Here is a 57,131-nt window from a genome sequence, read left to right on the forward strand (position 1 = left end):
AGCGGGGGACCCATTCGATTATGAAAAGGTTCGAGCTGGAGAATTAACACCAATTTTCTTCGGTAGTGCAGTTAATAATTTTGGTGTGCAAACTTTTCTTGAAAACTTCCTACAAATGGCTCCTAAGCCTGAAGCAAAAGTTAGTGAGCAAGGACCAGTTGATCCAACAAGCGAACTATTTAGCGGGTATATCTTTAAAATACAAGCTAATATGAATCCTGCTCACCGAGATCGTATCGCATTTTTGCGCATTTGCTCAGGACGTTTTGAGCGCGGCATGGCAGTAAAACATGTGCGCAATGGCAAAACGATTAAACTAGCACAGCCTCAACAATTTCTTGCGCAGGATCGTGATATTGTTGATGTTGCTTACCCGGGTGACATCATCGGTCTGTTTGACCCAGGTATATTCCGTATTGGAGATTCTTTGTCGCAGGGCAAAGATATTGTTTACAATGAGCTTCCAACCTTCTCACCTGAGATTTTTGCTAAGGTGACCATTAAAAATGCACTTAAACAAAAGCAATTCCAAAAAGGGATTGATCAGCTTACGGAAGAAGGTACGATTCAAGTATTTTATTCCAACAGCTTTAATGACATTATTCTTGGTGTTGTCGGACAACTGCAATTTGAAGTGTTCCAATATCGTATGCAAGCTGAGTATGGAGTAGATGTTCAACTGCATCGTATGAGCTATCAATTTGCTCGCTGGATTGTCGACGATAATAAAGTTGACCCAAGTAAGTTCCGCATTAATTCGATGCTTGTAAAAGATAAAAAAGACAACTATGTTGCCTTGTTTGAAAATGAATATGCAATGCGAACTGCAATCGAAAAAAATCCAACAACGAAGTTTTTAGAAGTCGCTCCGTAAGGAGCGATTTTTTATTTTATTAATGAAAAGTACAATCAAATATGCTAAAATGAAAAAAAAAGGAAAAATTCGCTAATGTGAAGCACACATAGCCATTGGGCTGCGTGTGCTTTTTATTTTGTAGTGAGGAGGGAGCATATGTCAAAGATAGTGAAACATATTGAATGCTGCAGACAAGAACTAAATGCATTATATGTGAACGAAGGTAATATTAGCGCTGTTGTTCTTAAAAAGTCACAGGAGCTTGATCGATTAATTAATGACTATTACGCAAAAATGAATAACGGTAATCAGGAAACTCCATCTTCAACTAAAAATGTGAATGGTGAATACAAATTGAAAGAAGAACATCGTTTGACTAACCTGCTATTTAACTACTAAACTATTAATAGATCGTTTCATAGTAAATACGAACTGTAAATATAGCTAGAGAGATAGCTGCAGTGATGAAATAGATTTCAAGCAAATAGAGCTGCAGCAAGAGGTGTTGAGAGGAGAAAGTACATTGGCGATTTTGCACAATGATTGGGCTAACTATTTAAATGCGGAATTTGAGAAAGATTACTATAAAAAGCTTCGCCAAAAGTTGATTGAAGAATATCAAACCGCAGTCGTATATCCTGATATGCATAATATTTTTAACGCATTGCATATGACCCCTTATGCTGATACAAAGGTGCTTATTCTCGGTCAAGATCCGTATCATGGACCTGGACAAGCGCATGGCTTAAGTTTTTCTGTTCGTGAAGGTGTACCATTCCCACCTTCTTTGCGAAACATGTTTACTGAATTGACAAATGATTTAGGTGTTCCTATGCCCAAGCATGGCTGTCTAGAAAAGTGGGCGAAGCAAGGGGTATTATTGCTTAATAGCGTACTTACAGTAAGACAGGGGGAGCCTAACTCCCATCGTACACTAGGCTGGCAAATCTTCACTGACCGTGTAATTGAAGTGCTGAATGAGCGTGAACAGCCGCTTGTATTTATTTTATGGGGAAGGCATGCGCAAGAAAAGCTGCCGATGATTGATCAAACACGGCATTTAGTATTGCAGGCTCCGCACCCAAGTCCGCTATCAGCGAGTAGAGGTTTTTTTGGCAGTCGTCCTTATTCGAAAACTAACCAGTTTTTGCGAGAAAACGGCTTATCAGAAATTGATTGGGCGCTATAATGCGCCCAAATAATAATTGACAAGAAAGCGATTACGTGAAATAATGTACGCGTGTACATAATAAATATATACTAGCAACGTATTATAGATTCGGAGGTGAATGAATGAGCAGAAAAGATGTTGCAAAGCTAGCTGGGGTTTCAGAGGCAACCGTATCGCGTGTAATGAACAACATCGGTCCGATTAAGAAAGAAACTCGTGAAAAGGTGCTAAAAGCCGCCGAACAGCTAGGCTATGAACTAAATGCGCTAGCGCAACAGCTTGCTCGTCAAAAAAGTGGAAATCTTGGCGTCGTATTGCCCCATGTTCCAAAGGTTCATTTATTCTCTACTTATTACTTCTCAGAAATACTTAGCGGGATCGCGGAGGTAGCACGCAAGTTTAGTGTGGATTTACTCTTAGTATTTCAAGATCCTGACCAGCAAAAAGATTACTCAAAATTATTTCGCTCAAAAAAAATAGATGCCTGCGTTATTTTAGGATCAACGGATAGTGAAGATGAAAGAAAGGCATTACAGGAGCTAACCGATCATAAGTTTCCTTTTGTGCTAGTCAATCAACGTTATAACGATAAACCGTTTCGCTATGTTGATGGAGATCATTTATATGGCAGTTATTTAGCAGTTAATCATCTGCTGGAGCAAGGCTGTACAAAAGTAGCAATGTTGAACGGGCCTAAACAGTATTCAAATAGTATTGACCGCTATAACGGCTATCAAAAAGCGTTGCTTGAGCAGCAAATATCCCCGAAAAATAACTGGATATTTGAAGGGAACTACAGCCGTCGCAGCGGCAGTAACGTTGCAAAGCAGCTTGCAGAGCTTATTCAGCAAGGTGAGGTAGATAGCGTATTTGCGGCTAATGATCGTATGGCGATTGGCTTGATGGAAGGATTGGCAGAGCTGCAGCTTGAAGCTGGCAAGCATTATCGGATTATCGGCTATGACGATTCAGATGCTGCGAGAATTGTTACCCCTAAGTTATCGTCTGTCAAGGTTTCATTTTACGAAATGGGAGTTAAAGCAGCTTGCATGCTGCTGGATAGTGCTTACCAAAATGAGTTAAACAGTATTGTTCCAGTATCACTCGTTGTTCGACAATCTTCAATTTAGTAATTAAGAAAGGTGGATTTTCAATGAGTCAGATTCGTATTGGGATGGTTGGTTATAAATTTATGGGTAAGGCGCACAGCAATGCTTATCGAGTTTTGCCGATGTTTTTTCCAAACAGCGCTGTTCCGCAAATGAAGGTAATCTGTGGTCGCAATGCGGAGGAGCTTGAACGTGCTCGCAAGCAATTTGGTTGGGAAGAAGCGGTAACTGATTGGCGTCAGTTATTAAACCGAGACGATATTGATCTGATAGATATTAATGCACCGAGTAATGTACATAAAGAGATTGCAATTGCAGCGGCACAGGCTGGTAAACATATTTTTTGCGAGAAGCCGCTAGCGTTAACGCTTGCTGACTCCCGTGAAATGTTAGCAGCAGCAGAGCAAGCAGGAGTCAAGCATATGGTTGGCTTTAACTATCGCTTTGCTCCTGCTGTTATACTAGCGAAGAAGTTAATTGATGAAGGAAGAATCGGGCAAATTTATCATTTCCGCGGTCAGTTCTTGCAGGATTGGATACTTGATCCTAAATTTCCGCTAGTCTGGAGATTGCAGAAAGAAATCGCAGGATCTGGATCATGGGGTGATCTTGGTGCGCATGTTATTGATTTAGCGCGTTACCTTGTTGGTGAATTTGCTGAAGTTATTGGCATGAGTGAAACCTTTATTAAAGAACGTCCGATCGCTGCCAATATGACGGGGTTAAGTGCAACAGCGGGCGAAGGTTCTACGCAAATGGGGCAGGTTACGGTAGATGATGCAACGTTAATGATGGCTAGATTTGAAAATGGTGCGCTAGGCAGCATTGAAGCAACAAGATATGCAGGCGGTCATCGTTGCTCAAATCGCTTTGAAATTAACGGCAGTAAGGGAAGTATTGTCTTTGATTTTGAGCGAATGAACGAGCTGCAAGTGTATTTTACTGATGACGAAAGTGATGTGCAAGGATTCCGCAGAGTGCTTGCTACAGATCCTGCTCATGCTTATATGGATGCATGGTGGCCGGCAGGTCATACGATTGGCTATGAACATACGTTTACACATGAGGTAGTTGAACTGTTAGATGCAATTGCTAACAATCGCCAACCTATTCCTAACTTTGTAGATGGAGTGAAGTGTCAGGAAGTATTAGAGGCAGTAGAGCGTTCGATCGAGGAGCGGCGCTGGGTTGCGATTAAAGAAATGTAAGCTAACTTAGTTAGAGACTTAAAAAAGCTGGAGGAAGATGAATATGCGCAAAGCATTGATTGTATGGGGCGGCTGGGATGGACATCAGCCTGAGCAAGTTTCTGCAATATTTAAGAGACAGCTAGAAGCTGAAGGGTTTGAGGTAAACGTGCAAAACACACTTGAAGCCTTTCGTGATGTTGAGTATTTGCATAGTTTAGACCTTATCATTCCAGTTTGGACAATGGGTGAAATTGAGCAAGAGCTTGTAAACAATGTATCTAATGCAGTGCAAAGCGGCGTTGGGCTGGCAGGATGTCATGGTGGAATGTGTGATGCTTTCCGCAAAAATGTAGATTGGCAGTTTATGACAGGTGGTCAATGGGTAGCTCATCCTGGCAATGACGGGGTTCGTTATACGGTTGAAATGTGTAATAGCTCGAGTCCATTAGTAGAAGGGATCCCAAACTTTGAAGTAGAATCAGAACAATATTATTTACATGTCGATCCAGCAGTAGAAGTGCTGGCGACTACACGCTTTCCAACGGTGGATGGACCACATCGTTACAATAAAGCGGTAGATATGCCAGTCGCGTGGACGAAGCGCTGGGGACTAGGCAGAGTTTATTATAATTCACTAGGACATCAGGCTAATATTATGGAAATTCCAGAGGTTCAGGAAATGATGCGACGTGGCTTTTTATGGTGTGCAGATGGTAAAGCTGCAGCAGCACAAAGCGGAGAGCAAGTGGCAGCGTATACAGGTATGCAGGATAATCAATTAACCTAGAATATTACGTGATTGGGTGAAAATAGACATGAGTAAACTTAAGGCTGGCATTATTGGCGCGGGTAATATTAGCGGAATTTACTTAGAAAATGGAAGCAAGTTTGACAGCATGGAAGTAATTGCGATAGCCGATCTTGATATAGAGCGTGCACGTGAAAGGGCAGAGGCGCATAATATTAAGGGATTGTCGGTAGATGAGTTACTAGCTGATCCTGATGTGCAAATGGTTATTAATTTAACGATTCCACAAGCCCATGCAAGTGTTAACTTAAAAGCTTTAGAAGCAGGCAAGCATGTATATGTGGAAAAGCCATTTGCTGTAACTCGCGAGGAAGCGCAGCAGGTGATTGCTCTTGCAGAAAAGAAGGGCTTATATGTAGGCAGTGCGCCAGATACATTCCTTGGCGGAGCAATTCAAACTGCTGCAAAGGCGATTGCTGATGGATGGATCGGCACACCAATTAGTGCCAGTGCGTTTATGTTAAGTGGCGGTCATGAAAGCTGGCATCCTAGTCCAGAGTTTTATTATCAAATCGGCGGTGGTCCGATGTTCGATATGGGACCTTATTATTTAACGGCGATGGTTGCTATGCTTGGTCCGATTAAGCGCGTTACTGGTTCGACGAAAATTTCTTATCCAGAGCGGACAATAACAAGCAAACCTAAGTTTGGGCAAAAGGTAAAGGTAGAGGTTCCGACACATGTAACGGGATTATTAGAGTTTCATAATGGAGCGATCGGTACAATTATTACCTCGTTCGATACTCCAGGATACTCTACATTGCCGCGCATTGAAGTGCAAGGAAGCCATGGAACATTAGTTGTACCAGACCCGAATCTTTTTGGGGGCGAGATTAGCATTCATCGTGTAGGAACGAGGGAATGGAGCAAGCTGCCGTTAATTTATGGTCACCAGGATAATAATCGCGGACTAGGTGCTGCAGAAATGGCAGCAGCTATTGTTGAAGGCAGAGAGCATCGTGCGAGTGGAAAGCTAGGTTATCATGTGCTTGAAGCTATGCACGGCATACACGATGCTGCACTCGAAGGAAAGCACTATACAATGAAAAGCTTTGTCGAGCAGCCTGAGCTGCTTCCTCTCGGCAAGCGAGAGTATCAACTATTGAAATAAATAAAATGGGTGTTCAGAAAGTCGGTGAAAACTGACGACTGACACCCTTTTTTTTGGATATTAATATTTTACTAAAGAGCTCTCCCTTCAATTTATATTCATATATCTATATAACGCTCGGATTTAAGATTTGTAACAATTAAGATTTGTAACAATTTAAAGATATTAAAGAGGATATAAATTATTTGAACATTGTCACACTTTCTGCCATTTCGATAAGTTCATCTAAAATCGCTGCTGCTCCTAATAGGAGAAATTGGTTGTTGTCTGTATGCCATATGAGCGTTATCATATCATTTTTCTCTACAACAAGTCCTTGGTGTTTCTGAATCGTTATGAACATAACCTTATCTGCATTTTCCGTATCTACATTCATTCCAGTGTTTTCAGTGTTATGTTGGAACAAAATGGTGTTTTTGTTGTTAGTGTATTCAATTACTTTTAAGGTTTGATGTCCCTTTACTTCTGTAATATGATAACCTTCAGGAATTTTCGTAGGCGCATAGGCATTTTCCCAGTTGATTACTAGATAATGATCTGCAAATGATGGAGAATCTTGTCCAAATTGAATTTCTGTGTACTCTTGTTGTACTTTGATGAACATGTTCAACACTTTGATTCTTATTGCCTCAACAGTGAATGTACTGACTAGTAATGTGATCATAATCAGCAAAATTATAAATACGGCTTTAGGGAAGCGAGATGGTAATAGTTTACCAAAAGCATCTTTTAAATAAAAAAGAGTAAATCGACGATTTAACTTCTTGATGAACCTCCTTTTCGTTTTCTCAGAAGTAAGATAGAATGGATCTTTTCGCACTTCCTCGTTTTCTTCTTGAAATTGTTTGCCTTCCATTTCAGCAAATCGAGCCATAAGTAATCTGATCATGCTCTCCTCGTATTGTTCTTGAAGAAGCTCTTCATCCATTGGCTTATTCTTTTTTGTCACTGCCTTCAACTCCCTGTGACATTTTCAGTAAAACTCGGCGTCTAGCTCGTGCGATGTATTGTCGAATATGGTTAGCTGGAATATTTAATAGTGCTGCAATTTCTCGATCCTTCATTTCCATATTGTACTTGTAATATAGCAAACTTCGATCACGTTCTGACAATTGGAGCAATAGCTGCTCCATTCCTTTAAGTTCTTCGTGCTTGATAATTTTTTCTTCGGTAGCAGCTTGTTCATCAGGAATTAGATTAGCGATATCCTCGGACAATCCGCTAAAAATATTTTGTGAGTATCGTGTTTTTTTTCGTAAATGATCCAAACAAACATGCCTGACTGTATAGACGATATATGAGGTCACTTTGTAACTATTTAATGACCGTAATAGAGAAGTTTTCGGAATCAACTTTAAAAAAGCGTCATGAATGAGATCATCGACAGTCCCATAATCTCTAATAATAGAATAGGCTTGTTTTTTTAGTAGAGGGTAGTATTGAAGGTATAGGTTTGTTATAAACTGTTTGTCATCTTCATCCTTCACTAATGATAAGAGTAATGAAATCATTATCTCAACCCCCGATGTAATTCCTGTGAGAAAAAAGAATCTTTAGGAAACTATTAGCGATGATACACAACATAATAATTTTCAGTGTGAGCAAGTTTCTATGCAATAAATCTGCAATTTTAATGTTTTCTTTTTCCCACTATTTCTCATTGAAAATGATAAGGGGTGTTCTGTCAAAATATTCCATATAGTGTAAATGTTACTTTATTAAGAAGTATAACTATTTTAGGAATGATATTAATTTTCAGTGTTAATTCAATTTTAATGATCAAGTGTTACATTTCCTGTTTTCAATCGTCATACTCAATAGACAACATAAGAATACCACGCACATCATTCATCGAAAGGGTTACATAATTGGAATTTAGAGGCTATCGGGAGCCTTATGAAAGGAAGGTGATTTAACTGCGAGTAACTCGTTAAAAACTTGAAGAGCTAAGAGGTTAAACTTTGGATTGAATCCAAAAGCTTATTTAAAAAATAAGAATGTATATAAACCTCTAGGTCGTATATAAACCAATAAAACCAGGAGAATTGAGTGATTCTCCTGGTTTCTCATGAAGTAAAGTTACTTGTTTCCAACAAACTCAACCTATAATTTAATGAGAGGTAAAGAGGGAGGACTAATGTGAGAAAAGTAGTAATTGGTATTTTCGTAGTCTGTCTATATTGTTTTCCTTTCGTTTATTTTTCAGTGAACCATGATTTCACAAAAAACTCAATGATTGGGTATGTAATTATGATTGTAGCGACTTCGCTGCTTGCTTTCCTCGGCAGATTTTTTAGCAATTTATCAGTTCCAATTATCGGTAATATATTATCGTTAATAATTTCTTTTTATTTCGTCAGCGAAATGACAGGGAACGAAGATTGGGGCGTCTATTTCAAGCCAGTAACCCCATATCAATTATTATTTTTAGTTACTATTTTGAATTTGATTCCTCAGCTCTTTGCTATAATGTTAGCTAAAAAAATGCAAAATAAAGCTAAAGCTTAAACAAGCTGTCTCCATCCTATGGAGACAGCTTGTTTTTTGCTTTTATAATGAATTGCGCGATTAGCTTAGTCTAATAATTGTAATTGTTGCACCAGGAGCTTGCAGTCCGACAGAAAGGGTAGAAGTGACTTGTAGTTGTATCGTTTGACCTGCTGTAATCGGAATAATGGTTTGTGCTTCTAGGCTTGTAGTAGTTACGGAAGCCGTAGCTGTTGATGCGACAGGGTTGCCATTTAACAGTATTCTTGAGGAAGTAAGCAAGGAAGCAGCCATATTAATGCGATAGCTAATATAGTAGTTTCCACTCACATTAATAGTAAAGGTATCATTAGCTCCGTTAATTGTAATTCCAGTAGCAATAAATTGGTTATCGGGGAACGTTACAAGACCGCTTCCTAATAAAACAGCTATTGAACCGTTTGTATTTTGGGCAAAGGCGGAGGTTTCTGTTGTGTTTGTACCAGTCGGACCAGTAGCGCCAGTTGGCCCAGTCGGACCAGTAGCACCAGTCGCTCCTGTAGCGCCAGTTGGCCCAGTCGGACCAGTAGCACCAGTAGCCCCTGTATCTCCTGTTGCCCCTCTTGCGGCGATTAAGGTGTAATCTGCTGATGTATCAGGAAAACCTGCTGGAGGTGCGCTGTTAACCATATACGTGCTTCCATTAAACGTAACAATTTGACCTACAGGATAAGTTGGTGCAATTGCTGCGTTATAGGTAACTACGCCTTCTAATCCAACTCCCGTCGCACCAGTGGCACCTGTTGGTCCAGTTGGTCCTGTAGCACCAGTCGGTCCGACCATGGTTGGAGTATTTACTATATTTTCAACTTTTGAATGCAGGAGCATTTGATTTCTCACTCTACTGTCTAACACGGAACGTACACTTGAATTAATTTCAAGCAAGTCATTAATTGTTGGCTGTATTCCCGTTGCCCCAGGCAATGTTCCAAGCACATCCTGTAATTTTTCTCCTTCGGCATTTAAGATATGACTCATGCCAAGTTCTTCCATGGCAATAGAAGATAGTAAGAGATTTATTACATCATCCCTTGTAAGAGTTATCGAAGGAGTGATATTCGGAATATTCGCTTGTGACATGATCAGCTTCCTTTCATAGATGGTTTCAAATGCGCAGCTACATATCACTGTAAATGAGTTAAATATTTATACTATTATATGCAGGGAGGAAATAAGGTTATAGGTTTAGCCAGAAGATTATGAAAAATAGACGAATATCTAGAATAAAAAAACGAGACTAATCAGCTTGTCGTAATAAGACAGTTACTGAGTAGTCTCGTTTCCTTGTTTAGAAGGATGGTGATGCATTTGAGGCTTGCTCTGACTCATTCAAATGTGCGTACAGTCTGTCAATCATTTCAGCTTGTTGATCCTCATTAGATTCCTTCCATATAATTTCAAATAACACACCTAAGCCAGGCAATGCGCGTTCATCAGCATCACAGGAATCGGTAATTGTTTCATGAAGCTCATTTTTGCTATTATTTTGTATACGGTGAATAATCGCTTGGCGAAGATCTAAATTGTGCATTTGATTTTACCTCCTATGTAGTATTTATTTGTTGTAACAGCTTTACTGTACCCTAAACAATAAGGTATCATTCAACATAATGAACAATTTCATATATTGAATGATGTAGGAAGGTCTGTGATTCATGAGTAAAGAGCATATGCTGTTGTCCTCTGTGCAAAATGAGCGAGTTAAGTTATGGGCATCACTGCAAGAAAAAAAACATCGTGATCGTTTGCGATTATTTATAATAGAAGGTATTCACTTACTTAAGGAGGCCATTTACGCAAAGGCACAAATTGAGGCAATTATCTATGATGCAGAGCGTGGCTTACCTCAAGAAATTGCTGAGCTGCAAAGTGATGTTTCAGGAAATACGGAGTGGTTTAAGGCAACCGCTAACGTGATGGGAAAATGTACAGGTACAACATCGCCGCCTCCTGTGTTTGCTGTACTTGCTAAGTTTAAGTATGATGAAGGTAATCTGTTTAAAAAGGACGGTCTCGTCGTTGTACTGGATGGCGTGCGCGATCCTGGCAATGTCGGAACTATTATTAGAAGTGCCGATGCTGTTGGTGTCGATGGCATTATTCTTGGCAAAGGCTGTGTTGACTTATATAATCCCAAAACTGTACGTTCCACGATGGGCTCCCTCTTTCATTTGCCGATAGTGGAAGGGGAACTGACAAGCTATATTGATCGTGCTAAGGCACAAGGAATACATATTGTAGGCACAAGCTTACAGGCTACACAAAACTGTTATGATTATAACTGGAAGCAGGGTTCCTGGCTTGTGATGGGCAGCGAGAGCGATGGATTATCTAGAGAAGTAGAAGCACTCGTCAATCAAACCATGATTATTCCAATGGCAGGTCAAAGCGAGTCGTTAAATGTTGCAATGGCTACAACGGTGCTGCTGTATGAGGCTTTGCGTCAGCGGAGGTTTTCAAACAATAAAAATATATGACCTTTGATAGGGAAGGACTAGGTTATTGCCTTCCTTATTTTTTTGAAACAGGTGGGAAGTTTCCTTAACATGGTAAACTTTGGTATGATTTTGATCCATTAGAAAGATTTAATCATCCAGCTATTTAAGCCTTTCAAGCTGAAATGCTTCCAAAGCCTTCCCATTTCTAATGATTGATTTGCTTGTTTGTTCGTGATGTTTTGAGAAGCTGTGCATTCATTGCTGCCTTTTAGGGGCTATGATACAATGAAGGTTGTAATTTAATGAGAAATCGTATAGCTTACAACATTCATATATCGAATTGAATAATATATAACAGAGGTAACGAACGTGACTGAAAAAAGAATGACTCCTGTTCTTAAATGGGCAGGAGGGAAAACACAGCTGTTAGAACATATAAAAGCAAAAATGCCTGAAAGCTATAACACGTATTATGAACCGTTTATTGGCGGTGGAGCGGTGTTCCTTAGTCTTAGTCCAAAGAAAGCAGTTATTAATGATATAAACGAACAGCTAGTTAATTTATATAAGCAGTTAAAAAATGCGCCAGATTTATTGATTAAGCTCGTAACAGAATATGACAGCGTTCCTTGTGATAAAGAATTTTATTTGTCTATGCGTGAAAAGTATAATAAAAAGATTTCTGCTCGCGAGCTTGACACAGAATGTGCAGCATTAATGATTTGGATAAATAAGCATTGCTTTAATGGTTTATATCGTGTAAATGGCAAAGGTCTGTTTAATGTTCCTTACAATAACAAGGTGACAGGTAAATCTATTGACCCTGATAATATTACCGCCATTGGTGCATATTTACAAAATAATGATGTTACGATAACTTGTATGGATTTTGAAGAAGTGTGCAAAGATGTAGAAGCAGGCGATTTTGTATATTTTGACAGTCCATATTTGCCTGTAAGTGAGACCGCGGATTTTACAGATTATACGAAGGATGGATTTCAGCTGGCAGATCATAAACGGCTTGCGGCTCTGTTTGCTAAGCTTGATCGTCTTGGAGCAAAAGTTATGCTTTCGAATAATGATGTTCCGCTTGTGCACGAGCTATATAGCGGGTATCATATCCAGTCACTAGATGTAAAAAGAATGATTAATAGTAATGCGAATAAGCGAACAGGCAAAGAGGTTATCATTACCAATTATTAAGCTGGATTTATGCTTAATTTATCATGTGACGAACATCTAAGATTACGTGCTGAATTCATTCAGCACGTTTTTTTCTATCGTGTGGCAGAAACACAATTAGAACATTTGCGTATTATTGGAAAAGTAGACGGAATATGTTGAAACGAGATGGAGGGATACTGATGAAAAGTATAAAGCCTGGACGAGGACCGTCAATGATGGGCGGTGTAGGCAGTATTGCTGTTGGAATATTTGGTGTCATTTGGACGATAGGTGCAGCAAGCATGGGGGCTCCTGGTTTTTTTGTACTGTTTGGAATTGTTTTTGTCGTTATTGCCATTGTTCAAGCGATTTATCATTTTTCTAATGCAACGGGAGAAAATCGAATGTCTCTTTATGATATTACTGAAGATGAGCCAGATCCTTTTGAGCAAAAGTTTGGCAGAGCGAGAAAAGTGCGATATGGCGACAGTGAGGATGACAATCGCCATCATTCCAATACAACTGTATTGCCTAAGCATTCGCCTAGCACCGAAATTAATTTTTGTCCTAGCTGCGGACAAAATGTGGCGAATACGACTTATCGCTATTGTCCAAATTGTGGTCAAGCAATTCGATAGACTAAGTGACAATTAATCGGGAGTGCTCTAAACTATGAGATACCTACTATATTAACTGGAGGAGGAAATAACTATTGGTTAATTTTAATAACAGTTACAGAAATGATTCGGCTAAATCAAATTCGGTACTCATTCTAACTTCAGGCAATGTCGTTATGGAAGACCGCAGCTTGAAGGCCAATGTTATTATTCATAATGACAAAATTAAGCAAATCATTGCTTTAGAGCAAGCTGCTGAATTAAATATACAGGAAATTATGGGGACGTACGGATTACATAGCGCGGACCAAGTAACGATAATAGATGCTGCTAACAAAACCATTTTGCCAGGGTTAATTGATATTCACTGTGATGCGATTGAAAAAGAAATCCAACCTCGCCCAAACACATTGTTTCCGCTGGAAATGTCTTTGCTTGAGTTTGAGCGAAAGTTGCCGCTGAACGGTATAACAACGATGTATCATTCCTTTTCGCTTGGTGTAGGATTAAGTTTACGCGGCTATGAATTAGTCGATCAATGTATTGATATTATTCATCGTTATAATTTACAGCGCAGCATTGTACGTAATTTAATTCATTTACGGTACGAAGTCAGCTATATTGATGCACTGCCGATGCTGGAACGGTATATTGAGCAGGAAAAGATTCATTATATGTCGTATATGGATCATTCCCCTGGTCAGGGGCAATATCGCAAACCGGGCTCTTTTGAGAAGTATGTTATGAAAAACCAAGGGGTTACTGCTGCGGAGGTTCAGCAGATTATCGATGACTTGCTTGTGCGAAGAAAAGCGGTCGATTGGGACAAGCTAAAGCAGCTCGCTTGGCAGGCAAGAAGTAAAGGAATAGCTGTAGCTTCACATGATGATGATACGAAAAATAAGATTGATGAAGCGCTCCAAAGCGGGGTTAATGTTAGTGAATTTCCGATTACGCTTGAGGTTGCACAATATGCAGTGAAGCAAGGAATGCATGTTTGTGTAGGAGCGCCTAATGTTGTGCGGGGAGCTTCACATGATCATAATTTGCGTGCTGAGGATGCAATCCTGCATGCTGGCGCTAATATTCTATGCTCAGATTATTATCCTGCCTCTATGCTGCAAGCGATTTTTAAGCTGCATCGCAATGGATTGGAGCTTCATGAGGCTGTGAAGCTGGCGAGCTTGAATCCTGCAAAAGCAGTAGGAATTGCTGAGCAAGTGGGATCGATAGACCTTGGGAAAAAAGCTGATCTAATATTAGTTGATCAGTTTCATGAGCTTCCATTTGTTGAGCTGACGATTGTTGACGGAGCAATCGTTTATTCGAGCAAACCTTATTTTCTAGAAAACTAAGATAGATTAGCGTAATTTTTTACGATAGGACTGGAGCAGCAAAAAGCCGTTTTTAGATCAGTGCCCTGACCTGAAAACGGCTTTTTATCGTTCAAATGATTAAGTAAATTAAGAACAATTGGATGAGCTAATGATTAGTAAGCTGTCCAACCGCCATCAGCAGCAATGACTTGTCCATTTACAAAGCTTGCATCATCAGAAGCTAAGAATAGAGCAAGTGTAGCGATTTCTTCTGGTTGACCAGCACGAGGATTAATTGCTAGACCAAGTGCTTGACGTTTTGCGCCTGTTTCACTAACGTTAGTCATTGTTGATGCAATGTTAGTAATAACAGCACCAGGTGCGATACCGTTACAACGGATATTTTTATCAGCATACATAAATGCTGTATTTTTAGTCAGACCAACAACTGCATGTTTAGAAGCAGCGTATGCGGCACCTGCACGAGCTCCATATAAGCCGCCTATAGAAATATTGTTAACGATAACACCATGTCCTTGTTCTAGGAAGATGTTGACTGCTTTACGCATAGATTTCATTACAGAAGTTGTATTTACAGCGAATACCTTGTCCCAACGTTCATCGGATAGCTCACCAACTGGCTCCATGCCATCCATAATACCAGCGTTGTTTACAAGAATATCTAGCTTACCATACTGTGTCAACGTTTGAGCAAATAAAGCATTTAGATCTGAATCGTCAGCAACGTTCGTTTTAATTGCAAATGCTTCCCCGCCGTTTGCTTTAATTGTTTCAACTACTGCTTCTGCTCCTTCAAGGTTTATGTCAGACACAGCAACCTTTGCTCCCTCAGCAGCATATAAAATTGCAATTGCTTTTCCCATGCCAGAGGCAGCTCCAGTTACGATAGCTACTTTATCCTTAAGCTTCATGTTACACAACCTCCATGATTTTATTGAACAACTGTTCAATATCTATTATAATGGATATATTATCCAGCTTCAAGTGACAACTTTTTGTATAATGTTGAATATTGAACAAATGATAAAGATTTTGTTTAATAAAGGGGAAGAAAATGAAAACAGATTTGCGAATTGTTAAAACAAAGGAAGCGTTGCGCAATGCTTTGCTTCGTTTGTTAAAAGATAAACCGCTTGATAAAATTTCAATTTCTGAGCTTTGCCGAGCAGCAGAGGTAAATCGCGGTACGTTTTATTTGCATTATGAAAATGTAGAGGCTTTATTTGCCGAGTATTTTCGAGAAATTACCGTTGATTTGGATCAAGCCTATATGGAGCCTTATCGATTGGTGAATGAACTCGATCTTGCTAAGCTTAACCCTAAAATGATTAAGATATTCAATCATTTTGAAAAGTATCAGATGTTTTATTCGATCGTTTTTTCTCCTAATGCACCGATGCAGTATTACTATGAATTATTTGAAACAATTAAAGCTCTTATGCTGCGCAACCTAAATTTAGATGACATTAGTAAAAAGGACATCTACATTCAACTGCACGCTAGCTATTATGCTAATGCAATCATCGGCTTAGTTCTCCATTGGTTTAAAGACGGTTTAAAGCTAACTGTGGAAGAGATGAACATGCAGCTTGCCAAAATCGTCAGTGCAAGGAAAGGAAACTAAAAAATCCTCCATCGTCATTTTCTAATTTAGAAATGACAATGAAGGATTTTTCTACTTGTTTTTCTTTTCCGCAATATAAGCATTAATTTCTTCAAGCTGGAGCGGATTGCTTGATGCTACTGAATAGGTTGCGCCCCAATAATCATAAGCTGATTTGCCCTGTTCTGGGTATCCATACAAATCAAGATCATGTAGGATGCGATGAATGAAGCGTAATGCGTTTGGCTCATATTGTGATGTTGCGATTTCAATTAATGCAACGATATTGTTCATATCTTTAACAATATCTTCTTCATCTGCTAAAGCTTCCTTAATTTTTTCATAATTATTAGTATTTAACAGCTCTGATTTAAGGATATTGCTCCAGCCTTCATCGCTGCCTTCTGCATATTTAGAAAATTTGCTTCCAAGCAGGAAGTAATCAGCTTGGGCATGCATTTCCCTAATTAATTCAATCGCTTTATACTGTGGCGTATCAGGTTGAGACGTATAGGATTGCGAAGGGAATTTGACAGGCGTATTTGCCAAATCCTCTTGTTGATTCAACCCATACTGCCTAGCGTAATAAGATTCTTTATATTGCTCTTCCTTTAATACTTTTTGTACGAAAAGCGCTGTTGCGATGATTAGTGCGATAAATGCTACAATAAAAAAAGTACCGACTAAAAGACCTATCTGTTTACGTTTCACGACTAATAACTCCTGTAGAATGAAGATATTCAGGTTGATACTGATAGTAGAGTTAACATCAAATGAAAACGTAATAGTTGTATCAGCAACCCGATAAAATAACGAAAATTTAACAATACTATTTTAATTATGCTTCATATTGCTAGCAGTGGTCAACCTTTTGTGCTTTATAGTAGTATGATCTGTCAGGAAGAAACGGAATATACAATGGCGAACGAACAAGCCAGAATCAAACTTGGAGAACGAAGCAACGTAAAAAATTCCGTTACAAAAATAAACGTTCAAAGCAATAAAAAGGTTTCGTTTATTTAACTTGCAGCATCGCGCTTAAATAAAAAGCATGGTGGGAAGATCTATTACTGACGCATTATTTCTATAACATTGCATAAGCTTAAACTCAATTAGCACCGCATTAGGGATACAGGTATTAACTGATTTGTGCTATAGTTAAATAATACGCGTTCTTTATGTAATCTTAGAAAGAAAAGTGGGATATAAATGATTGTTATAAAAACAATGGAAGAAATTATGAAAATGAAAAAAGCGGGCGAGATTTTAGCAGCTTGTCATAAAGAGATTGCAAAAATGATTAAGCCTGGCATTACAACAATGGAAATTGATCAGTTTGCTGAAAAATTTATTCTCGATCACGGAGCAACTCCAGAGCAAAAAGGTTATCATGGATATCCTTTTGCAACTTGTGCTTCTGTTAATGATGTGATTTGTCATGGCTTTCCAAGTAAAGAAATGGTTCTTAAAGACGGCGATATTGTAACCATTGATATGGTTGTTAACTTAGATGGTTGGTTAGCCGATTCCGCATGGAGCTATGCTGTAGGTAATATTTCGCCAACTGCACAAAAGCTGCTTGACGTAACGAAGGAATCGTTATACAGAGGAATTGAACAAGCAGTTGTTGGAAACCGTTTAGGTGATGTAGCAAGCGCTATTCAAAAGTTTGCTGAAGCAGAAGGCTTCTCGGTTGTACGTGATTTTGTAGGTCATGGTATCGGTACGAAAATGCATGAAGAGCCGCAAGTTCCTCACTATGGACCAGCTGGTCGCGGTACTCGATTGAAAGAAGGCATGGTTATTACAATTGAACCGATGCTAAATGTAGGAAAATATCACGCTAAAGTCGATGCAGATGGTTGGACTGCAAGAACAGTTGATGGCAGTCTTTCCGCTCAATATGAGCATACCATTGCAATTACAGCAGACGGTCCGTTGATTATAACTGATCAATCTTAATTGATGTTTACTTAGTGCAAGATGAAAAGCAGCGGCTTGCGCTTGTGCGCAGTCTGCTGCTCGGTCTGGATTCATTACATTTAGGCTGTGAAATATCAATTGATAATTCGTTATGAAGAGCGAGTCAGTTCTCGGTCTTCATTATTTTTTTAAAAGAAAAAATTCTCCTTCATCACGATTGTGATACATTACATCACTTACATTACTTTGCGTAATGACTGTATGCTCGTCAAAGCGAACGATGATTGCACGATTCTCTACGATTTGATTGTTTAAAAAAACGCGAACCTGACTTTCCTGTTCTACTGCTGTTTGAAAATCTTGATCTGTAATTAATTTACGTTGAATGGACATCGACCATCCTCCTAACTAAATGCTAAAGCTATAAGGTCAATTATAATCAATGTTTCTTTAAATATGAACAATATTAGAAAAGCGATTATATTTTTTATTTGCTATGCTTCGAGTATAAAGGAGATGATAGCAATGAAATATTCTGTTTTTACCGTAATGATGCCTGATTGTACGCCAGAGCAAACAGTCAAGCTATTGCAGCAGGAAGGCTACGATGGTGTTGAATGGCGTTTTACCAATAATGATCCTGCACGACAGCATGAAGTTCCTTCTTTCTGGGGAAACAATTATTCTACGATAGCGGCAGATAGTACCGAAGAAGAGCTTAAAGCTGTAGCACAATTAATGAAAGAGCATGGCTTAACTATTCCCAATTTAGCTGCTTATATCCCTGAGGGAGATTTAGCAGCTACAGAACAAGCAATGAAAGCTGCTGTTATCCTCGGCGCTCCATCGATAAGAATTCCAGCGCCAAGTTACCGCAGTGACAATTCATATTGGCAGACGCTTGAAGCGGGTAGAGATTATTTAGCTAAAGTAGAGAAATTGAGTAAGCAATATGGTATTAAAGGTGCAATCGAAACGCATCACGGAAATATTGCATGCAGTGCTTCTGCGGCACGCAGACTTGTTGAAGGCTTTGACCCTCAGCATATCGGAATTATTTATGATCCAGGCAATATGGTGCATGAAGGGTATGAAACTTATCGTATGGGCTTAGAAATATTAGGTCCGTATTTAGCTCATGTCCATGTAAAAAATGCTGCTTACCAATATAATAAGCAACATTCATCCTGGGAAGTTCAATGGAGAACAATTGATGAAGGCATCGTTGTATGGCAGAAGGTGATTGAGGACTTGAAAGCAATTGGATATGACGAATGGCTAAGCATCGAAGACTTTAGTCTCGCTCGATCAACGGAGCAAAATTTGGCTTATCAAATTCAATATTTAAAGCAAATCGTTCATGGGAAATAAAGCAAAAGGGAGCGCATCACGCTCGTAGCTTATTTGCTGCGTAGGCGTTTGCGCTCCTCTGTTTCCCAGCGCTTAAGGCTTGGATATGGATCGAAGGCCCATTCAATAAGACCGCGGTCACTATAGATACCATAATGTAAATGAGGAGGAAACTTACCAGAAGTGCCGGGCTTTCCATAGCCTGAGCTGCCTACCCACCCGATCACTTGGCCAGGCTCAACGATTTGACCAACTTGCAAATCTTTGGCGAAGCCTGAAAGGTGAGCGTAATAATGATAATAGTTATTTAAATCACGTATCCCGACTCTCCAGCCGCCATAACGATTCCAACCTTTTGTTTCAATGACACCGTAGCAAGTGCTGCGTACAGGAGTGCCGTAGCTGGCGAAAATATCTGTTCCTTCATGAATTCTCTTTCCTCCCCAGCCACGACGATCGCCCCATGTATCACGATAGGCGTAAGTTGAGTTTAATGGCAATGGAAATGCATGCTCAAATAAATCAAGCTTGTCGTAGTGTTGATAAAGTTGATGAAATTGCTCAATACGTTTTACAGCACGTGTATTTTGATAGTATTCCCATAGACCAATCATTAAATTATCATCATCGTGTCCGTGCTTACCAATTTCAGATAATACTGAGGCAAGAAGATCAATATCGCTGCTGCGGCTTGCGCGATTATCTCCATCTCCATCACGACCAATCCCTTGGAAAAATGCAATCGATGAAGGCTCCTCGTCCTGACTGTCAGGATTTAATACCCCTGCCCACTTTCTTTCATCAACGTATATTCCTGTGAGCTTGCCATGCTGAGGCCTTGCCTTCGGCTTAGCCCGTGTCAAGGAGCGCTCATATTGATCAATTGCAGCTATCCATTGCCATGGAATTCCTGTCATTACAGAGAGGTTGTTATAAAGCTCTAACCTAGCAGCATAAATTTGTTCAGGAGACATTTGCTCGTTGGCCTGGACAACTTTTGCGAAAGAAGCATACATAGGAAGGAGAAGGATTACAATAAAGGTTAATGTACGAAGCCTTGTCATCAATATCATCCTTTCACACATTCACTAATGTTATTGTTCTCTAGATAATGAAAAATATCCAACTGGATTTCAATCTGCAGTAATAAGCACTGCAATTTGCAAATTTTATGATATAATAAAACCAATGTTTAGTTGTAGACTGTAATTTTTATACAAGTAAGTAATTGAAAAAAGTAATTGAAAGCAGGTACTGTTCAATGAAACAACAAAGTGAAAAGTTGCAAAAGCCTGATTGGCTAAGAATTAAACTAACTACTGGCGGTAATTACGCTGAAATTAAAGATATGATGCGAACTAAAACGCTACATACAGTTTGTGAAGAGGCGCGCTGTCCAAATATCTATGAATGTTGGGCTAACCGAACAGCAACATTTATGATTTTAGGTGATATTTGTACTCGTGCCTGTCGTTTTTGTGCAGTAAATACAGGAATGCCGACTGAATTGGATTTACAGGAGCCAGAGCGTGTTGCAGAAGCTGCAGAACAAATGGATTTAAGACATTGCGTTGTTACTTCGGTAGCTCGTGATGATTTGGCAGATGGCGGAGCGTCGATCTTCGCTGCAACGATAAAAGCAATCCGTAAAAGATTACCATTTTGTCGTGTAGAAGTACTTATCCCGGATTTTATGGGAAATTGGGATGCATTACAGGTCGTTATGGATGCTAACCCAGATATTTTGAACCATAATATTGAAACGGTCAGAAGATTGTCAGACCGAGTTCGTGCTAAAGCGAAATATGAACGTTCATTAGAGCTGTTAAAACGTGCAAAGGAAATGAAGCCAAAGATTCCTACGAAATCCAGCATTATGCTTGGGGTTGGTGAAGAGTGGGATGAAATTATAGAGGCGATGGATGACTTACGTGCAGTGGACTGTAACATTTTGACGATTGGTCAATATTTACAACCGACTCCAAAGCATTTGAAAGTAGAACGTTATGTACATCCAGATGAATTTGCAAAATTGAAGTTGGAAGGCTTGAAGCGTGGATTTAGACATGTGGAATCAGGTCCGCTTGTTCGTAGCTCATACCATGCCCATGAGCAAACTGATTCAGCTTATGCTTCTATGGCAGCCGATGCATCCCATCAAGTTGTGTCCGAAGCAACAGAAGGTGCTGTTACTTCCCGATCTGGCGCTTGCTCTAATATTGTGATTTAAAGTCAGAGGAGAGGTGCACGAGTGGCAATTATTCATATCGCAGGAAATACGTATGAGTTAATTATGGAAAATCGTAATGGCTGGAATGTTGAAGCTTTTCGTAATCGTTATAGCGAGGTTTTAGAGCGTTATGATTATATTGTTGGAGATTGGGGCTATAATCAGCTTCGATTAAAGGGCTTTTTCAGAGACGGCCATCAAAAAGCAACTAAAGACTCCACGTTTTCTTATATTACAGATTACCTTAATGAGTATTGTAATTTCGGCTGTGCTTATTTTTTGCTGGAGAAAAAAAATAAGGACGAGTCGATTAACGATGGCGAGGAGCATATTTATCTCCAAGAACCAGAATATACAAGAACCTTACCGACGATTGTAACCAAGGAAAAGGAAAGTAAGGATTCTAAGCAAAAAGATTCGAAGGAGATGAAAGAAGCTAAAGAAGCTAAGGATGAAAAAGACGGAAGTGACTCAAAGGAAGTAAAAACAAAATCTACTTTGCTGGATAGCTTCGATGACGAGCTCAGCTCTTTAAATACAAAGGAAGCTGCCAATCGCAGCAAGCGCTCCGTTCAACGTGAAAAAGGCGGGGAAGAGAACGGTGCTGAGAAGTCTCGCTCACGTAACCATCAACGCTCTCGTAGCAATCAACGTCAACAAGCTAAGGCTCAAGTCGATGATGCGATAGAGAATGAGTTGGACAATGGAAGCAAGAAGGAAGGAAAGCTTAAGCGAAAAGATAATTTTTATCGTAAGGGCAATCGTCCTCAAGATAAAAAAAACAAAGGCAACAGACATCAAGCTGAGCAATTAAATTCTAGCAACAGCTAACAATACCACAATTGCATTTCTCAATTAAGAAAGGGATGCTTAGAGCATTTGTTACAATGCTTCTAGGCATCCCTTATTGATTATATTAATTTAGTGAGTCGATCCCAATAAACGCATTGCGAACACGATTCCAGAATGGGAACGGTCTGTAGCGGGCAAATCTAACTTTTTTAGAAGCAACCGCACATTTTATTGAGATAACATCATCAAACATTTTACCAATATGATCCACATTAATTTGAATTTTTTGCTGTTTCATACAAATGATATCGCAGTAATGGTGCTTTGGCAGCAATACAGACGAACCAAGCGTTCGATAAACAATGTTGTTAATCGAGGCGATTTCAGTGATCTGCAAAGATTCAATAGTTGGATGAACAATCGATCCTCCCAAGCTTTTATTGTATGCAGTGCTACCGGTAGGAGTAGAAATAACAATGCCATCTCCACGAAACATTTCAAACTGCTCACCATTAATATTCACTTGTGCGACCATTGTATTGTCGACGCCTTTAAGCGTAAACTCATTTAGCGCATAGTACTGATAAGTGCCTGATTGCGTAACAAGCTCAATATTTGCTAATGGGTACTGAACGATATTCGGTTCAATAGTACTCATTTTCTCTACAAGTAGCTCCAGCTCATGAGGCTTCCAGTCGGCATAAAAGCCAAGATGTCCAGTATGGATTCCGACAAAAGCAACATGCTCAATTTGATCTAAATAATAATGGTAGGCTTCCAATAACGTTCCGTCTCCGCCAATGGACAGGACAATATTCGGCTTTTGCTGATCCTGCTGAAGACCTTTTTCACTTGCGAGTTTGATGAAGGATTGCGCTAATTCCTTGGATAAAGAGTCTCCGCGATCGATAACAGCATATTTCAATGTAATAAGCTCCTTTACATGTTCCTTGTACATATAAAAGCATAGCTGAAATGAAAGCAATGTTCAAGGTGTAATAACTTCTTTAGCTGGGTCCTAGCCAATTCCAAAGGAGATACAATAAAATGACCGAAACAATGCAGTGCAGAAGCCGAGCAAATAGAAAAGGAGTATATCGTATCGAGGTGTGACTTAATATACTGGCAATTTGCGCATGCACTGAAAGTCCGCCCCAAGAAAGCACTGCAACAGCGAGCGCTGCTTGATGCTGCAAAGGAAGTGCAGTTAAACTGGCTTGTTGCGCACCAAGCGTAACTTCAAATACGCCTGGAATAATGCCTTCTGCTATGAGCGGAGAAATTCCCAGCAATTGAAACAAATGCTCTAATGCAACAATCATCGTTGCTAAAAGTTTAGCATCAGACAATAACTGAAGAACGACAGAAAAGAACACGACTAATCCGCCAACAACAATCATTAGACGTAACGCAGAATTGATTGCTTGATGAATAATGACAGCCAGCGATCGGCCATCCAGCAGTCTTGCCTCATGCATCGCGTGCAGAGCTTGATGTAGCAGGCTGCGTTGATATTGACCAGCAAAGCTTTTAGTTGCTAACTTATTGAATGCCTTCTTCTCTTCTTCGCTTACATCATGAAACCGCATAAGAATACCTACAATTAATGCCCCAATATAATGAGCAGCAGCTAGGATAACTGCCAGTTTTGCCTGTCCAAAGAAGCCAATTGAAACCGCACCAATTAAAAAAATCGGGTCAGAGGAGGTGGTAAAGGCTACTAAGCGCTCACCTTCACGTCGATTTAGTAAGCGTTGCTCATATAATTGGGCTGTTAACTTTGCTCCAACAGGATAACCAGAAATATATCCTAGCGTAACGACAAAGCCGCCAATGCCAGGAATACGAAAGATTGGTCGCATTAACGGATCTAAAATTTTTCCGAAAAAGTGCACTACACCGAAGCCAAGCATAAGTTCAGATATAACAAAGAAAGGAAATAGTGCAGGAAATAAAACTTCCCACCAGATGGCTAAACCACGTAACGAAGCGCTTAGTGCCTGCTGTGGAAAGAGAAGCATAAGTAGGATGATTATTGACGATAATATACCAAGCAAACTTAATGGTCGGAACAGTATTTTTAACATACGGGTACATCCTATTCTCTTAATTTTTAATTCTTATAAATATATATGAAATAGGAGGTACAAGCATGCCGCTTAGCTAACAATCAATATTTGTAATGTAAACGTAATACAAATTGACCACTAAACAATGACGAAATGTGATATACTAAATATATATGAGATGATGGAGTGATGATCATGGCCATTCTGACAGGTATTCTAGTATGCGCGTTTGTATATGTGATCAGAGAAGCAGTATCCTCCCCAGCAAATAATAAAGATTATGATTATAAATAAAGTTGTAAATTTTACAAGTTTAGATAGCCAGTTCTGCTATGGTGCAGAGACTGGCTTTTTTATTTCTCTTGAAAAATAGTAAAATTGCCAGTATAATACAAATTATTGCAGGGGAGCTTGCAGACATGATCGTCTTACAGGCTGAGAGGAAGGTGAAGCCTTCGACCCTTTGACCTGATGCGGATAATGCCGCCGTAGGAAGTCGTCGATGAACTATTTTCAGGAGGCGCTCCCAAGGTGTCTCCTTTTTTAATTGAATAGAGATTTGGCAGGGGAGCTTGCAGACAAGACAAGATTGTCTTAACAGGCTGAGAGGAAGGTGAGACCTTCGACCCTTAACCTGATGCGGATAATGCCGCCGTAGGAAGTCATCGATGGAGTTTTTCATAGGAGGCACCCGAGGTGTCTCCTTTTTTTTGCTACTGAAGGTGCATAGAATCCAAGGTCATTGGAACAAAGTAAGACGCTTTTCTATCTTGTTTTGCTGTAAAAGAGGGTCATGTTGCAATGTTCTGATTGCAAGTAATCTTCAAATCTCAAATTGATAGAGGAGTGTATGTAATGTTTGAAATTTTGCTAACTAACGTTCGTAAGACTGGTCCGCTCGTCCACAATATTACAAACTATGTGACCGTCAATGATTGTGCCAACATTGTGCTCGCTTGTGGGGCATCTCCGATTATGGCAGACGATGTGAAAGAAGTTGCGGAGATTACTGCAATTTGTGGCAGTCTTAATATTAATCTCGGCACGTTAAACGAAAGTACCTTTGCCGCTATGCTGGCTGCAGGAAAAAAAGCAAATGAATTGGCACATCCCGTTGTCTTTGATCCAGTTGGTGTTGGTGCCTCAAAATTGCGTACAGATTCAGCCTTTAAGCTGCTTGAGGAAGTTCAATTCACTTGTATACGCGGGAATATTTCAGAAATTAAAACATTAGCTCATGGCAGTGGAACGACCAGAGGAGTCGATGCTGATGCAGCTGATAAAGTAACGGATGAGAATTTAGACGAAGCGGTTAGTTTTGCAAAAGCATTTGCTCAAAAACATAGAACGGTTGTAGCTATAACTGGTGCAATCGATATTGTTGCCAATGAAAACCAAGCATACTGTATTCGCAATGGTCATCCTATAATGTCCTCGATAACTGGTACTGGTTGTCAGCTTTCAGCTTTGATAGCATCGTTTTTAGCAGCAAATCCACAGCATCCTTTACAAGCAACTGCAGCGGCGGTTTGTGCGATGGGCATAGCAGGAGAACTTGCTCATTTGCGACTATCCCCTATGGATGGCAATGCATCTTGCAGAAACTATATCATTGATGCCATTTATAATTTAACACCGACACAGTTGGAGAAAGGTGCAAAGTATGAAGTGCGATAAGAAACATATGTTACTTTATGCAGTTACAGATCGAGCCTGGGTCGGTAAGCAAAGTCTGTATGAGCAAGTAGAATCTGCCCTGAAAGGTGGGGTTACCTGTGTGCAACTTCGTGAAAAAGAACTCGGCTATGAAGCGTTTTTGGCAGAAGCGCTAGAAATAGCTGACCTCTGTAAGCAATATGGTGTTCCTTTCTTTGTTAATGACAATGTGGAAATTGCTATTTCGTGTAATGCAGATGGGATTCATGTTGGCCAGGGGGATATGAACGTTTCGCAGGTTCGGTCTTTAGTTGGTGACAGAATGATGATTGGTGTGTCGGTGCATAACGTTGAAGAAGCTTTAGAGGCTGTTCGTAACGGAGCAGATTGCCTTGGAATAGGTGCTGTCTTTTCTACTGCTACCAAGCAGAATGCAAAAGCTGTAACTCTCCAGACACTTCGCGATATTTGTCATGCCGTAGATCTTCCAGTAGTTGCGATTGGTGGGATTAACAAAAGCAATATGCTGCAATTAGCAGATTCTGGGGTTGATGGAGTGGCCTTAGTTAGTGCTATTTTTGCTGCCGAGGATATTGAGCATGAATGTCGCGAACTTCGCAAGCTGGCTGAGCTGACTGTCAATAGACATAATACCGTTTCTTAAGGAATCATTTACTTGTAAATTATAAGGCAAGGAGAATGAGTATGAGAACAGCATTAACAATTGCTGGCAGTGATTGCAGTGGAGGCGCTGGTATTCAAGCCGATCTAAAAACGATGACAATGAACGGAGTTTACGGGATGAGTGCAATTACTGCCTTAACTGCACAAAATACAACAGGAGTAACCGCTATTGTTGAAGTATCTCCGCAATTTTTGCTGCAACAAATAGATATGATTTTTACAGATATTGTTCCTGATGCAGTAAAAATAGGGATGGTTTCGAATTCGGAGCTAATGGAAGTTATTGCTGAGCGCCTAATTTATTATAAAGCAAAAAACGTTGTGCTTGATCCAGTTATGGTTTCTACTTCTGGCTCTAAGCTAATGCAGGATGATGCAATTGCTATGCTAAAAGAAAAATTGCTGCCGCTAGCGACTGTTATCACACCTAATATACCAGAAGCAGAAGTGCTGTCTAGTATGAGGATTGAGGATGAGGAGGATATGATGGTTGCCGCACAATGGATTAGCGAAGCTTACAAATGCTCGGTTTTGCTAAAGGGTGGCCATGGCGTCAATGATGCCAATGATCTGCTTTATGCCAATCAGAAGTTGCAATGGTTCCGTGGCAAGCGAATTGAAACTTCGAATACGCATGGAACTGGCTGCACGCTATCGAGCGCAATTGCTGCCAATTTGGCAAAAGGCTTTGAGCTATCTGCTTCTGTGCAGCGGGCGAAAAATTATGTTACCGGTGCTTTAGCTGCTATGCTCAATCTTGGACAAGGAAATGGTCCAATACATCATACATTTCATTTAACTGGTGAGTTTGCATTAGAAAATAATTTAAGTCATATAGGAGAACGATTTTAATGAAAACTGTGGATAGATTGTTAGATGCAGCTAAAGACATTTGGCAACAATATAATAAGCACCCCTTTGTTATGGGAATCCAAGACGGGACACTTTGTAAGGATAAATTTCGACATTATATTATTCAAGACTCTCTTTACCTTGAGGACTATGCGAAGGTATTTGCAATTGGTGTGGCAAAAGCGAAAAGCCTAGAAACGACTAAATTGTTTGCCAAATATATTTCAATCATCAATGGAGAACTGGACATTCATCGCGGATATTTAAACAGACTTCATGTAACAGAGGAAGAGATTAATAATACTCCTCGCTCATTAGATAATCTCTCCTATACCTCATATATGCTGCGAGTTGCATATGAGGAGGGAGAGGCGGAAATTTTAGCTGCGATTCTTTCTTGCGCTTACAGCTATGAGATCATTGCCAAAACAATACTTAAAAATAATCCTGCTTCTATTCATCATGATTTTTATGGAGATTGGATAAAAGGATACAATTCTGAGCGTTATTCAGAAGATAATGCTTTGCTGTTAAATACACTGAATACGCTGACGGAGCATTACACCGAAAAGCAGATTAAGCATTTAATCGATGTGTTTGTTGCCTGCTCCCGCTATGAATTAGCGTTTTGGGAAATGTCTTGGAATTTATCCGTGTAAGTTACTTCAAATTAAGTAGGATTTGGACTATTTAGATTGCATATTTGAATACAAAACAGCCCTTGATATAAGCAGTTGCTGCCTTTTTCTGTTAACGATTGGGTGAACGGGCAGCTGGATCGCATTGTCAAGGGCTTATTTGTGACTATAGACTTAATTTTGTGTAAAAATATTAATTTTATAGACCTAGTCAATCTTAAATTTTATTTATTGCTATGATATAATGATCACAAGATTGACGTAGGAGTGATTTAAATGTCGCATCAAAGTACATACGAGCTTATTGGAGGAGCTGCAACAATACGTCAAATCGTTGAAGCATTCTATCCTAAAGTGCAACAAAATCCAGAAATAGGACCACTTTTTCCGCAAGATATTAATCCAGTAAAGGAAAAGCAGTATCTATTTTTGACTCAATTTTTTGGCGGACCTCCACTTTATACAGAGCAATATGGACATCCCATGATGCGAGCACGTCATCTGCCTTTTGCAATAACTGAAAAAAGAGCAAAGGCGTGGCTTAGTTGTATGAAGGAAGCACTAGAGGAAATTGATCTTCCCTCTTCCACTAGGACTTTAATCCTAGACAAGCTAGCTGGCCCGGCATATCATTTCATTAACAGCGAAGAAAATGGTTAACAGCGATGAATAGGAGTGTGGCTTATGGAGCCGATTTATATCTCAACGACAGAATGTCCTTGTTGCGAAATTACATTTAATATTACGAGGGTTAGACCCAGCTTTAAAGGTCCGTATCGAACAGACTCAGATTTTTGTGGCTATTATAAGCATGGTATTAATCCCGACTATTATGTAATTAGAGTTTGTCCGCAATGTGGTTATGCATTTTCAGAAAACGGAAAAAAAGAGTTAACTGATGAAGAAAAAGCATTGTATTTTGATCAAATCGGCAGACATTGGAAGGAACAATATTTTCATGGAGAGCGTACGGCTAAGCAAGCACTTATTACTTACAAGCGTGCATTAATGATTGCTCAGTTAATTAATGAGAACCCACGTGTTATTGCAGGGTATCTCCATCATATTGCATGGCTTTATCGTGAACTTGGAGATGTTGCAAACGAGCAGCGCTTCTTACAGTTTGCCTTAGAGGAATATATTACTGTATATCAGCATGAAACCGACAGTGAATCAAATGCTAGATTGCTGTATCTTATCGGCGAGTTGAACAGTCGAGTAGGAAATTATAATGAAGCTATCAAATGGTTTTCACGAGTTGTAAACGATCAATCTATTATGGATGCAGGAATGATACGTGCAAGTCGTGAGCGTTGGAAAGAAGTTGCTGAGCAAGCAAGAATGGCTCAATAACAGAAGATTGCATCAATTTAATAACTAAAGCCAGCTGGCTACTTATAGTGAAAAAGCAGATAAAAAAGCTACAGTATTTTGAGAGGACGCTTCTCTCATACTGTAGCTTTTTTACCTTATTTACGAACTGGACTATCAGCAAGCAAGTAATCGTCATCGACATCAACGATCGTCAGCTTTTCATAACAACAAGGAAATACGAGCAGTTTTTTCTTCCCAGATTGAATGTCGGGAATTTCTTTCCTTTTTAATGGCAATAATATTTGCTCGGAATAACAAAATGGGCATTGTTCTGCGTAATAATCATTTCGAATAACTTGATAAGGCAGTGTATTTTTAAATGGAATCATGCTTCTGACTCCTTCGAATGGTTAGAGTGCGAAGGTTCAGAGTTTGCTTCCTGAGCTTGTTGCTTTGCAAGTTCGGCAAGCTTCGCCATTAGGATATGTCTTGGTGTATGAACGAGCTGCTCTACTGGAATCTTTAGTTGTTGAGCTAGCTTCATTGCTGTTTCTGGTGACATTTGCTTTAGCATAGCGTCACACCTCCAATGATTTTGGTATACTTATTGTTATACACTTAACTAGCTAGAATCGCAATGACCATGTTAATAAGAAAAGAGGGATACGATGAGTTATTCATTAAAATGGGAACTGGATAGCATATATTCGGGCGGCTCCAATTCCACACAGCTGAATGAGGAATTAGTTGCTGTCGAGGGACAGATTGCAGAACTGAAACAATTACTAAAGCAATCCGGTGAAATTACATACGAAAACTTAGTTAAGCAAGTGTCACTAGTGCAAGACATACTAGCAACCTTACGGGAAACGGAATCATTTATCTCTTGCCTTATGGCACAGGATATGTTTGATAAGCGTACAGTTCAGCTCAATGATAGATTAAAGGGGATAAATGCGGCATATACAGCAGTATTAAATTTATTTGATGCTCGGATAAGTACAATAAAAGATGATGAGTGGGAGAGATTTTTGTCACAGCCAGAGCTAGCTCCTATCGCATATAATGTTAATGAGCGCAGAGAGCTAGCGCGTCACAAGATGGCTCCTGAACTGGAAGCTCTTGCTGCAGATTTAGCAATTGACGGTTATCACGGCTGGGGGGATTTTTACAATACGATCGTCTCTCGTACCAATTTTAAGCTTCCTGATGGCTCTGTATTGTCTGCTGGGCAAATGTCCAATAAACTTGACGATATTGATCGCAGTGTACGTGCGGCTGCCTTTCAATTATGGGAACAGGGCTGGAGTGAGCAGGCAGATTTATGTGCAGATACATTAAATCATCTGGCAGGATTTCGTTTAAAATGGTATCAAAATCGTAACTGGCACTCCTATCTTGAGGAGCCTTTGCGCATGAATCGCATGAGCAAGGAAACATTGGATGCGATGTGGCAAGCAGTAGATCGTGGTAAAAAACTATTAATTCCTTATTTTGAGCGAAAAGCAAAGTTGCTTGGAGTAGACAAGCTTTCTTGGCATGATGTGGAGGCACCGCTTCCATTAGCGGCTTCAAGCAGCAAAATGAGCTATGATGAAGCGGCACAATTTATCATTGAGCAGTTTTCGAGCTTTAGTGATGAATTAGCCGACTTTGCCAAAGAGGCTTTTGAAAATCGTTGGATTGAAGCTGAGGATCGAGCAGGTAAGCGCCCTGGAGGCTTTTGCACTGCGTTGCCAAAAAGCAAGCAAACACGGATTTTTATGACTTTTTCAGGCTCAGCCTCTAATGTCTCAACATTGGCGCATGAACTAGGTCATGCCTATCATCAGCATGTGATGAAGGATATGCCGGTTTTAACGCAAGAGTATGCAATGAATGTGGCAGAAACTGCATCTACATTTGCTGAAATGATTGTAGCCGATCAAGCTCTGTTAAGAGCGCCTAGTCGTGAGGAAAAATTAGCGCTACTCGATGATAAGTTGCAGCGTGCAATTGCATTCTACATGAATATACATGCTCGATTTATTTTTGAGTGTGATTTGTATGAGCGACGTAAAGAGTCTCCGTTAACGGTTGAGACGTTGAACGAGCTAATGGTTGCAGCACAGAAGCAGGCCTACTTAGAGCAATTGGCTGACTATCATCCACATTTTTGGGCAGCTAAGCTACATTTTTATTTAACAGATGTCCCTTTCTATAACTTTCCTTATACCTTTGGCTATTTGTTTAGCTCGGGCATTTATAAACGGGCACGAGCAGAAGGAGATAGCTTCAAAGCTTCCTATGACGCATTGCTGCGCGATACAGGGCGATTAATGGTTGAGGATTTGGCAAAGAAACATCTTGGCGTAGATTTAACGAAGCCTCATTTTTGGGATGAAGCGGCAACATTAGTTGCTGAAGATGTAGAGCAGTTTTTAGAGCTAACAGAAAATGTTTAGAAGGTAAGTAAAATAGTATATAGCATGTATCATACTGGAGGGGATTACGTATGGAAAGAACATTTGTTATGATTAAGCCTGATGGTGTTAAACGCGGATTGATTGGAAAAATTGTGACTCGTTTTGAGGAAAAAGGCTTTAAGATTGCTGCGGCGAAGCTTATGCAAATTGATGAGGATCTTGCTAAAGTACACTATGCGCATTTGTCACATAAACCATTCTTCGGCGAATTAGTGGAATATATTACGTCTGGACCAGTATTTGCCATGATTTTAGAAGGTCATGAAGCAGTGCGCAATGCACGAACATTAATTGGTTTTACCAATCCAATTGAAGCGAACGCCGGTACAATTCGTGGCGACTATGCGTTAATTGTTGACTATAATGTAATCCATGGTTCTGACTCTGTAGAAAATGCAGAAATCGAAATTTCCCGCTTCTTTGGTAATGAAAAAATTTAGGTATGATAAGTTGGAAAACGATTTTCGTACATCAATTAGTTAAGAAAAACGGTTGACAAATATTGGTTTGACATGTTATATTTTGAAACAACAATATTAATAAGAAACGGAAGCACCGTATAGCTGTTGTCTCTGCACAACAGTTATGCGGTGTTTTTTTGTTGCGTCAGGAGGGGGGAAATTCATTGAGTATTTCGGTTGCAATTATTAGCTCAGATATGGAGTATGTAACGAGATTGATGAGTTATATGAAAGGAAGTCCAATTTATCATACGTGGCGACTGCAGCTATACTCTAGCCCTGAACGAATTAGCCAGCTTGCAGAGCTTGAACGAGCACAATTGATCGTTGTTGAAGAGTCAATATATCACCTATTGCTGCGAAGAATTGAAGCTGGGGGAGGAGAAATTCGGGAACATACATTGTTGACGAAGGGCGGAGTAATCCCGCTTATCGTGCTTAGCAGTGAACGCCGAGAGTTAGCCTCGCATGAATTATACAAATTTCAATCATTAACAACATTGCTTCATTTTATACAGCAACGCTATCAATCCTGTCAGAGTGAAGGCACGAAAAGTCTTCAAATAACTGGGCTACAATCGCCCTGTATAGCAATTTGCTCTACGCTTGAGCAAACGGGAAAAACAATGCTAGCCCTGCATATTGCAGCATTGCTTGCCAGTAAAGGTTATCGCGTATTTTATTATAATTTAGAACGTTGGAATACGTCAGATTATTATTTACAAGAGACAGGAGCGAGTGAACGGGTCTCTTATTCGGATTTACTTTATCTTGTGAAGAGTAAGCAAAACGTAAAAAAATGGTTAGCTGATAAAGTAACGGCGTTAGCTAAATACGGCTTTTATTCATTGACTCCTTTTCAGCATGATGAAGACCGACAAGGCTTATCCTCGCAGGATGCGCAAGCTATTTTAATGGCAATAGCTGAAAGCGGGCTATATGATTTTATCATTGTTGATATGCCAGCAGGGTTAGATCAATGGACGTTGCCAATTCTTGCACAATGTGCCATTAACTTTATGGTTCAATTGCCAAAGCCTTCGTGGCAAAACAAGCATCGGCTTGCTTTCGCACATGCTGAGCAGTTTGAAGCTCATCTTATGCAACAATTGCAGCTTGATCGCTGGAGCATAATGAACGATCTGCATGGAAGTGCTGTCAATGCAGGAGAAAACGCGATTCCTCGTCCACTTGAATGCTTACCATTTGTTGAAGCATGGCAAAAAGGCGAGCCTGTCCTGCTAAGTTCTGCTAGTTATCGAGCGGCAGTGGAACGATGTATTGTGCGCTTAATCCAGCAAGGGGAATTAGCTGGAGGAGTGAGTGTAGGATGAAGCAACAGTCTTATGCTAATTATTCATTCATTCAGCAGCATGATAAGCAGCACATTCTGGAATCAGCTTTTAAAGAAATTCGTGATCAGCTTCGTTCACATCCAATGCTTTCACAAGCACTTAGTGATGAGGAACTGCGTGCTTACATTGAGGAGGAAGTATTGCACTGGACATCAACTACAATCATTTCAACGGATGATAAACTGGCACTTATCGATCGACTATATTATAGCTTCCGTGGCTTAGATATTTTACAGCCGCTTTTAGATGATGCTTCAATATCAGAAATTATGATTAACAATGAGCAGCAAATTTTTATTGAACGAGATGGCGAGATAAGCAGGTTAGAGCTGCAATTTGAAAATCGAGAGCGATTAGAAAGTCTTATCCAGCAAATTGTTGCTCCGATAAACCGAGTAGTAAACGAAGCATCGCCAATTGTGGATGCCAGATTAGCAGATGGCTCTCGCGTCAGTATAGTGTTACCTCCAATCGCTTTACGTGGCCCTTGTGTAACCATTCGAAAATTTCCGCAGCAGCCATTGACTATGGATGCTTTATTACAAATGGGAGCGTTAAGTGAAGAAGCTGCTGCTTGGTTAAAGGTGCTCGTTCAAGCGAAATATAACATTTTTATAAGCGGCGGGACAGGTTCGGGGAAAACAACCTTTTTGAATATACTGTCGAGTTATATTCCCCGAGATGAACGAGTGATTACAATTGAGGATGCGGCAGAGCTGCAGCTAAGAGAGATTGAAAATCTTGTATCACTAGAAACGCGCAATGCAAATTCTGAAGGCAAGGGTGAAATTACGATTCGCGATTTAATTCGAGCTTCCCTGCGAATGCGTCCTAATCGAATTATTGTTGGTGAGGTGCGAGGAAAAGAAGCATTGGATATGTTACAAGCGATGAATACTGGGCATGAGGGGAGCATGAGCACTGGTCATGCTAACAATGTGAAAGATATGTTATCTCGCTTAGAAACGATGATTTTAAGCGGCAATGACTTACCGCTGCGGGTTGTCCGCAGTCAAATATGCGCTGCTCTTGATATTTTAATTCATTTAACAAGGTTTTCAGATCGCAGTCGCGGGGTTTATGAAATTAGTCAAATTGTCGGTATAAAAGACGGAGAAATCATGCTGCAGCCGTTATTTCAATACGATGGGGAGGAACAGAGTGTGCAGAAACGGCTAAAGCGTACTGCTTATCCGCTATATCGTACGGAAAAGCTCAAACTGGCTGGTTTATCATTAGAAACAAAGATTTAGAAATGAGGGAGCTTTATGCCAAATAATAATATCTCTAAGCAATTAGGGAAAGCTTTTGATAGTTTCAGAGGAGCTGATAGACAGGCAAGCTCAACAGCTCGAGCTGGTCCTAGAGGAAGCAGGGAAGCTGTAAATCATTTTGCTCGTGCCCCGACAAAGCCGATTATCCGAACTAACGCCGAGACTTTCATTTATTATGACCAATATAAGTTATCGCGGATCGAGCTGACAAAGAGCTTATTAATATGGGGCGGTTTACTCTTTCTTATTACCTACAGTTTTTATCAGTCGCTATGGCTTTCTCTTCTCTTTACTCCACTGTCCTGTTTTTTTATTTCCTATGATCGAAAAAAACTAATTGCCAAACGAAAGCAACGAATGAGATTACAGTTAAAAGATGTATTGCTTTCTTTAGTATCTTCATTATCTGTTGGACGCTCGTTAGAAAATTGCTTTGCTGTAGCTAGTGAAGACATGGCAATGCTCTATCATCATTCCAAAGTTGAACTAATCGCTGAATTAGACATAATCAACTATCGAATTCGTAATGGAGAAAGTATTGAGCAAAGCCTACAACAGCTATCTGAACGTGCCAATATTGAAGAGCTGACTCAATTTGTCGAGGCATTACAAACCTGCAAACGCAGCGGTGGTGACCTGCTTGCTGTTATGAAACGAACAGCGACGATGCTTAGTGATCAAATTGCTGTAGATAATGAAATTAAAGTTTTGTTGGCACAAAAGAAGCTTGAAAGCAGAATTATGATGGTTACTCCTTTTGCCTTTCTACAATTTTTCCATATGATGTCTCCTATGTATATGTCTTCATTAAAATCTCCGTTTGGCTATACACTACTAACCGTTATCTTACTATTATTGCTGCTCCTGTTTTGGATAATGGATAGGATTATGACAATTAAAATATAGGTGATAAAAATGCTAGCTGTTGCGATATTCATTACGATATTGTGGACTTTTCTACTGATTTACGGAAGCAAGGTTAAAGGGATACCGAGCAAGGAGAAAATCGTTATATATGTCAACAAAAAAATGGCGTTAAAGCAAGCGCAGCGTGCCATATCCATAGAAGCAGAGGAGTTAAGGAGCAAGCGAAAACGAGCATATAAGCGACGAAAGGAGGTTAAGCTTCCAGCAACGTTTATTTATAAGCCTGCTTATTCCTTATATGAGCTAGCCCAATTAGAGCAACGAGCTATGACGATGCTTCATATGCTGCATGGTTATTTTATGCAGTTGCATCGCTATCAATGGAGCTTTGAAGGAACGGTTTTTTTGCTTAATGAAGTCATTGGACAAGCCTTATTAATCTTACTAATCGGCAGCTGGCTGGCATATGCAGCTGAGGAGTGGGCGATACTTGGCGTTTGCATTGCTGTCGCCGTAGTGCTGGTTATTAATTTGAGCCAAGCAGCTAAAAAAATGTTAGATGAACGACGTAAAGCAATATTAATGGAGCTGCCAAAGCTATTAACGAGAATTACCTTGCTTGTAGGTGCAGGAGAAACCCTGGTTCAAGCGTTTATTAAATGTATTCAAAATAAGCAGGCAAGCCAGCATCCATTGTACATTGAATGGCGGGAGGCAGTACATCAGATTAATAATGGGGTTGCCTTTACGTCAGCAATTGAAAGACTAAATCGCAATTGCTCACTTCAACAAATGTCTTTGCTGACAACTTATATATTATTGAGCTATCGAAAAGGAGGAGAACACTTTATTTCGTCTGTACAGGAACTAAATTTATCGCTTTGGGAAACGAGAAAGAACATGGCTCGCACAAAGGGGGAAGAAGGTTCGTCGAAGATGATATTCCCTTTAGTCGGTATATTGCTGCTAGTCATGGTATTAATCGTTGCACCTGCGATAATGATGATGAACAATATGTAGCTTTAATTTCAAATATTTTAGTTGTTGTTTATTCCTAATCAGGAGGGATGGATTATGTTAGGTAAATGGCAGTTACAGGCTAGCAAGACGAAAGATAAAGTTTTATCATTTTGGCGTAATGAGAGTGGAATTGGTACATTAGAGGTTGTACTCATTATTGCTGTAGTCGTATTAATCTTTATCATCTTCAAGGACTTTATTATGGAATACGTCGATAAGCTTGTAAACAAATCTAAAAAAGGTATTGATGATGCGTTTAAGTAAAATTAGAGTAGCTTTCGTTGATTTCAGAGCTGATCAGCGAGGAAGTGCAACGCTGGAATCAATGCTAGTTTTTCCGCTTATTTTGAGCGTTATTGTTATTATGATGCTGGTTGCGATTTACGATTATCAGCAAGTTTATGTACAGTATATTAGTACCACTGCAGCAGAACGAGCCAGCTACATTTGGGATGGACAAGACCGTTCATTTCGTACAGGACAAATACAATCCTCTAAGGATTACAATTTATATGAAAATGAGTTATCCATCGTCATACTAAAAAAATGGTTTGCAGTATCAGATAAACGAACTGCGCAGCAACTGGAGATTACGAGAATCAGTGAGCCTTTGCCATTAAGCGGCAATCTTATTAAAGATACATTGATTAAAGCTCAACAATATATTGTCGCTACAAATAGCGGAGTTGATGGCAAAACAGTCTTTACTAGCTCAAGTTTTATTCCTCGTATCTCGGTACAGCTTCGCAGAGATATATCTCCTCTGTTTTGGCGGCAACAGATCTTGCTGCCGTCCCCTTCATATACCGCACAATACGATATATATGCCCCGACTCAATTTATAAGAAATGTAGACTTGTTTTTGCATTATGCAAAACAATTTAGCAGTTTAACCAGTGAACAGCAACAGGAAAGAAAACTTAAAGGAGGAAAAGCGATAAAAAGCTTTTCCTCCTCATAAGGATGGTGCGCTATTCCAGTGAAACGCTTGCTATTTCGCAATGATGGTTCAGTCACGATATTTTGCGCATTAATAATGATGGTTTTAACCGTGTTTTTGATGGTGCTTTTAGATTATGCCAGAATATTTCTGTTTCAGCGAACGTCGGAATCTGCGTTAAAGCTGTCCGCTCAATCGGTTATTGCTGCATATGATCGCGAGCTGTATCAGCAGTATGGCTTGTTTGCCAGAGGAGGCAGCGCAGCAGATAAACTGTTTCGTGAAGCAATGGAGCTAAATTTAAGCAATAGCTACTCTATATTTTCCTTTGACCAAGGCAGCGATTTTGTTCAACCTAAGCTTGAGGAATTTGAAATATTTGAAGGAGATTATTTAGGGCTTCATCCTATCTTTGAGCGGCAAGTGCTTGAAGAAATGAAATATAGAGCGCCAATTGATTTTACAATCGAGCTTTTAGAGCAATGGCTGTCGATTACAAATGCAGTCAGAGAGGCGAATAACATTGTTGATGTTATTAATGAAATAGAGTCGTTATATGAAGATCGTGAGCACAAGCTCGAGAAAATTATGGCGCATCAAGAGAAAATCGGAGGGATAGTCCATGCTTCAGGCTTGCAAAGTTCAGTGAACAGCAGCATTCCAAGCATCTTAAATGGATATTCGCAATATATTAGCTGGCTAGAGTATGAAGAAAAACTAAATGGGCAAATTGCCGAGCTATATGACCGATTAGCTGAGCTTGAAAAAAAGGAGGCGGAGCTTGCTAGTAGTGGAGAGCAGCAAGGTGAAGGTTCAGATGATGAAGAAAAACCGTCACATAAACTAAGAAAGCAAATTGATAATTTAGAACGGAAAAGAGATAAATACTCTAGTCAAATTAGCTCCTATCTATCAAAAGCAGCGAATGTTCTCTCCATAATGAATACAGATTTAGATAAGTTATTACAGCAAAATCGTGATTTAGCAGAGCAAAATGACAATCTGTTACGGGAAGCTAGAACGCTAGACCAAAGTATTCAAAATAAATATAAACTGTATTTAAAACAGGACCAAGAGCTTAGCGAAAGCAGCAATGAGCTTGAAAATGAACTGCATAAGCTTAATTTTGATGACACGATGATTCGTGGAGAGCAGTATTTCGTTCAATATCAGGAAGCTATACAGAGTCAGCATAGCGCGCTTGAAGAAATTATTAATGGCGGCAAGCGTCTTGCAGAAGAAGTGAGCAGTCTAGTAAATCAGCCGCATTTAACTAATTCGTCTCGCTTAAATGATGCGAAGCAAACACTAGCTGAGCTGCAGGACAAGCTAGAAAATTATAATTTCAATTATCGCGCTCCTGCTACGTTATTAATGAGATGGCAGCAAGAGCTGGATAAGCAACGAGAGGTAAAAGCAAAAGCGGCACAATACGAGCAACAGTTTCAAGAAGCATCGGCTGGATATGAAGATATATTAGAACAGCTTATGGCAATCGAGGATACTCAAGAGGTGTCTAAAGATTATGAAGCAGTTAAGCAGCTTTTTCAGCTTAATTTTAAGCGCAATCAACATCAAGGAGAAGCAATTGATCCAAACGGCACGGAGTTAAAGGGTAGTGGCAAAAAGCAGGCATCTAGTGCGCTTAATATGCTGAATAATTTGCTAGAGACATTAAGCCGTGCTATAGAATCATTTCGTGATACAGTCTATGTAAATGAATATGCTTTAAGCAAATTTTCAAGCTTTCCGATGGGGAATATTCCAACTGACAGTAAAGAATTAGCAAGTCTGCTTAATCTGTCGGAACAAGAGGTGGAATATATTTTATTTGGTGTACATGAGCCATTAGCCAATGTTGCACTTGCTAGCGGCACTATTTTTGTTGTTCGCTTTGCAATTCGAACAATTGAAGGGTTTATTTTAAATCGCAGTTTAACCCACCCGCTGCTTATTCTCGGAGCTGCAGTCGTGCATGGGATGAAAGAGGCGATTACCGATATGAAGCAATTGATAAATGAAGGGAATACAGATCTTTCCCGTTATGCACCGCTTAAAATAAGTTACCCACAATATTTGCGGCTCCTGCTATTACTTTCTCCAACTAATTATTCTGCCAAGCTTTCGAGAATGATCGCTTTAATTGAGCATCATTTGGATATATCCTTACTAAAAGTTCCTACTTCAATTACTGTTCAGGCTGATCTATCTATGCATTTGTGGTCTTTACTTGGATTAACAGAATTAACAGGTATTCATAGCTTATTGGACAGTGAGGTGAGCGGCAATGTTTACCGACGACAGGAGCTTATTACAGCAGCCTATTGATTCAGTTAAAAAAACTTCACTGCCCCAATATATAAAGGAACATGGTCATATTACCTTCGAAGCAGCTCTTGTAGTACCGATAGTGATAGCTTTTATTTTCGTCTTTTATGCTATGCTCACGGCGATTTCAGCACAAATGGCATTACAGCAATTAGCAGCACAATCTGCTCAGCGTTTGGCAAATTATATTCATCCTGTAGCATTAACTGCAGATTATTTAAATAACGAACTATTAGACAATAAACAAGCGAAGTTTAAAAATGCAAATGAAGGTATCGAAGCACTAATTTATGAGTTAGGTGAGCTATTGCCTCATCCACTTGATTCTCTTGTTAAGGAAGGAGCAAAGGGCAATTATTGGCCCGCTACTAATTTAGCCACTACAGTGCTTGGACGGGAATGGTTTGAGCAGCTTATAGTCGGAATAGAGCCAAACTCTATATTAAAAAAGGAAAATGTACATCTTGTTTATTTACAGTTACCAGATCTTGTTCATTATACAGACTACAATGTCATTGTAGCTCTGCAATATGATCTCCCCTTTAAACTGCCCTTTTTTGAGCATCGTTTCTCGGTTAGAGAGCAGGCAATGCAGCGTGTATGGTTGCCAGATGCAGTCCCTCTTAATTTCGAGGTTTCTAAGGATGAAGCAGAATCATCCTATATTTATATTACATCAATTGAGCCTAATCCATTAAAGCCGGGCAGAAAAGCAACAATTAAAGTACTGACGGAGCCCAACAGTACGATAACGCTGGAGGTTTATTATAAGAGCGGTAAAAGTGTTGCAAAGCATTTAGGAACAGCTACTGCCAACGACAATGGAGAAGTGGAATGGACTTGGCATGTTTCAGGTAATACAACACCGGGAATTTGGATGCTGAAGCTAACATTAACAGAATCAAATTACAGCTTGCAGCACCCGTTTGAAGTTAGTAAATAAGTTCAGCAAGGGAGGAACGCAATGAGCATTCATTTATGGTTGGCATTGATCGTTGCTATTATTGCTTTATGTTACGATGTGACACAGTTTCGAATTCCAAACTGGTTAGCGCTTAGCACGCTGCTTATTGGCATTATTTATTGCGTTGTTAACCAAGGCTTTACAGGCTTAGGCAGTTCCTTGTTAGGGGCAGCAATCGGCTTTTTTCCTATGCTCCTTGTATTTTTATGTAAAGGAATTGGAGCGGGAGATGTAAAGTTGTTTGCCGCTTTAGGAGCATTGCTAAAAATGGAGAACATTATTTTACTAATGGGGCTTTCATTTATTTATGCTGGAATCGTATCTGTTCTATTAATTGTCTATCAGTTTATGCTAAAGCTTATAAAGAAAAACTATTATTATGCAAACTCACTATTAGTCGAAGAAACAACAGTAAACGATAAATTATTGCTGCTAGGCATCACAAAACTGCATCAGTTTCCGTTTATGTTGGCGGTCGCACCTGCAATGCTAACAGTCTGGTTTTTGGCAGCATAATGAAGAAAGGAGCAAACGACTAATATGATAAAAACGCTCATCATTGATTTTAATAATTATAATGGTCACCATATGGTAATTACACGGAAAAATCCGTTTAAAAGAGATGAGTTGCATGAATTAGAATCCAATATGCTGCGGGATAATGTCATTCGTAGTCTATTGCCATTAACTTGGCTAGAGGTGAATGATGAGCTTAGTTTTCAATATAAAATCGAAGGCTATCGCTTACTGTCTCATTATTTACGTAAGCAGCAGCTAACTATGCTGCGCTACTATAGCTTGCTTCTTTCGTTGACAGATGCATTAGCTTCCTGCTATGAATTTATGTTGCGTCCAGATTGCTGTGTTATTGATGAAAATTATCTTTATATTGATGAGCAGCAAGAGAAGATTTTGCTTGCCTATTTGCCGCTGCAGGGGTCAGTAACTGAGCAACAAGCTCAGCAACTGCTCATTTTAGCAGTACGCTGGGCAGATATAGTTATTGATCTCGACACGGCTGGTTATCATCGGATTCTTAATCTTTTATCAACTGAGGAGCTAGCAATTAATCCATTACGACAGCTATTACTGGAATTAATTCATCGCTTATCGCAAAACAATGAAAATAGTGAGCAGTTTGAAACCCACGCCCATCCGTCAGTCTTAAATCACCCTTCATTAGCTGTTGTCCAGCATAAGTCGAGTTCAAAAACTGCACATAAGTATAACAGCAACTCTGCTCTTACCCAGTTCCATGACACAGTTACCGGCACACCCTCAAATAGTCAACCCGTACTTACTGAAAATACAAAGAATCACATATCGAGCAATGAAAAAGCTGATTTAGATAAAGTTAATTTAGATAAAGCTAATCGTCTAATAGGTGAGGTGGCAGTGACTTCCAGCGAGTTTTCCCAGTGGCAGGGGCTTGAAATGGAGGACTTATATGATGGTGATATGGATGAGGCTAAATTCACTTGGAAGCATGGGATGATAACGATAGTTATGTTAGCCTTGCTTAGTTTGGCTTGGCAACAGCTATATTTGGGAAGTCCAAGCTCTGAAAATTTATTGCTGTGCAGCGGAATTTCAATTGGGATTATTGCTTTGCTGGCGTTTACTTTGCTAAAGCCAATAAAGCGCTGGATTGCTCGCTTGCGGCAAGATAAAGATTTACAATTGACTGCTGATTGGGATAGTCCGATGATGATGGAGGACAGTTTAACTTTGGAAAACGATGACGATAGGAAAGTTAATCGTAAACTATCTTCGTTGTTAGGCTCACTTCAAGCAAAGCCTCAGCAATTTGAGACTGATAGCAGAGGAGCTAGCAAGGGAGTAGACATCAACAAGGGAGTGACCGTAGAGCAAACTGGAGTGCAGCGGCAAACTTTTCAGCTAAACGATATTCATCTAGGAAAAGAACAAAGCAATCATGGTAAAGTGGTTGAGCTAGCTACTGTCCCGCTCGATGAAGCACAAGCGACATCAATGCTGCAAAAGGACGAGCTTGTTCTGCTAAGAAGCATGAACGGTGAAAAAGAGCAAATTAGAATTGTTGGACCAAGCTTTTTAGTTGGTCGAGCGGAAGAAGGTGTGCATTATCGGGAAGTGGCAAAGGGAGTCTCGCGGATTCATATTGAATTTGAGCTTAAAAACGGCAAGCTGCATGTAAAGGACGCAGGCTCGCGCAATGGCACTTTCTTAAATGGTCAACTAATGATCGCCTATAAATCCTATCCGCTGCAAATGGGTGATAAGCTGCAATTAGCAAGCAAAGATGGACCTATTTATGAGCTTGTTAGTTGAGCAGTCCAGCATAGCGATCTGCATATTAGGATGCCAAAAAACGAGGGAGCCCCGGTTAACATCAGACCGGCAGGCTCCCTCATTTTTTGGTTTATTGTTTTTCAATCTTTGTTAGCCAAGGTTGTTTAATATCCATACCATCAATTGCTTTTTCTACATACTGAATGCTGACAGCTTGATCGCTATCAAATTCATCAATAATATGGGTTAAGCTATCATCAATTTGAAAAACGATGGTTTCATCGCCAATTTGAATTTCAACACTATGACCATCTGCAGCACCAATATACGTTCCTTTAGCACTAATAATCTCGCTTGCGGCATCATCGGAGTTATCACCCTTATTATTAGTTACTTCAGGCTTCTCTGCATCTTTATCAGTTGATTCTTTATCATTATCTGATGTTAATGTGCCTGGATCTAAAACACCAGTTTCATCTGGCAATGAGTCGTCTGGTATGCTGTCTTGTTCAGCTTGACTATTGCTATTAGAAACAACTGGTGAATTGTTGGCACCATTATTGTCACTGCATGCAGTCAACATTAAAGCTAACAAAATTGCGCTAGTTGTTGTGGCTGTGCGTCTAAATCTTGTTTTCCATTTCACTGTCTAGCCACCTCCTGATACTTTTTGTGCCTCATAAATTTCGTGTTTAGCAGCAGCAACGCGATCACTGCAAATTATGAAGACTACTTTCATAGTGTTATACGCAAGCTAGGCGCAAAAAGTTGCACTTTATCATGATTTTACTTGTTTAGCAAATGCTCGAAACGTTTATAATCGATTTGCTTCTTATTTAAAAAAGCAATTAAGCTGTTATAATCGCGCTTAGGCGTTGCACGAATATATCCTTCGATGCAATGATCCTTTGTTACTTCTTTCGCACCGCTTTCAATTGCAACTTGTCCAATACGAGCTGCAATTGAATGAGCAGCAATGTCACGAAATGGCTTAGGCACAGGAGATACTAGCTCGTTTAAAAACGCTTTTGTTTCCTCAGTCCACATATGACGGCTTTCTTCTACCCAATAGTTTTGCCAATCAAGCTTAGACTTTCCATCTTTCATTGGCATAATTTTAAGGAATTTACGGAACATAAAGTATCCGCCAATGCTCATCGCTCCCAGCATGACGAATGCCCAAAACATAATAAAGTACATAAACGCATCTTGCATCTGGTCATTCACCTCAACCAATATTTTAAAGGGCAAGTTTTACTTAGACTTCGACCCTTATCTATAATCTTGTTTATTATCTATTATTATAGCGAAATATTGCGTAAACAAAATACAATTTTGTAGTTATTTTCATTTGAATCATCATGATTGTGGATATGCTAGTTATATAAGAAGCGATAAATATATAGAAGCAACGTTTTTAGCTTGCAGAATAGCTATAGCTTGAACTACAATAAAGTGTGATTAACCTCGTGAAGGAGAGTTAAAAATTATGATAAAAATAGGTTCTCACGTATCATTTTCAGAAAAGGGATTAGTTACTGCTGTAAAAGAAGCAGTTTCCTATGATTCCAGCACATTTATGATTTATACAGGTGCTCCGCAAAATACGCGTCGTAAACCGATCGAGACGATGTATATTGAAGAAGGCAAAGCACTAATGGAGAAGGCTGGTATTAATGAAATTGTCGTGCACGCTCCTTATATTATTAATTTAGGTTCATATAAAGATGATACGTATGAGTTAGGGGTTAACTTCCTACAAGAAGAAATTCGTCGTACGAATTACATAGGCGTAAAAAATATCGTCCTGCATCCTGGAGCATATACTGATAAGGATGCTGAATATGGAATTAATCGTATTGCTCAAGGGTTAAATGAAGTGCTATCAGGCACCTCTGAAACTGATGTGAATATTGCATTAGAAACGATGGCAGGGAAAGGCACAGAGGTTGGTAGAACGTTTGAGGAAATTGCTGCAATTATTGATAAGGTTGAGCAAAATCATCGTTTGACTGTTTGCCTTGATACATGCCATATTCATGATGCAGGTTATGATATTGTTAATGATCTTGATGGCGTTTTACAGCAATTTGATAGCATAATCGGTCTTGACCGAATTGCTGTCGTTCATATTAATGATAGTAAAAATAGCATTGCTTCGCATAAGGATAGACATGCTCCTATCGGTTCGGGGTATATCGGCTACCAAGCGATTCGAAATGTGGTGCATCATGAAGCTTTGCAAGGCAGACCGTTTATTTTGGAGACACCTTGGATTGGCAAGGATGCCAAAAATAATGCTCCGATGTACGAGGTTGAAATTTCTTTGCTTCGTGGAAATGTAGCAGAGCATTTCGGTGCTGAATTCATAGATGATGTTGAACGTATGCGTCATTTCTTTACGTCTAAGGAGATTTCTCCGAATGCTTATGTAGCGCAAATTTGGGAGCTGCTAAAAACGGATGCCAAAGCTAAAAAAGCTGATGGACGTGAGCCGCTCGAGCGTTTATACGATATGATAGTTGAAAATGAAGTACTAAGTAGTGAATTGACGGAGCAAGCGATAAATCAACGACTTATTGCGTTGTTGTCAGAAACTGTTTAAGCTATAAATTATTTTAGCCTATATGTCTCAAATCACTATGAGATATATTGATCTTATATGAGTGGAAAAGGAAGGTTTTTATGTCACAGGTAAATAGTAATTCAAACATATATGAAAATCGTGCAAGAATGCTTATTTCTTGCCCTGACCGTTCAGGTATTGTTGCAACGGTGTCTCAATTTTTGCATGAGCATGGTTGTAATATCGTACAATCTGACCAATATACGATGAATCCTGAAGGTGGAATGTTCTTTATTCGCATTGAGTTTGACTTGCAGGATCTAGATAAAAATTTACCAGTTCTTGTTGAGGATTTTCCTCGCATCGCCGATCGTTTCGATATGAAATGGAGCACTTTCCGTGCAAGTCGTAAAAAAAGATTAGCAATCTTTGTTTCCAAAGAAGATCATTGTTTAAATGAGTTGCTATGGCAATGGAAATCTGGTGATCTTGATGCAGAAATTACAATGGTTGTCAGCAACCATTTAGATATGAAGGAACAGGTGGAGTCATTCGGTATTCCTTACTATCATGTTCCTGTTACGCCAGATACGAAAGCTGAAGCTGCGCGTAAGCATCTAGAGCTTGTTGTTGGCAAAGTTGATTTAATCGTGCTTGCTCGTTATATGCAAATTATTCCGCCAAGTATGATTGAACAATTTCCTAACCGCATTATTAACATTCATCATTCTTTCTTACCAGCTTTTGTTGGCGGAAGTCCATATGCGCAAGCGTACAAGCGCGGTGTAAAAATTATTGGAGCAACAGCACACTATGTGACAGAGGAATTGGATGCAGGTCCGATTATTGAACAGGACGTACAACGTGTAACACATCGTGACAATATTGATAATCTAAAGCGTATTGGGCGTACAATTGAAAAAGTTGTACTTGCACGTGCAGTAAAATGGCATTTAGAGGATCGAATCCTAGTTCATCAGAATAAGACAGTTGTATTTAATTAAAAATAGATGGTACAATGTTCAAGGTAATTTGTAGCTTGTTTTTCAAGTAATTTTTTTATTAAGAGACGACTTAGGAGGAAACCGAAATGACAGTTTCTCAAAAATCTATCGAACAGCTTTCCATTGACACAATTCGTACACTTGCAATTGATGCCATTGAAAAAGCTAAATCAGGACACCCTGGTATGCCAATGGGAGCAGCTCCGATGGGCTATACACTTTTTGCTAAAACAATGAACCATAATCCAAGCAATCCAGCGTGGATTAATCGTGATCGCTTTGTATTGTCTGCTGGTCATGGTTCTATGCTTTTATACAGCTTGCTTCATTTGTCTGGCTATGATTTGCCGCTTGAAGAATTAAAACAATTCCGTCAATGGGGTTCTAAAACTCCAGGTCACCCTGAAGTAGGTCATACTGCAGGTGTTGATGCAACAACTGGTCCACTTGGACAAGGTATCGCAATGAGCGTAGGTATGGCAATGGCAGAGGCACAGCTTGCTGCTACATACAACAAAGAAAACTTTGACCTAATCAATCACTATACGTATGTTATTTGCGGCGATGGTGACTTGATGGAAGGTGTATCTCATGAAGCAGCTTCTTTAGCAGGTCATTTGAAGCTTGGCAAATTGGTCGTATTGTACGATTCCAACGATATTACGCTTGATGGCGAAATGAATCTTTCTAACTCTGATGCTGTTCAAAGTCGTTTTGAAGGCTATGGCTGGCAAGTATTGCGCGTAGAAGATGGTAATGATCTTGCTGCATTGCAACAAGCAATTGCTGCTGCGCAAGCAGAAACAAGCAAACCAACGCTAATCGAAGTAAAAACAGTTCTTGGCTATGGTTCTCCTAACAAAGGAGGCAAAGGTGGTCATGGTGGTACACATGGTTCACCACTTGGTGCTGAAGAAACTAAGCTTACAAAACAATTCTATGGCTGGGATGAAAATCACGAATTCCATGTTCCAGATGAAGTTCGCGAGCATTTTGCTGCGGTTAAAGCGCAAGGCGAAAAACGCAATGCTGAGTGGGATGCTCTATACGCTGAATACAAAAAAGCATATCCTGAGCTAGCAGAGCAATTTGAACTTGCAATCTCTGGTCGTCTTCCACAAAATTGGAATGCTGATCTTCCTTCTTATAACGTAGGTGATGCAGCAGTTTCTACACGTGTTGCATCTGGTAAAGCAATCAATGGCTTAGCGAAAAATGTTCCTTACCTTGTAGGCGGATCTGCTGACCTTGAAAGCTCTACAATGACTCATATCAATGGCGAAGAAAGCTTTACACCTGAAAACTATGCAGGACGTAACATCTACTTTGGTGTACGTGAATTTGGTATGGCTGCAGCTATGAACGGTATGTTGCTTCATACTGGACTAAAAGTATATGGCGGTACTTTCTTCGTATTTACAGATTACTTGCGTCCAGCTGTACGTTTGTCCGCAATTATGAACGTACCAGCAATTTATGTACTAACACATGACTCAATTGCAGTAGGTGAAGATGGTCCAACGCATGAGCCAATCGAGCAGCTTGCTTCTATTCGCGTAATGCCTAACCTTACTGTTATTCGTCCTGCGGATGCAAATGAAACATCTGCAGCTTGGGCATATGCTGTTGAGAATACTGGCGGTCCAGTAGCGCTTGTATTGACTCGTCAAAATCTTCCTATCCTAGAAGGTACAGCTAACGCTCGTGAAAACTTGAAAAAAGGTGCTTATGTGATTTCTGACGCTGCTAATCCAGTAGCTCAAATCCTTGCAACTGGTTCTGAGGTTCAACTTGCAGTTGCTGCACAAAAAGCTCTTGCTGAAGAAGGCATTGCAGTTCGTGTAATTAGCATGCCAAGCTGGGAGCTATTTAACAAACAATCTCAAGAGTATAAAGACTCTGTTATCCTTCCAGATGTAAAAGCCCGTCTAGCTATCGAAATGGCTAGTCCTATGGGTTGGCATAAATACGTGGGCGATAAAGGCGATGTTCTTGGCATCGATACTTTTGGTGCTTCTGCGCCTGGCGACCGCGTCATCAAAGAGTACGGCTTTACAGTAGAAAACGTTGTAAGCAAAGTTAAAGCGTTACTGTAATCGTGTCTTATGTTGTGAGAAGCAGTCTGCCTAGCGTAGACTGCTTTCTCTAGCTTTATCTAAAAAGTTCATAAAGGAGATTACTAAATCATGTCACAATTTGATAATGTGTCCGTAGTTAAAAAAGCGAACATTTATTTTGATGGTAAAGTTACAAGCCGTGCTGTTATTTTTCCTGATGGCACAAAAAAAACGCTAGGCATTATGCTTCCTGGAGAATATGAATTTGGTACAGATACAATTGAAATTATGGAAATTTTAGCTGGCGATCTTAAGGTGCTTTTGCCTGGACAATCAGAATGGATACATATTAAAGGCACAGGTGAATTCCAAGTAGCTGCAAACGAAAAGTTCAAGCTAATTGTTACTGAAGTTACGGACTATGTTTGCTCTTATTTGTAAGATTGTATAATAACATCAAATATGGTAATATATAATAAAAAAGAGCTAAACAGTGCGTGAACACCATTTAGCTCGTTAGCATAGTTTACCGTTTATCGACGGTAGGCTGATAAAAGCGCGATCAAAAGAAGTAGACCGCTCTCCTTAAGGACGGTCTACTTTTTCTTTAAGTAAGTGAGAAGTGCAATAAGAAAGCTTCCAAATGCAAACAGAATAAGGAAGACATCTTTCACTTCGATCACAGGCATCACCCCCTTTCGAGAGTGATAACCTACCGTCCCTCAACCAATAACTATGCAACGGTTATTATATCATAATATTTGGTAATAATGTGTACTTTTTCTACACCAGTTGCTAGAATGTTTAATAGATTTCAAGGGAATGAGCTTGCAAGGAATATGACTAGCTGAAGGCAGTTATTTGGTGAATAAAGGGGCTGCCTTTATTTTGTCTTGCATAGCTTTTTGCTTACGAAGAAAAATTTTCAATTTCCTACTTGACACATAGGAATTATTGGAGTAAATTAAGACTATAAAGTTCAATCTTCGTTAAATGAATGTTAAATTGTTTAACGTTAAACAATTTAACACTAAAATGTATTGTTGCCGATTAGACCACTAAAGGCACGAAATAACATTGCTACCCTTATCAAAGGATGCAAGTTTATTTCGTGCCTTTTCTTATGTTATTTAACGAGTGGCTTATGAAAGCAACTTTGAATTAAAAGTAGGTAATTTTAATCAACCATTGCAGTAAGAATGGGATTGCAGGAGGGATCATGGAGGAACACTGTGAAAAAAAGCTGATCGAGCTTGATCATTTATTTCGCAAAACGGTAAGAAAGTTTGTGAAAGAGCGAGATAAAATTACGATTGAAGGTATTAGCCTGCCAAGCATGATGATTTTGCGCAAAATTCACGTATCCGGCGAGCAAAGACTTTCTGATTTAGCTGAGGAGATGGATTTAACTTCAGGTGCGATTACAGCCCAATGCGATAAATTAGAGGAGCTGGGACTTGCTGATCGCATTCGTTACAAAGGTGATCGGCGAACGATATATTTGCGAATAACCGAACAGGGAAAGGCATTTATGGAGCGTTATCGCGATTTAGGTCATCTTCATGCAAGTATGATATTTCAAGGCTTTACTGAACAAGAGTTGGAGCTGCAGCTTCAAGTATTTACAAAGTTAATCCATAACTTAGAAGGATTTAGCGATAAATTAACCTCAGTTATCGGGGAAATAACTGAAAAGTTTGCTGAGCAGCCGCAAGCTAGCAACGAGCAAGCCACTCGTTCAGAGACTGCTAAGGAGCAAGCTCAGCCAGCGCGTAATTGGTTAATTTATTAAACATCAAATCTTATATGAAAACATTAAGGAGTGTTGAACATGGGACATCCAACAATTTATCCGACAGGAACAACAATTTATAATCCGAAAAAAGCATTCAGCGGTTATACGATTTATCAAGCGGCTGGACAAGGTGCATTATTAATTGATATGAACGGTAAAGAGGTTCATTTGTGGAAAGGATTAAGAGGGTTTCCAAACAAAATTTTCCCTGGCGGCTATGTGTTAGGCAGCACAAAGCAACGCGATCCGAAATATGGATTTCAGGATGAGGCTGATTTAGTGCAAGTTGATTTTGACGGTAATATCGTTTGGAAGTTTAATAAGTTGGAATATATCGAAGATCCAGACAATGAGCCGCAATGGATGGCACGCCAGCATCATGATTATCAGCGCACAGGAAATCCAGTAGGCTATTATGTTCCAGGACAAGAGCCGCTTACAAACGGAGGAAATACATTAATTTTGGCACATCGCAACGTTAAAAAATCTGAAATTTCTGATAAAGAACTGCTAGACGATGTAATTATTGAGGTTGATTGGCAAGGCAATATTGTTTGGGAGTGGAGTGTGAGTGATCATTTTGAGGAGCTAGGTTTCGATGAAGCAGCAAAAAATGTGTTATTCCGTGATCCGAATGGCAGATCATTTGGCAATGAAACTGCTGGAGACTGGATGCATATTAACTCCATTTCACTTGTTGGACCAAATAAATTCTATGATGCAGGTGATGAACGCTTTCATCCAGATAATATTATTTGGGATGCGCGAGAATCGAATATAATCGCGATTACTGATAAACGAACAGGAAAAATTGTTTGGCAGCTTGGACCTGACTATTCTAAACCAGAATTGAAGCATCTTGGCTGGATTATTGGTCAACATCATGCCCATATTATTCCAAAAGGTTTGCCAGGTGAAGGGAATTTATTAGTGTTTGATAATGGCGGCTGGGCTGGTTACGGTTTGCCTAACCCAGCATCTCCGTACGGAAGTAAAAATGCTTGGCGCGACTATTCACGAGTACTTGAAATCAACCCCGTTACACTTGAAATTGTGTGGCAATATACACCAAGTTCAGCAGGTTTCTTACAGCCAATGGATTCTTATCGTTTCTATAGTCCATATATTAGCTCAGCTCAACGCCTGCCAAATGGCAATACGCTAATTACAGAAGGAGCAGATGGACGAATTTTTGAAGTTACTGCTGAGCATGAAATTGTATGGGAATATATTTCCCCATATAAAACGAATTTTAATGCCAATATGGTTTATCGTGCATATCGTGTACCTTACGAGTGGGTGCCTCAATTGGAAAAACCAGAGGAAATTGCGATCGAGCCGCTAGATATTGCTAATTTCCGTGTTCCTGGTGCAGCAGCCTCTGGCACTGACTCAGTTGTTGTAGTTGAAGGTACAGAGCAGCAGGAATTCGTTGAAGGAGCGCTTTGCATAGCCAGTGACTTAGAGAAGAATAGACAGGAAGGTAGATAAACATGAAGGTGAATTCTAAGCTATTATTGATTTTATCCATTTCCTTAACGATGTTGCTGGCTGTTGCAGGATGCGGTAAGTCAGGTGAAAGCGGGCAAACCGCTAAACTATCAGTAACGATTGCTGATATTGTGTCTAATCCTACGTTTCAAGTTGCCTTAGCTGAAGGAATCTTTGAAAAATACAATATTGAAGCGAAAATTGCTACTTTTGCTACTCCAGCGGAAGGGATTAATGCTCTATTTATCAATCAAGTAAATGTAGCATACGGCGCTGATTTTCCAATCTTAAATGCTGTTAGCAAAGGAGATTACGCTATTATTGCATCAACTGGAACAGGATTAAGTGAAAAGGATGCTGCAAACTGGAAGTTATTTGTACGTGATGAAATCGAAAGCCCAGCCGATTTGAAGGGGAAAAAGGTAAGTAATTTCCGAGGTACATTTGTTTCATTTTTATGGGATAAATATTTAGCGCAGCATGGTTTGGCGAATGACGATGTTGAGATTATTGGACAGGGCGGCTTTGATGAAAGTTATATCGCCTTGAAAAATGGTGAAATTGATGCGGTTTGGGTAAGCGGGGCAGCGATTACTGAGAAGTTTGCAACGCTTGAAGGCGTGCATCAATTAACGGATATGTCGCAAACCGAGGTGCGTATTGGTGGTCAAATCATTATTCCTAATCAATTGCTGGAGGAAAATTATGAAGGTGTAAAAAATTTGCTGCGTGCTCTTGATGAAGCTAGTCAATTTATCGAAGGAAATAAAGAAAAAGTTGCTGATATTATGTTTGATAAAGTCAAACAGCCGCGCGAAATGACTTTAGCGGATTTAGACAATACGCGATGGAAATTGCAATTTTCAGATCTGTCGTACAATACGATGCTCAAGCAAAAAGAGTATATGGTAGCGGAAGGAATTATTCAACAAGATTTTGATATTAAGGATAAACTTCGCTTAGATGCTTTGGAAGAAGTGTTGCCTGATCGAATTACGTTCAAGCCATAGAGAGAATTTTTGGTTCAAGGCTATTGGTCAATCTCATTTACAGCAGCCGATATGGATTAAATTTGAGAAGACATATCGGCTAGCTGTTAAGTTTGAAAATTTCATTAGAGAAAACAACTAACGATTTTATAGACGATGAAGGTACAGGAGGAGATAGGGATGTCGTCACTTGCTAATTCCTTAGAGCAGCAAACGATTAACATTGCTGGGTTAAATAAAAGCTACGGCACACGACAAAAAGGTGAACTGCACTACATTATTAAAGACGTTAATTTAACGATTAAGGGCGGCGAATTTTTTGTGCTGCTAGGCCCAAGCGGGTGTGGTAAATCAACTCTGCTCAATATGATTGCAGGTTTTGTTGGTAAAACGAGCGGGCAATTGCAGGTTGGTGGACGAGAAGTTGAAAAGCCAGGGCAAGATCGCGCAGTCGTTTTCCAACAAGCAGATGCCTCCTTATTTCCATGGTTAAATGTTCAGGAAAATGTTGAGTTTGGATTGAAAATGCAAAAGGTTGAGAAAGCGAAACGGAGAGAAATCTCCAATTACTATATTAATTTGGTTGGTTTGGCAGGACATGAAAAAAAGCTGCCGCGCGAATTATCTGGCGGCATGAAGCAGCGTGTTCAGCTTGCAAGGGTATTAGCGAATGATTCAAATATATTGCTGATGGATGAGCCGTTTGGTGCACTTGATGCGATGACGAGAAGAAGTATGCAGAAGGAGTTAAGTCACATTTGGCGCCAAACAAAGAAAACAGTTATTTTTGTAACGCATGATATTCAAGAGGCTATTTTACTTGGACAAAGAATTGGGATTATGTCGCGCGGTCCTAATAGTAAAATTACCGATATTTATGATGTGCCGTTTGCATATCCGCGAGATCCTTCATCCTCAGCCTTTATTGCTTTGGAAAAGCAAATTCAAGGACACTTTGATCATGAGTATTCCATTTAAGTGGGAGGATGAGGAGATTGAAAGCGACTTTGCTACAAAATAAATGGATATCGATTTTGCTATTGTGGGTGTTTATTATTGTACTTTGGCAGGTAGCTGCTGGAATATATGGGCCAGATGTTATTCCAGGACCTGCTGCAACCTGGCAAGGTGCACTTGAGTTAATGGAGGATGGAACACTTTTAAAGTTTATTGGGATTAGCTTTTATCGTGTATTTATCGGCTGGCTGCTTGGCAGTCTGGTGGCGATTCCGTTAGGCTTAATTATAGGCAGAGTAACAATTGTTAGAATATTTGCCGAGCCGTTTCTTAACTTTATTCGCTTTATTCCTCCGATTGCCTTTATTACATTATTTCTCGTTTGGTTTGGAATCGGGGAGCAATCGAAAATCGCTTTAATTATGTATGCGACCTTATTTATCGTTATGATGAATACATTAACTGGAGTACTTGCCGTTGAAGAGGATAAAATTCGCGCTGCTCGCAGCCTTGGTGCATCAGAATGGCAGATTCTCGTTCATGTCGTTATTCCAGCTACGATACCCTATATGTTTACAGGGATTCGGCTTGCGATGGGAACTTCCTATATGGCAATTATCGGTGCCGAGATGATTGCTTCTAATGAAGGATTAGGTTACTTAATTTGGAATTCACGCTTATTTTTCCGTACCGATTGGATTTTTGTAGGACTAATTTGCTTAGGGCTGATTGGATTCTTGACTGATCGATTCGTTGGCTTACTCGGCAGAAAGTTGTTAAATCGTTATGGGGTAATTAGCTCGCAGCCAATAAGAAGGTAGCTTACAGGCTCGTTATATAAAGTTATATAAAAAGGGTAAAGGCTAATGTGACCGTTATTTCATTAATGCGGTACACATTAGTCTTTTTTAGTTTTGATTTTCTCAAGTGAATTTTATGATCTGCGAATATAATCAGTTTTTATCTTAAAAATTCCTAACTATACCTTTTTTTGACATGAAAAACAACTTCAGGAACAGTTATGAGTGAAATCAGACATTCAGGGAGGATTTTTTATATTGTATTTAAGCTATGTTATCTTAGGGTTACGAGCAGCTGCATCGAAAATGAATGAAAGGTTGATGCATTTGTGAAGTCTTTTGTTCAAGCTTGAGTAAACATTATTCAATGGATGAAGTATAGTTTAATTCATATGAAAAACAATGAAAAATAATAGTCTCAAACGATCTCCTTTAATTTGTGTTGAGGTGTTAAATGGATTGGTATGCCTTATTTGTAGAAACGGGAAAAGAACATTTTGTAAAAGAAATGATTCACAAACGATTTAACAAGGCTGAAATAAATGCGATCGTTCCGAAGAGAAAATTGCAGGAAAGAAAGCAAGGGAAGATCTATGAAGTTTGCAAGACAATGTTTCCAGGTTATGTATTTGTTCAAACCTCTATGAATATAACAACCTACTATCGCTTAAAAGAAATCCCCAAATGTTTTAGACTTCTAAATAACTGTAAATATGATGACAGTAATGAGAATAGACGCCAACTACTTGAAGATAACAATAATACACAGTCCAATGATTTATTTTCTAAAGTTGATCCAAAGGAAATGGAAAGAATTATTCGATTGCTTGGGAATGATGAAGTGATCGACTACTCTAAAGTGTATGTGCTAGGAAGTAATGTAAAGATTTATAGCGGTCCGCTTAAAGGACTCGAGGGAATTATAAAGAAAATTGATAAACGTAAGAAAAGAGCTAAAATTGCTTTAGATTTTATGGGTAAGGAACAACTTCTCGATATTGGAATTGAAATTTTAGAAAGCAACTAGAAACTTTATCTATTCGGTGGAGGAATGACAACTCAAAGTTAAGCCAAATGCTGTTTCGGCGCAATTGGTGTAGTCTTTGAGAACATATTTACTCGCTGGTAGTGTATAAGCTTATACATGAAAGGGCGAAGCTATGCCTACATAGCCCAGATCAGCGCTTAACCCACATTATTCCAATTCGTTGAAGATTAAATTTAATAGATTGGTAGGTATTCTGTTTGATCAGTCAATCCACGTTTTATTTGCTGCTAAATATTAAAATGAGCAGACTGCAACAGCAAACTAGAGCAAGTTTATGCCTAACTAGGTTTTCAGAAAAAGAACAGTTTGAGGATGCAGTCAATTGTCTAGGTGCAGAAGAAGCAAAGTATTTTCAGAAGCTTGAGGTTGAAAAAAGAAGAACAAGCTATTTGCTAGGAAGATTTTGCGCGAAGAAAGCAGTTAAAGCTTATACAGGGATTGAGGATGAACATTTAATTAATATTGCTAGAGGGGTGTTTGGGCAACCGATTGTCCAAGCTCCATTTTATGAAAATATTCAGGTTAGTTTAACTCATTGTGACAATATTGGAGCAGCTATTGTCTTTTCCGAAGCTCACCCGCTAGCTATTGATATAGAGCGTGTTGCTGCTCAGTTTGAAGCTATCGAATCGGTTATTACCGACAATGAGAAGGTGCTAATTGCTCAGCTACACATCAATCATAATGCAGCTTTATATTTGCTATGGACTGCAAAAGAGGCATTATCCAAAGTATTAAAGACAGGATTAACTACGCCTCCGCATCTGTTTGAAGTGGAAAAAATAGAACTGATGATGGGGAACTGCTATATAAGCGAATATACTAATTTTTCACAGTATAAGGCGTTATCTTTTCAAGCAGGCGATTATATGGTCTCTATCGTCTGCCCAAAACTTACAGACATCGATCCGCACTCATTGCATCAACTAATTGCAAACATGCAAACAATGCTACTTTCATAGGGGGAGCGATAGACTGAGTGTTTACGCACTATACAGCATCAGCAGCAAAGGAGGTGTCAGTAATAAGAAAACGAGACAC

The 57,131-nt window shown here is 39.5% G+C and carries 62 protein-coding genes and 2 riboswitches (2 of these 64 running past the window's edge); of the genes, 47 read left to right on the forward strand and 15 right to left on the reverse strand.

Annotated features, from left to right (window positions below):
* The 7 genes from AC2TDL_RS15085 to AC2TDL_RS15115 all read left to right on the forward strand — a co-directional run.
* Positions 1–874, forward strand: partial view of a peptide chain release factor 3 gene (locus AC2TDL_RS15085; protein ID WP_484696897.1) — the 3' portion only. It extends 710 nt beyond the left edge of the window; 874 of the gene's 1,584 nt are visible here — the last part of the coding sequence; its start codon lies off the left edge, out of view; it ends in the stop codon at positions 872–874.
* A 138-nt stretch (positions 875–1,012) separates the two neighbouring features.
* Positions 1,013–1,255 carry a Spo0E family sporulation regulatory protein-aspartic acid phosphatase gene (locus AC2TDL_RS15090; RefSeq protein WP_484696898.1) on the forward strand — a complete coding sequence of 81 codons (243 nt, stop codon included), beginning with the start codon at positions 1,013–1,015 and terminating at the stop codon, positions 1,253–1,255.
* Positions 1,256–1,379: 124 nt separating this feature from the next.
* Entirely contained in the window at positions 1,380–2,045 is a 666-nt protein-coding gene (locus AC2TDL_RS15095; RefSeq protein ID WP_484696899.1) for a uracil-DNA glycosylase, read from the forward strand.
* 104 nt (positions 2,046–2,149) lie between these two features.
* A complete protein-coding gene (locus AC2TDL_RS15100) occupies positions 2,150–3,157 on the forward strand; it encodes a LacI family DNA-binding transcriptional regulator (RefSeq protein WP_484696900.1) in 1,008 nt (335 codons plus the stop codon).
* Between the two features lie 23 nt (positions 3,158–3,180).
* The gene (locus AC2TDL_RS15105) at positions 3,181–4,344 is read left to right on the forward strand and encodes a Gfo/Idh/MocA family protein (RefSeq protein ID WP_484696901.1); all 1,164 of its coding nucleotides are present in this window, start codon (positions 3,181–3,183) and stop codon (positions 4,342–4,344) included.
* A gap of 43 nt (positions 4,345–4,387) precedes the next feature.
* Positions 4,388–5,113 (forward strand): ThuA domain-containing protein, encoded by a 726-nt coding sequence (locus tag AC2TDL_RS15110; protein ID WP_484696902.1) that lies wholly within the window; start codon positions 4,388–4,390, stop codon positions 5,111–5,113.
* Positions 5,114–5,141: 28 nt separating this feature from the next.
* Complete coding sequence (locus AC2TDL_RS15115) at positions 5,142–6,245, forward strand: Gfo/Idh/MocA family protein (RefSeq protein ID WP_484696903.1); 1,104 nt, start codon at positions 5,142–5,144, stop codon at positions 6,243–6,245.
* A 181-nt stretch (positions 6,246–6,426) separates the two neighbouring features.
* Here the strand turns inward: AC2TDL_RS15115 and AC2TDL_RS15120 are convergent, their stop codons facing one another.
* Positions 6,427–7,194: a DUF4367 domain-containing protein gene (locus AC2TDL_RS15120; protein WP_484696904.1), complete on the reverse strand. Its 768-nt coding sequence runs from the start codon at positions 7,192–7,194 to the stop codon at positions 6,427–6,429.
* Entirely contained in the window at positions 7,178–7,756 is a 579-nt protein-coding gene (locus AC2TDL_RS15125; protein WP_484696905.1) for an RNA polymerase sigma factor, read from the reverse strand. Before AC2TDL_RS15125 ends, AC2TDL_RS15120 begins: the two co-directional genes overlap by 17 nt.
* Before the next feature lie 628 nt (positions 7,757–8,384).
* On the opposite strand from AC2TDL_RS15125, the gene AC2TDL_RS15130 reads away from it, so the two are divergent.
* The gene (locus AC2TDL_RS15130; RefSeq protein WP_484696906.1) at positions 8,385–8,753 is read left to right on the forward strand and encodes a hypothetical protein; all 369 of its coding nucleotides are present in this window, start codon (positions 8,385–8,387) and stop codon (positions 8,751–8,753) included.
* Between the two features lie 60 nt (positions 8,754–8,813).
* On the opposite strand, the gene AC2TDL_RS15135 is transcribed toward AC2TDL_RS15130, so the two are convergent.
* Positions 8,814–9,851, reverse strand: a complete 1,038-nt coding sequence (locus AC2TDL_RS15135; protein ID WP_484696907.1) for a BclA C-terminal domain-containing protein — start codon at positions 9,849–9,851, stop codon at positions 8,814–8,816.
* 208 nt (positions 9,852–10,059) lie between these two features.
* A complete protein-coding gene (gene sspI, locus AC2TDL_RS15140; protein WP_484696908.1) occupies positions 10,060–10,302 on the reverse strand; it encodes a small acid-soluble spore protein SspI in 243 nt (80 codons plus the stop codon).
* Positions 10,303–10,426: 124 nt separating this feature from the next.
* On the opposite strand from sspI, the gene AC2TDL_RS15145 reads away from it, so the two are divergent.
* From AC2TDL_RS15145 to AC2TDL_RS15160, 4 genes are all read left to right on the forward strand, one after another.
* The gene (locus tag AC2TDL_RS15145; RefSeq protein WP_484696909.1) at positions 10,427–11,248 is read left to right on the forward strand and encodes a TrmH family RNA methyltransferase; all 822 of its coding nucleotides are present in this window, start codon (positions 10,427–10,429) and stop codon (positions 11,246–11,248) included.
* Between the two features lie 330 nt (positions 11,249–11,578).
* Positions 11,579–12,412: a DNA adenine methylase gene (locus AC2TDL_RS15150; protein ID WP_484696910.1), complete on the forward strand. Its 834-nt coding sequence runs from the start codon at positions 11,579–11,581 to the stop codon at positions 12,410–12,412.
* A 161-nt stretch (positions 12,413–12,573) separates the two neighbouring features.
* The gene (locus AC2TDL_RS15155) at positions 12,574–13,011 is read left to right on the forward strand and encodes a zinc ribbon domain-containing protein (protein ID WP_484696911.1); all 438 of its coding nucleotides are present in this window, start codon (positions 12,574–12,576) and stop codon (positions 13,009–13,011) included.
* A gap of 74 nt (positions 13,012–13,085) precedes the next feature.
* Entirely contained in the window at positions 13,086–14,345 is a 1,260-nt protein-coding gene (locus AC2TDL_RS15160; protein WP_484696912.1) for an alpha-D-ribose 1-methylphosphonate 5-triphosphate diphosphatase, read from the forward strand.
* A gap of 134 nt (positions 14,346–14,479) precedes the next feature.
* Here the strand turns inward: AC2TDL_RS15160 and AC2TDL_RS15165 are convergent, their stop codons facing one another.
* Entirely contained in the window at positions 14,480–15,238 is a 759-nt protein-coding gene (locus AC2TDL_RS15165) for an SDR family oxidoreductase (protein ID WP_484696913.1), read from the reverse strand.
* A gap of 143 nt (positions 15,239–15,381) precedes the next feature.
* On the opposite strand from AC2TDL_RS15165, the gene AC2TDL_RS15170 reads away from it, so the two are divergent.
* Positions 15,382–15,951: a TetR/AcrR family transcriptional regulator gene (locus AC2TDL_RS15170; protein WP_484696914.1), complete on the forward strand. Its 570-nt coding sequence runs from the start codon at positions 15,382–15,384 to the stop codon at positions 15,949–15,951.
* A 51-nt stretch (positions 15,952–16,002) separates the two neighbouring features.
* Here AC2TDL_RS15170 and AC2TDL_RS15175 read toward each other — a convergent pair whose 3' ends face one another.
* Complete coding sequence (locus tag AC2TDL_RS15175; RefSeq protein WP_484696915.1) at positions 16,003–16,641, reverse strand: hypothetical protein; 639 nt, start codon at positions 16,639–16,641, stop codon at positions 16,003–16,005.
* A gap of 498 nt (positions 16,642–17,139) precedes the next feature.
* Between AC2TDL_RS15175 and map the strand changes: the two genes are divergently transcribed.
* Positions 17,140–17,892 carry a type I methionyl aminopeptidase gene (map, locus tag AC2TDL_RS15180; protein ID WP_484696916.1) on the forward strand — a complete coding sequence of 251 codons (753 nt, stop codon included), beginning with the start codon at positions 17,140–17,142 and terminating at the stop codon, positions 17,890–17,892.
* Between the two features lie 141 nt (positions 17,893–18,033).
* Here the strand turns inward: map and AC2TDL_RS15185 are convergent, their stop codons facing one another.
* The gene (locus AC2TDL_RS15185; protein WP_484696917.1) at positions 18,034–18,246 is read right to left on the reverse strand and encodes a hypothetical protein; all 213 of its coding nucleotides are present in this window, start codon (positions 18,244–18,246) and stop codon (positions 18,034–18,036) included.
* Between the two features lie 132 nt (positions 18,247–18,378).
* On the opposite strand from AC2TDL_RS15185, the gene AC2TDL_RS15190 reads away from it, so the two are divergent.
* Positions 18,379–19,224 carry a sugar phosphate isomerase/epimerase family protein gene (locus AC2TDL_RS15190; protein WP_484696918.1) on the forward strand — a complete coding sequence of 282 codons (846 nt, stop codon included), beginning with the start codon at positions 18,379–18,381 and terminating at the stop codon, positions 19,222–19,224.
* Positions 19,225–19,253: 29 nt separating this feature from the next.
* On the opposite strand, the gene AC2TDL_RS15195 is transcribed toward AC2TDL_RS15190, so the two are convergent.
* The gene (locus AC2TDL_RS15195) at positions 19,254–20,219 is read right to left on the reverse strand and encodes a M23 family metallopeptidase (protein ID WP_484701205.1); all 966 of its coding nucleotides are present in this window, start codon (positions 20,217–20,219) and stop codon (positions 19,254–19,256) included.
* Between the two features lie 245 nt (positions 20,220–20,464).
* Here AC2TDL_RS15195 and lipA point away from each other — a divergent pair, with 245 nt between their 5' ends.
* Positions 20,465–21,433, forward strand: a complete 969-nt coding sequence (gene lipA, locus AC2TDL_RS15200) for a lipoyl synthase (RefSeq protein ID WP_484696919.1) — start codon at positions 20,465–20,467, stop codon at positions 21,431–21,433.
* A 21-nt stretch (positions 21,434–21,454) separates the two neighbouring features.
* Positions 21,455–22,264: a YutD family protein gene (locus AC2TDL_RS15205; protein WP_484696920.1), complete on the forward strand. Its 810-nt coding sequence runs from the start codon at positions 21,455–21,457 to the stop codon at positions 22,262–22,264.
* An 85-nt stretch (positions 22,265–22,349) separates the two neighbouring features.
* Here the strand turns inward: AC2TDL_RS15205 and AC2TDL_RS15210 are convergent, their stop codons facing one another.
* Together AC2TDL_RS15210 and ylbJ are read right to left on the reverse strand one after the other, a co-directional pair.
* Positions 22,350–23,150, reverse strand: a complete 801-nt coding sequence (locus tag AC2TDL_RS15210) for an NAD kinase (protein WP_484701208.1) — start codon at positions 23,148–23,150, stop codon at positions 22,350–22,352.
* An 82-nt stretch (positions 23,151–23,232) separates the two neighbouring features.
* Positions 23,233–24,312 carry a sporulation integral membrane protein YlbJ gene (ylbJ, locus tag AC2TDL_RS15215; RefSeq protein ID WP_484696921.1) on the reverse strand — a complete coding sequence of 360 codons (1,080 nt, stop codon included), beginning with the start codon at positions 24,310–24,312 and terminating at the stop codon, positions 23,233–23,235.
* Between the two features lie 375 nt (positions 24,313–24,687).
* A riboswitch (TPP riboswitch) is annotated at positions 24,688–24,806 on the forward strand.
* 42 nt (positions 24,807–24,848) lie between these two features.
* Positions 24,849–24,972: riboswitch (TPP riboswitch) on the forward strand.
* Between the two features lie 177 nt (positions 24,973–25,149).
* On the opposite strand from ylbJ, the gene thiM reads away from it, so the two are divergent.
* The 6 genes from thiM to AC2TDL_RS15245 all read left to right on the forward strand — a co-directional run bounded on the left by thiM (position 25,150) and on the right by AC2TDL_RS15245 (position 29,477).
* On the forward strand, positions 25,150–25,971 hold the full coding sequence (gene thiM, locus AC2TDL_RS15220) for a hydroxyethylthiazole kinase (RefSeq protein WP_484696922.1): 822 nt from the start codon (positions 25,150–25,152) through the stop codon (positions 25,969–25,971).
* On the forward strand, positions 25,958–26,614 hold the full coding sequence (thiE, locus tag AC2TDL_RS15225) for a thiamine phosphate synthase (RefSeq protein WP_484696923.1): 657 nt from the start codon (positions 25,958–25,960) through the stop codon (positions 26,612–26,614). The genes thiM and thiE overlap by 14 nt, the downstream gene beginning before the upstream one ends.
* A gap of 41 nt (positions 26,615–26,655) precedes the next feature.
* Positions 26,656–27,486 (forward strand): bifunctional hydroxymethylpyrimidine kinase/phosphomethylpyrimidine kinase, encoded by an 831-nt coding sequence (gene thiD / locus AC2TDL_RS15230; RefSeq protein WP_484696924.1) that lies wholly within the window; start codon positions 26,656–26,658, stop codon positions 27,484–27,486.
* Complete coding sequence (gene tenA, locus AC2TDL_RS15235; RefSeq protein ID WP_484696925.1) at positions 27,486–28,145, forward strand: thiaminase II; 660 nt, start codon at positions 27,486–27,488, stop codon at positions 28,143–28,145. Before thiD ends, tenA begins: the two co-directional genes overlap by 1 nt.
* Before the next feature lie 255 nt (positions 28,146–28,400).
* Positions 28,401–28,784, forward strand: a complete 384-nt coding sequence (locus AC2TDL_RS15240) for a globin domain-containing protein (RefSeq protein ID WP_484696926.1) — start codon at positions 28,401–28,403, stop codon at positions 28,782–28,784.
* A gap of 24 nt (positions 28,785–28,808) precedes the next feature.
* Positions 28,809–29,477: a DUF2225 domain-containing protein gene (locus AC2TDL_RS15245; RefSeq protein ID WP_484696927.1), complete on the forward strand. Its 669-nt coding sequence runs from the start codon at positions 28,809–28,811 to the stop codon at positions 29,475–29,477.
* A gap of 116 nt (positions 29,478–29,593) precedes the next feature.
* Here the strand turns inward: AC2TDL_RS15245 and AC2TDL_RS15250 are convergent, their stop codons facing one another.
* Both AC2TDL_RS15250 and AC2TDL_RS15255 read right to left on the reverse strand, forming a co-directional pair.
* Positions 29,594–29,827 carry a hypothetical protein gene (locus AC2TDL_RS15250; RefSeq protein WP_484696928.1) on the reverse strand — a complete coding sequence of 78 codons (234 nt, stop codon included), beginning with the start codon at positions 29,825–29,827 and terminating at the stop codon, positions 29,594–29,596.
* The gene (locus AC2TDL_RS15255) at positions 29,824–30,012 is read right to left on the reverse strand and encodes a YycC family protein (protein WP_484696929.1); all 189 of its coding nucleotides are present in this window, start codon (positions 30,010–30,012) and stop codon (positions 29,824–29,826) included. Before AC2TDL_RS15255 ends, AC2TDL_RS15250 begins: the two co-directional genes overlap by 4 nt.
* A gap of 94 nt (positions 30,013–30,106) precedes the next feature.
* Here AC2TDL_RS15255 and AC2TDL_RS15260 point away from each other — a divergent pair, with 94 nt between their 5' ends.
* The 12 genes from AC2TDL_RS15260 (at position 30,107) to AC2TDL_RS15315 (ending at position 43,422) form a co-directional block, all read left to right on the forward strand.
* Positions 30,107–31,882 carry a M3 family oligoendopeptidase gene (locus AC2TDL_RS15260; RefSeq protein WP_484696930.1) on the forward strand — a complete coding sequence of 592 codons (1,776 nt, stop codon included), beginning with the start codon at positions 30,107–30,109 and terminating at the stop codon, positions 31,880–31,882.
* A 50-nt stretch (positions 31,883–31,932) separates the two neighbouring features.
* A complete protein-coding gene (ndk, locus tag AC2TDL_RS15265; RefSeq protein ID WP_484696931.1) occupies positions 31,933–32,343 on the forward strand; it encodes a nucleoside-diphosphate kinase in 411 nt (136 codons plus the stop codon).
* A 185-nt stretch (positions 32,344–32,528) separates the two neighbouring features.
* On the forward strand, positions 32,529–33,698 hold the full coding sequence (locus AC2TDL_RS15270) for a P-loop NTPase family protein (RefSeq protein ID WP_484696932.1): 1,170 nt from the start codon (positions 32,529–32,531) through the stop codon (positions 33,696–33,698).
* A gap of 53 nt (positions 33,699–33,751) precedes the next feature.
* On the forward strand, positions 33,752–34,972 hold the full coding sequence (locus AC2TDL_RS15275; protein ID WP_484701210.1) for a TadA family conjugal transfer-associated ATPase: 1,221 nt from the start codon (positions 33,752–33,754) through the stop codon (positions 34,970–34,972).
* A gap of 15 nt (positions 34,973–34,987) precedes the next feature.
* A complete protein-coding gene (locus AC2TDL_RS15280) occupies positions 34,988–35,899 on the forward strand; it encodes a type II secretion system F family protein (protein WP_484696933.1) in 912 nt (303 codons plus the stop codon).
* A 9-nt stretch (positions 35,900–35,908) separates the two neighbouring features.
* Positions 35,909–36,880 (forward strand): hypothetical protein, encoded by a 972-nt coding sequence (locus tag AC2TDL_RS15285; RefSeq protein WP_484696934.1) that lies wholly within the window; start codon positions 35,909–35,911, stop codon positions 36,878–36,880.
* Between the two features lie 54 nt (positions 36,881–36,934).
* On the forward strand, positions 36,935–37,144 hold the full coding sequence (locus AC2TDL_RS15290; protein ID WP_484696935.1) for a Flp1 family type IVb pilin: 210 nt from the start codon (positions 36,935–36,937) through the stop codon (positions 37,142–37,144).
* Complete coding sequence (locus AC2TDL_RS15295; RefSeq protein WP_484696936.1) at positions 37,128–37,841, forward strand: TadE/TadG family type IV pilus assembly protein; 714 nt, start codon at positions 37,128–37,130, stop codon at positions 37,839–37,841. Before AC2TDL_RS15290 ends, AC2TDL_RS15295 begins: the two co-directional genes overlap by 17 nt.
* Positions 37,842–37,859: 18 nt before the next feature.
* Positions 37,860–40,148, forward strand: coding sequence for a TadE/TadG family type IV pilus assembly protein (locus AC2TDL_RS15300; protein WP_484696937.1), 2,289 nt, complete (start codon positions 37,860–37,862; stop codon positions 40,146–40,148).
* Positions 40,108–41,091, forward strand: a complete 984-nt coding sequence (locus AC2TDL_RS15305) for a hypothetical protein (RefSeq protein WP_484696938.1) — start codon at positions 40,108–40,110, stop codon at positions 41,089–41,091. Before AC2TDL_RS15300 ends, AC2TDL_RS15305 begins: the two co-directional genes overlap by 41 nt.
* 21 nt (positions 41,092–41,112) lie before the next feature.
* Entirely contained in the window at positions 41,113–41,628 is a 516-nt protein-coding gene (locus AC2TDL_RS15310; protein WP_484696939.1) for an A24 family peptidase, read from the forward strand.
* A gap of 24 nt (positions 41,629–41,652) precedes the next feature.
* Positions 41,653–43,422, forward strand: a complete 1,770-nt coding sequence (locus AC2TDL_RS15315) for a DUF6382 domain-containing protein (RefSeq protein WP_484696940.1) — start codon at positions 41,653–41,655, stop codon at positions 43,420–43,422.
* A gap of 91 nt (positions 43,423–43,513) precedes the next feature.
* Here AC2TDL_RS15315 and AC2TDL_RS15320 read toward each other — a convergent pair whose 3' ends face one another.
* Together AC2TDL_RS15320 and AC2TDL_RS15325 are read right to left on the reverse strand one after the other, a co-directional pair.
* Positions 43,514–44,029 (reverse strand): hypothetical protein, encoded by a 516-nt coding sequence (locus AC2TDL_RS15320; protein ID WP_484696941.1) that lies wholly within the window; start codon positions 44,027–44,029, stop codon positions 43,514–43,516.
* A 140-nt stretch (positions 44,030–44,169) separates the two neighbouring features.
* Positions 44,170–44,598 (reverse strand): DUF2621 family protein, encoded by a 429-nt coding sequence (locus tag AC2TDL_RS15325; RefSeq protein WP_484696942.1) that lies wholly within the window; start codon positions 44,596–44,598, stop codon positions 44,170–44,172.
* Between the two features lie 274 nt (positions 44,599–44,872).
* On the opposite strand from AC2TDL_RS15325, the gene AC2TDL_RS15330 reads away from it, so the two are divergent.
* The 4 genes from AC2TDL_RS15330 (at position 44,873) to ppnP (ending at position 49,451) form a co-directional block, all read left to right on the forward strand.
* Positions 44,873–45,988 (forward strand): deoxyribonuclease IV, encoded by a 1,116-nt coding sequence (locus AC2TDL_RS15330; protein ID WP_484696943.1) that lies wholly within the window; start codon positions 44,873–44,875, stop codon positions 45,986–45,988.
* An 80-nt stretch (positions 45,989–46,068) separates the two neighbouring features.
* The gene (gene purU / locus AC2TDL_RS15335; RefSeq protein ID WP_484696944.1) at positions 46,069–46,953 is read left to right on the forward strand and encodes a formyltetrahydrofolate deformylase; all 885 of its coding nucleotides are present in this window, start codon (positions 46,069–46,071) and stop codon (positions 46,951–46,953) included.
* Positions 46,954–47,039: 86 nt separating this feature from the next.
* Positions 47,040–49,049 (forward strand): transketolase, encoded by a 2,010-nt coding sequence (tkt, locus tag AC2TDL_RS15340; protein WP_484696945.1) that lies wholly within the window; start codon positions 47,040–47,042, stop codon positions 49,047–49,049.
* A gap of 90 nt (positions 49,050–49,139) precedes the next feature.
* Positions 49,140–49,451, forward strand: a complete 312-nt coding sequence (ppnP, locus tag AC2TDL_RS15345; RefSeq protein WP_484696946.1) for a pyrimidine/purine nucleoside phosphorylase — start codon at positions 49,140–49,142, stop codon at positions 49,449–49,451.
* A 155-nt stretch (positions 49,452–49,606) separates the two neighbouring features.
* Here the strand turns inward: ppnP and AC2TDL_RS15350 are convergent, their stop codons facing one another.
* Positions 49,607–49,699 (reverse strand): putative holin-like toxin, encoded by a 93-nt coding sequence (locus AC2TDL_RS15350; protein WP_484701212.1) that lies wholly within the window; start codon positions 49,697–49,699, stop codon positions 49,607–49,609.
* A 530-nt stretch (positions 49,700–50,229) separates the two neighbouring features.
* Here AC2TDL_RS15350 and AC2TDL_RS15355 point away from each other — a divergent pair.
* The 8 genes from AC2TDL_RS15355 to AC2TDL_RS15390 form a co-directional block, all read left to right on the forward strand.
* A complete protein-coding gene (locus AC2TDL_RS15355) occupies positions 50,230–50,802 on the forward strand; it encodes a MarR family winged helix-turn-helix transcriptional regulator (protein WP_484696947.1) in 573 nt (190 codons plus the stop codon).
* A 39-nt stretch (positions 50,803–50,841) separates the two neighbouring features.
* On the forward strand, positions 50,842–52,296 hold the full coding sequence (locus tag AC2TDL_RS15360) for an aryl-sulfate sulfotransferase (protein ID WP_484696948.1): 1,455 nt from the start codon (positions 50,842–50,844) through the stop codon (positions 52,294–52,296).
* A gap of 2 nt (positions 52,297–52,298) precedes the next feature.
* Positions 52,299–53,306 (forward strand): ABC transporter substrate-binding protein, encoded by a 1,008-nt coding sequence (locus AC2TDL_RS15365; protein ID WP_484696949.1) that lies wholly within the window; start codon positions 52,299–52,301, stop codon positions 53,304–53,306.
* Positions 53,307–53,465: 159 nt separating this feature from the next.
* On the forward strand, positions 53,466–54,263 hold the full coding sequence (locus tag AC2TDL_RS15370; protein WP_484696950.1) for an ABC transporter ATP-binding protein: 798 nt from the start codon (positions 53,466–53,468) through the stop codon (positions 54,261–54,263).
* Between the two features lie 53 nt (positions 54,264–54,316).
* Positions 54,317–55,063 carry an ABC transporter permease gene (locus AC2TDL_RS15375; RefSeq protein WP_484701214.1) on the forward strand — a complete coding sequence of 249 codons (747 nt, stop codon included), beginning with the start codon at positions 54,317–54,319 and terminating at the stop codon, positions 55,061–55,063.
* A 433-nt stretch (positions 55,064–55,496) separates the two neighbouring features.
* Positions 55,497–56,069: an antiterminator LoaP gene (gene loaP / locus AC2TDL_RS15380; protein ID WP_484696951.1), complete on the forward strand. Its 573-nt coding sequence runs from the start codon at positions 55,497–55,499 to the stop codon at positions 56,067–56,069.
* Between the two features lie 260 nt (positions 56,070–56,329).
* On the forward strand, positions 56,330–57,052 hold the full coding sequence (locus AC2TDL_RS15385) for a 4'-phosphopantetheinyl transferase family protein (protein ID WP_484696952.1): 723 nt from the start codon (positions 56,330–56,332) through the stop codon (positions 57,050–57,052).
* Positions 57,053–57,069: 17 nt separating this feature from the next.
* A protein-coding gene (locus AC2TDL_RS15390; RefSeq protein WP_484696953.1) for an acyltransferase domain-containing protein crosses the window boundary here: on the forward strand, positions 57,070–57,131 show its start. 955 nt of this gene lie beyond the right edge of the window; 62 of the gene's 1,017 nt are visible here — the first part of the coding sequence; its start codon is at positions 57,070–57,072; its stop codon lies beyond the right edge, outside the window.

The sequence above is a fragment of the Paenibacillus sp. plas6 genome (assembly GCF_057221655.1).

Excerpts from the sequence above, each read along its gene's own strand:
- thiD (WP_484696924.1), top strand. The coding sequence starts at position 26,656 with ATGAGAACAGCATTAACAATTGCTGGCAGTGATTGCAGTGGAGGCGCT.
- AC2TDL_RS15105 (WP_484696901.1), top strand. The coding sequence starts at position 3,181 with ATGAGTCAGATTCGTATTGGGATGGTTGGTTATAAATTTATGGGTAAG.
- AC2TDL_RS15285 (WP_484696934.1), top strand. The coding sequence starts at position 35,909 with ATGCTAGCTGTTGCGATATTCATTACGATATTGTGGACTTTTCTACTG.
- AC2TDL_RS15145 (WP_484696909.1), top strand. The coding sequence starts at position 10,427 with ATGAGTAAAGAGCATATGCTGTTGTCCTCTGTGCAAAATGAGCGAGTT.
- AC2TDL_RS15280 (WP_484696933.1), top strand. The coding sequence starts at position 34,988 with ATGCCAAATAATAATATCTCTAAGCAATTAGGGAAAGCTTTTGATAGT.
- AC2TDL_RS15360 (WP_484696948.1), top strand. The coding sequence starts at position 50,842 with ATGGGACATCCAACAATTTATCCGACAGGAACAACAATTTATAATCCG.
- thiM (WP_484696922.1), top strand. The coding sequence starts at position 25,150 with ATGTTTGAAATTTTGCTAACTAACGTTCGTAAGACTGGTCCGCTCGTC.
- AC2TDL_RS15385 (WP_484696952.1), top strand. The coding sequence starts at position 56,330 with ATGAGCAGACTGCAACAGCAAACTAGAGCAAGTTTATGCCTAACTAGG.
- tkt (WP_484696945.1), top strand. The coding sequence starts at position 47,040 with ATGACAGTTTCTCAAAAATCTATCGAACAGCTTTCCATTGACACAATT.
- AC2TDL_RS15115 (WP_484696903.1), top strand. The coding sequence starts at position 5,142 with ATGAGTAAACTTAAGGCTGGCATTATTGGCGCGGGTAATATTAGCGGA.
- thiE (WP_484696923.1), top strand. The coding sequence starts at position 25,958 with ATGAAGTGCGATAAGAAACATATGTTACTTTATGCAGTTACAGATCGA.
- ndk (WP_484696931.1), top strand. The coding sequence starts at position 31,933 with ATGGAAAGAACATTTGTTATGATTAAGCCTGATGGTGTTAAACGCGGA.
- AC2TDL_RS15090 (WP_484696898.1), top strand. The coding sequence starts at position 1,013 with ATGTCAAAGATAGTGAAACATATTGAATGCTGCAGACAAGAACTAAAT.
- AC2TDL_RS15295 (WP_484696936.1), top strand. The coding sequence starts at position 37,128 with ATGATGCGTTTAAGTAAAATTAGAGTAGCTTTCGTTGATTTCAGAGCT.
- AC2TDL_RS15260 (WP_484696930.1), top strand. The coding sequence starts at position 30,107 with ATGAGTTATTCATTAAAATGGGAACTGGATAGCATATATTCGGGCGGC.
- AC2TDL_RS15185 (WP_484696917.1), bottom strand. The coding sequence starts at position 18,246 with ATGTCCATTCAACGTAAATTAATTACAGATCAAGATTTTCAAACAGCA.
- AC2TDL_RS15100 (WP_484696900.1), top strand. The coding sequence starts at position 2,150 with ATGAGCAGAAAAGATGTTGCAAAGCTAGCTGGGGTTTCAGAGGCAACC.
- AC2TDL_RS15330 (WP_484696943.1), top strand. The coding sequence starts at position 44,873 with ATGATAAAAATAGGTTCTCACGTATCATTTTCAGAAAAGGGATTAGTT.
- AC2TDL_RS15155 (WP_484696911.1), top strand. The coding sequence starts at position 12,574 with ATGAAAAGTATAAAGCCTGGACGAGGACCGTCAATGATGGGCGGTGTA.
- tenA (WP_484696925.1), top strand. The coding sequence starts at position 27,486 with ATGAAAACTGTGGATAGATTGTTAGATGCAGCTAAAGACATTTGGCAA.
- lipA (WP_484696919.1), top strand. The coding sequence starts at position 20,465 with ATGAAACAACAAAGTGAAAAGTTGCAAAAGCCTGATTGGCTAAGAATT.
- AC2TDL_RS15325 (WP_484696942.1), bottom strand. The coding sequence starts at position 44,598 with ATGCAAGATGCGTTTATGTACTTTATTATGTTTTGGGCATTCGTCATG.
- sspI (WP_484696908.1), bottom strand. The coding sequence starts at position 10,302 with ATGCACAATTTAGATCTTCGCCAAGCGATTATTCACCGTATACAAAAT.
- AC2TDL_RS15290 (WP_484696935.1), top strand. The coding sequence starts at position 36,935 with ATGTTAGGTAAATGGCAGTTACAGGCTAGCAAGACGAAAGATAAAGTT.
- AC2TDL_RS15305 (WP_484696938.1), top strand. The coding sequence starts at position 40,108 with ATGTTTACCGACGACAGGAGCTTATTACAGCAGCCTATTGATTCAGTT.
- ppnP (WP_484696946.1), top strand. The coding sequence starts at position 49,140 with ATGTCACAATTTGATAATGTGTCCGTAGTTAAAAAAGCGAACATTTAT.
- AC2TDL_RS15135 (WP_484696907.1), bottom strand. The coding sequence starts at position 9,851 with ATGTCACAAGCGAATATTCCGAATATCACTCCTTCGATAACTCTTACA.
- loaP (WP_484696951.1), top strand. The coding sequence starts at position 55,497 with ATGGATTGGTATGCCTTATTTGTAGAAACGGGAAAAGAACATTTTGTA.
- AC2TDL_RS15355 (WP_484696947.1), top strand. The coding sequence starts at position 50,230 with ATGGAGGAACACTGTGAAAAAAAGCTGATCGAGCTTGATCATTTATTT.
- AC2TDL_RS15365 (WP_484696949.1), top strand. The coding sequence starts at position 52,299 with ATGAAGGTGAATTCTAAGCTATTATTGATTTTATCCATTTCCTTAACG.
- AC2TDL_RS15315 (WP_484696940.1), top strand. The coding sequence starts at position 41,653 with ATGATAAAAACGCTCATCATTGATTTTAATAATTATAATGGTCACCAT.
- AC2TDL_RS15255 (WP_484696929.1), bottom strand. The coding sequence starts at position 30,012 with ATGCTAAAGCAAATGTCACCAGAAACAGCAATGAAGCTAGCTCAACAA.
- AC2TDL_RS15310 (WP_484696939.1), top strand. The coding sequence starts at position 41,113 with ATGAGCATTCATTTATGGTTGGCATTGATCGTTGCTATTATTGCTTTA.
- AC2TDL_RS15250 (WP_484696928.1), bottom strand. The coding sequence starts at position 29,827 with ATGATTCCATTTAAAAATACACTGCCTTATCAAGTTATTCGAAATGAT.
- AC2TDL_RS15110 (WP_484696902.1), top strand. The coding sequence starts at position 4,388 with ATGCGCAAAGCATTGATTGTATGGGGCGGCTGGGATGGACATCAGCCT.
- AC2TDL_RS15195 (WP_484701205.1), bottom strand. The coding sequence starts at position 20,219 with ATGTATGCTTCTTTCGCAAAAGTTGTCCAGGCCAACGAGCAAATGTCT.
- map (WP_484696916.1), top strand. The coding sequence starts at position 17,140 with ATGATTGTTATAAAAACAATGGAAGAAATTATGAAAATGAAAAAAGCG.
- AC2TDL_RS15240 (WP_484696926.1), top strand. The coding sequence starts at position 28,401 with ATGTCGCATCAAAGTACATACGAGCTTATTGGAGGAGCTGCAACAATA.
- AC2TDL_RS15125 (WP_484696905.1), bottom strand. The coding sequence starts at position 7,756 with ATGATTTCATTACTCTTATCATTAGTGAAGGATGAAGATGACAAACAG.
- AC2TDL_RS15170 (WP_484696914.1), top strand. The coding sequence starts at position 15,382 with ATGAAAACAGATTTGCGAATTGTTAAAACAAAGGAAGCGTTGCGCAAT.
- purU (WP_484696944.1), top strand. The coding sequence starts at position 46,069 with ATGTCACAGGTAAATAGTAATTCAAACATATATGAAAATCGTGCAAGA.
- AC2TDL_RS15165 (WP_484696913.1), bottom strand. The coding sequence starts at position 15,238 with ATGAAGCTTAAGGATAAAGTAGCTATCGTAACTGGAGCTGCCTCTGGC.
- AC2TDL_RS15350 (WP_484701212.1), bottom strand. The coding sequence starts at position 49,699 with ATGCCTGTGATCGAAGTGAAAGATGTCTTCCTTATTCTGTTTGCATTT.
- ylbJ (WP_484696921.1), bottom strand. The coding sequence starts at position 24,312 with ATGTTAAAAATACTGTTCCGACCATTAAGTTTGCTTGGTATATTATCG.
- AC2TDL_RS15190 (WP_484696918.1), top strand. The coding sequence starts at position 18,379 with ATGAAATATTCTGTTTTTACCGTAATGATGCCTGATTGTACGCCAGAG.
- AC2TDL_RS15370 (WP_484696950.1), top strand. The coding sequence starts at position 53,466 with ATGTCGTCACTTGCTAATTCCTTAGAGCAGCAAACGATTAACATTGCT.
- AC2TDL_RS15245 (WP_484696927.1), top strand. The coding sequence starts at position 28,809 with ATGGAGCCGATTTATATCTCAACGACAGAATGTCCTTGTTGCGAAATT.